The following is a 54310-nucleotide window of genomic DNA, read 5'->3' on the forward strand; positions in this document are numbered from 1 at the left end:
CGGCGGCCAGCGCGACCAGGATGTAGAGCAGGGTGACCACGACCAGCGAGATGATGATCGCCAGCGGCATGGTGCGGCGCGGGTTCTTGACCTCCTCGCCGGCGGTGGACACCGCGTCCAGGCCGATGAAGGAGAAGAAGATGCTGGACGCGGCGGTCCCCACGCCGCCGATGCCGAGCGGCATGAACGGGGTCAGGTTTCCGGAACGGAAGCCGGTGACGGCGACGCCGACGAACAGCAGCAGGATCACGATCTTGATCCCGACCATGGCCGCGTTGACCTTGACCGACTCGCTGACGCCGCGGACCAGCAGGAAGCAGATCATCGCGACCAGCAGCAGCGCCGGCAGGTTGAACCAGTGGCCGCCGCCGGGGGCGCCGGACAACTGCTCGGGGATCCGGAACCCGAAGGCCAGGTCGAAGAACTTGTTCAGGTACTCGGCCCAGCTGACCGCGATCGCCGAGGCGGAGACGCCGTACTCCATCAGCAGGCAGATGCCGACGCCGAAGGCCACGCCCTCGCCGAGGGTCGCGTAGGCGTAGGAGTACGAGGAGCCGGAGACCGGGATCGCGGAGGCCATCTCGGCGTAGCAGAGCGCGGTGAGGCCGGCGGTGACCGCGGCGAGCACGAAGGACAGGATGACGGCCGGGCCGGCGTCCGGGACGGCGGTGCCGAGCACGAAGAAGATGCCGGTGCCGATGGTGGCGCCGATGCCGATCGAGGACAGCTGCCACAGGCCGATCGAGCGGCGCAGGTGGATGCCGGAGCGCCCACCGCCCTCGGGTGCGCCGGCCGGAAGGCCGTGGCCCTCGCTCTCCGCGATCAGGGTCGAGACGGGCTTGCGTCGCAGCAGGCGCGAGCCGAGGGTGTTGCTGGCCAAAACCACGGTCCTTCTGGGCGGGGGAGGGTGTCCTGGTGGTCGGTCACCCCGAGCACTGGGGGGTGCCATCGGGGACCAACCGAACAAACATGGGACAGTACCCCGCGAATACGCCAGTGTCGCAAACGAACAGTCCTGATCCGCGCATTGTACGAATTGGCAGATCAGATGTTACAAATCCGACACTTCGCACGCGGCGCATCTCGCGGAGGTTTGGTAGAAGACCAGCTCAGAGGCCGTGCCCGAGCCGTACGCGGCTCAGCGGCCGAGCACCGCCCGCATCACCGAGCGGGCGATCGGCGCGGCCAGGGCTCCCCCGCTGACGTCCGTCGCGTCACTGTCCGCGACCACCACCGCCACCGCGACCGGCGGCACCGCGTCCGAGCCGGCCGGCTTGGCCCAGGCGATGAACCAGGCGTACGGCGTCCCGCTGTTGTCCACACCGTGCTGGGCGGTACCGGTCTTGCCGCCCACCACCGCCCCGGCGATCCGGGCGTTGCCGCCTGTCCCGCTCTCCACCACGTCCGTCATCAGCTTCTGCACCTGCCCGGCCACCGCCGGGGTGAGCGCCCGCCGGTAGACGGCCGGCTTCATCAACCGCACCACGGCGCCGTCGCTCCTCGTCAGCTTGTCCACAAGCTGTGGACGCATCACCGTGCCGCCGTTCGCCACCCCGGCCGCGACCATGGCCATCACCAGCGGCGTCGCGGCGGTGTCGAACTGCCCGATCGAGGAGAGCGCCAGCTGCGCCTGGTCCATCCGCGTGTCGAAGGTGGAGCGCGCCGGGCGCACCGGCATGTCCAGCTTCGGGTCGTTGAAGCCGAAGTTCTCGGCCATCGCCGCCATCGCGTCCAGCCCGGTCCGCACCCCGAGGTAGCCGAGCACGCTGTTGCAGCTGGCGGTCATCGCGGCGGACAGCGACTGGCCCGGCCGGTCGCAGGCCGCGGTGTCGTTCACCAGGGGCGTGGTGGTGCCGGGCAGCACGTACGGGAACGGCGCGGTGGTGGGCGCGGCCGGGTCGGTGACCACGCCCGCCGCGAGCGCGGCCGCCGCCGTGACCACCTTGAAGGTCGAGCCCGGCGGGTAGGTCTGGCGCAGCGCCCGGTTGAGCATCGGCTGGTCGGGGTCGGTCTGCAGCCGGTTCCAGGCCTCCTGGTCGGCGGAGGTGGAGCCGGCGAAGGAGCCCGGGTCGTAGGAGGGCGTGCTGGCCAGGGCCAGGATCCGGCCGGTGGCCGGCTCGATCGCCGCCACCGCGCCCTTCTGGGCGCCGAGCCCGCGCATCGCCGCCTCCTGGGCGGCCCGGTTCAGCGTGGTGGACACGTTCCCGCCGGGGTTCTGCCGGCGGGAGACGGCGTCCCAGACCGCCCAGCCGCCCAGCCGGGGGTCGGTGCCGATCAGCAGGTCGTCCTCGGTGCCCTCCAGCTGGGTGGTGCCGTACGCCTGCGAGGCGAAGCCGGTGACGGCCGCGAACAGCGGGCCGTCGGTGTAGCCGCGCTTGTACGCGTACCGGCCCCTGGTCGGCACCGAGCCGGTCACCGCCACGTCACCGACCAGGATGTCCCCGCGCGGCCGGGCGTAGCGCTCGACGGTGAGCCGCTGGTTGGCGCTGTTGTGGTTCAGGCTCCTGGCCTCGAACACCTGCACCCGGGTGGCCTGCGCGCACAGCGCCGCGACCAGCAGCAGGCAGAAGGTGCCGGCCCGCCGGCCGGTCACCGAGATCCCGGGCAGGCCCTGCGGGCCGTTGCCCTTCGGCCGGATCCGGGCCATCAGCCCACCTCCGGCGCGGGCCGCCCGGCCTCGTCGCTCATCCGCACCAGCAGCGCGACGATGATCCAGTTGGTGACCACCGAGGAGCCGCCCTGGGCGACGAACGGCAGCGTCATCCCGGTCAGCGGGATCAGCGCGAGCACCCCGCCCGCCACCACGAACACCTGCAGGCCCACGATCGCCGCCAGCCCGATCGCCAGCAGCCGCCCGAACGGGTCGCGCAGCGCGATGCCCGTCCGGAAGCCCCGGGAGACCAGCAGCGCGTACAGCAGGAACACCGCGATCAGCCCGGTCAGGCCGAGCTCCTCGCCGAGCGTCGCGAGGATGAAGTCCGACTTGGCGGCGAAGCCGATCAGCACCGAGTGCCCGTTGCCCAGCCCGGTTCCCAGCTCGCCGCCCCAGGCGAACGCGAACAGCGACTGGGCGATCTGGTTGGCGCCCCGGCCCGCCGCGATCGAACCCAGCGGGTCCAGCCAGTCCACCACCCGGCTGTGCACGTGCGGCGACAGCCAGCCCACCGTCACCGCGCCGACCGCCGCCAGCCCCAGCCCGATCGCGATCCAGCCCGTCCGCGCGGTGGCCACGTAGAGCATCACCACGAACAACCCGAAGTACAGCAGGGACGTCCCCAGGTCGGTCTCCAGCACCAGCACCCCGACGAACGCCGCCCAGATCAGCAGCACCGGCCCCAGCACCCGACCGCGCGGCAGCTGCCAGCGCCAGACCCGGCGGCCGGTGAGCGCCAGCGCGTCCCGGTGCACCGCCAGGTAGGCGGCGAAGAAGACGGCCAGCAGGACCTTGGCGAACTCCCCGGGCTGGAAGGACAGCGGCCCGATGACGATCCAGATCCGGGAGCCGTACACCGGCGGGAAGAAGATCGGCAGCACCAGCAGGACCAGCGCCCCCAGCGCCCCCAGGTACGCGTAGCGCCGCAGCCGCCGGTGGTCGCGCACCAGCAGGACGGCCGCGATGAACAGCGCCACCCCCAGGCTCGACCAGAGCAGCTGGGTGGAGGCGGCCTCCCGGCCCGGAGTGGCCCGGTCCAGCCGGTGGATCGCCACCAGCCCGATCCCGTTGAGCAGCACCGCGATCGGCAGCAGCAGCGGGTCCGCGTACCCGGCCCACCGGCGGACGGTGAGGTGTGCCGCCAGCGCCAGCCCGCCGAGCGCCGCTCCGTACTCGACGGCGTCCGCGGGCACCGCGCCGTCGAGGTCGGCGCCCACCTCCACGTAGCCGTACACGGCGGCCAGGACGGCCGCCAGCACCAGCACGAGCTCGGTCGTGCGCCTCGGCCGCACCGGCCGGCCCGGCGCGGCGGCGGACCTCGTCACGGCGGAGGGTGTGGCCATGGCTCCCTCCAGGGTGTCGGACAGGCCGGCCGGGGCCGGCCGCCCCGAATTCGCACCCTAACGAGGGTCATCCCGCTTTACCGGCTCCACGCCCCGGTGTGTCCGCCTTTGCCCGCTACTCGGGCCGACGCCCCGCCAGCGCGGCCACCGCCGCCCCCAGCAGGCCCAACAGGGCGAGGGCGAGCAGCAGTTCCGCCCACGGCGCCGCGACCAGCCCCGTCCGGGCGGCCGTCACCAGGTCGCGCACCGCCGCATTCGCCGGCGATCCGGGCAGCACCAGGGCCCCGGCGGACAGCCCCAGCGTCGCCAGGATGCCGTACGGCGAGCGGAGCAGCACCGGACGGTTGCCCAGCGCCCCGGCCAGCACGCCCGCCAGCACGCAGACCACCGAGGTCGCCAGACCGGCCGTCAGCGCCTCTCCGACGCCGGGGGCGTGCCCGGCCCCCGCGTTCGCCACCGCCCCGCTCAGCCCCCACAGCGCCGCCACCTCGCCCGCCGCCAGCAGCAGACCCGCCGTCAGTGCCGCCAGCAGCGCCCCCAGGTGCACCCGCGGCGCGCCCGCCGCCGCGACCAGGCAGGCCCGCGAGGCCGGCGGCTCGGCGTTCAGCGCGGCCCGGACGTACCAGGCGCTCACCGGCACCAGCACCCCCGCGCCGAACCCCAGCCCGCCCAGGAGCGGATCGCCGGGCTGCACCCCGATCACCATCAGCAGCGCGAACGCCAGGAACGGCGGCAGCCAGGCGTGCGAGCGCACCAGCAGCTCCAGGTGGTACCGCGTCAGCGCCCCGACGAGCCTCACCGCTCCCCCTCCCGCCGCCGCACCGCCAGCACCCGTACGGCCGGACGGCCCACCAGCAGGCTGCGCAGCAGCGCGTCCGAGTGCGCGCGGGACACCGCCAGCCGCACCGCCGTCCCGCCGAGCGCGGCCCGCTCCGGCGCGCCGGGCAGCCGCTCCGGCAGCGGGGAGCCGTCCGGCACGTCCACCTCGATCTCCATCACCGGGCCGCCCTCCGGCCGCGCCTCCTGCTCCACCGCGCGCAGCCCGCCGTCCGCGCCGACCCGGTAGACGGCTCCGGTCCGCCCGGCCAGCCGGGTCGGGTCGTGGTCCACGAACAGCACGGCGCCGCCCCGCGCCGCCCGCTCGGCGGCCGCCTCGTCCAGCACCGCCCGGGCCTGCGGGTCCAGCCCCGTCCAGGCTTCGTCCAGCAGCAGCACCCTCGGCTCGGCGATCAACGCCTGCGCCACCGCGACCTTCTGGCAGGTGCCCTTGGACAGCCGGCTCAGCGGCGTGCCCGCCCGGTCCGCGATGCCGAACCGCTCCAGCCACCACCCCGCCCGCCGCCGCGCCGCCTCGGCCGACAGGCCGTGCACCCGGCCCACCCGCAGCAGGTACGAGGCGGCGTCGAACGGCAGCGCCGGCGGGAAGCGCTCGGGCACGTACGCGACCGGGCCCGGCCGCGCGACCCTGCCGGTACTGGGCCGCTCGATCCCGGCCGCGAGCCGCAGCAGCGTCGACTTCCCACTACCGTTCGCACCGGCGATCCGCACCAACTCCCCCGGCCCGACCGCCAGATGGACGCCCCGCAGAATCCACCGGCCGCCCCGCCCGTACCGCTTGCCGACCGCCGTCAGCTCCATCGCGCCCTCCCCTCCCGCTCGTGGCGTACGCAGGCTAGCGGGGCCCCTGTGAGACCGGCGTGAACGCACCGGAGCGCGACCGTCCCGTTTGGCCTTGGCGAACTGATGGTCCCTAGGATCGCCGCGTGAATACCGGACGACGACCGAAGACCAGGCTCGGCAGCCTGCTGGCGGCCATGGCGATAACCGGCGCCTCGCTGCTGCTCGGCCTGCCCGCCCACGCCGACGAACCAACAGCCGGCGCCGCCCCAGCCGCCCCCAAGGAAGCCCCCCGGGTCGACCTGATCCTGGACGTCAGCGGCTCCATGACCGCCACCGACATCCAGGGCAAGAGCCGCATCTCGGTGGCCCAGCAGTCGCTGAACGAGGTGATCGACGCGCTGCCGCCGGAGACCGAGTTCGGCATCCGCACCCTGGGCGCGACCTACCCCGGCAACGACAAGAACATCGGCTGCCAGGACACCAAGGTGCTCTTCCCGGTCGGCAAGACCAACAAGGTCGAGGCCAAGACCGCCGTCGCCACCCTGCGTCCCACCGGCTGGACCCCGATGGGCCTGGCCCTGCGCGGCGCCGCACAGGACCTCGGCAAGGGCGAGACCACCCGCCGCGTGGTGCTGATCACCGACGGCGAGGACACCTGCACCCCGCCCGACCCGTGCGACGTCGCCCGCGAACTCGCCTCCCAGGGCATCCACCTGGTGGTCGACACCCTGGGCCTGGCGCACGACGACAAGACCCGCCAGCAGCTGCTCTGCATCGCCAACGCCACCGGCGGCACCTACACCGACGTCCGCACCCCGCAGCAGCTCACCGACAAGGTGAAGCAGCTCGTCGACCGCACCAACGACACGTACACGGTGACCCCGGTCAAGACCTCCGGCACCGACAAGTGCGAGAACGCCCCGGTGCTCGCCCCCGGCGTCTACAGCGACCGCGAGAAGTTCTCCGAGCACCGCGTCTACAAGGTCCCGGTCAAGGCCGGCCAGGAGCTGCGCGCCTCGGTCAGCGTCTCGCTCGACCGCGCGGTGAACCGGGACTACGGCGTCCTGCTGCAGGCCACCAGCGCGACCGGCCAGGAGCTGGTCCGCGGCACCGACGCCGGCAGCAGCCGCACCGACGTGGTCTCCACCGGCCTGCGCTGGTCCACCGACGACTCCAAGGGCTACGTCACCGCGAGCCCGACCACCTCGTCCAAGGACAAGGACAAGGAGAAGCCGGACACCACGGTCTGCCTGGTCGTCAGCAACTCGGCCTCCCCGCAGTCCGGCGTCCAGGCGGACCCCGGCATGCCGGTGGAGCTGACCGTCGACCTGACCGCCGCCTCGCCCGCCCCCGAGGGCGCCGCGATGGGCCTCGGCCGCGGCTGGATCCTGCTGCTCACCCTCACCCTGGCCGGCCTGCTCTTCGGCCTGGTCTTCGGCTGGATCGCGCGCTGGCGCATCGCCGTCTGGCGGGAGAACTGACATGCGTACGACGTTCCGCGGCGCCCTCGCCGCCCTCGCCCTGCTGCCCGCCCTCGCCCTCGGCGCCCCGGCGGCCTCCGCCGCGCCGTCCCCCTCGGCGACCGCGAGCGGCACCCCCGCCCCGGCGACCAAGGCCGGCACCTCCTTCCTGACCGCCGTCAACCTGTCCCCGGGCCAGGACGCGAACGTCGCCGTCTCCACCGGCGACTACCTGTACTGGGCGTTCGGCGCCTCCGATGGCCAGACCCCGGCGGTCAAGCTGACCGTCAACCTGGCCGCCGGCGCCGACCGGCACGGCCCGCAGACCTGGTCGGTCGAGGTCTTCGACGGGCTGCGCCGCCGCCAGGCCTGCACGGCCGGCACCCAGAACGCCACGGGCGACCAGAACACCACCGCCCTGCAACTCGACTGCACCCTGCGCGAGGTCCGCACCTGGGCCGAGCCGTGGTCCGGCGACCCGCTGCCCGGCACCTACTACGTGCGGCTGTCGGTCACCGACGCCCCGCAGCCCGACCTCGGCCTGGCCGGTTCCGTCCAGCTGCACGTCGCCGCCAAGGGGAACGCCGACAACGCCCAGCCGGAGGGCGGGGAGCTGAAGGCCCCGCTGGTCCCGCCGGTCGGCGGCGGCGCCTCCACCGCCAAGGCGGCGGCCCCGGCGGCCGCGGAGGAGCACTGGTACACCGGCTGGTTCTCCGGCTGGAACAGCCGCTGGTACTGGACCATCGGCGGCGGCTTCCTGGCCGCCCTCGCGGGCGTCCTGGGCTACCACCTGACCCGGCACCCGCGCGGCCACCGCCCGGCCCGCTACGGCGCCGTCCCGCCCCAGTCCGGCCCGCACCACCACCACGAGGGCTACGCCGAGCGGCCCTGACCCCGCACCGAACGCCGGAGGGCCGGCCGGAAGCTTCCGGCCGGCCCTCCGGCGTTCGCGACGTGGCTCAGCCGCGGAACAGGTTGTGCCCGACGTCCGAGGGCACCTCGTCCTGGACGGGCGTGCTGCCGGGCCCCGGCACGTGCTCCCCGGGCACCGGCTCGGTGCCCTCCCGGTGCAGCAGCACGACCCCGTCCTCGGCCCACAGCTGCTTGTACCCGTGCGCCAGCAACAGCTGGATCCGCGCGGCCTGCTCCTGGTCCGTCTTGAACGGGAAGGACCGCTTGTCCGCCCGGGTCAGCACGTACTCGCGCCCGCGCGGCGTGCCGTCCACCAGCACCACGTCCGCCCGCGCCGTCAGCCGCGGCGCGATCTGGTTGTCCGCCTCGACGGACGCCCCGTCCGGGATCAGCGCGGCGGCCCGCACCAGCGCGGCCTCGCTGGCCTTGGGCGTCCAGGAGGACGGCACCGCGAGCTGCGCCAGCCCGATCGGCACGGCGGCGACCAGCGCGATCCCGGCCGCGCCCAGGCCCAGCCGCCGCGCCCGCCGGACGCTCCGCTCGGGCCGGTCGGCGGCGCTCAGCCGCCCCAGCACCTCGACCGTGGCGACCAGCAGGACCGGCCACAGCATCGAGTCGTAGTGCCGGGCGATCGACCAGTGGTTGGGGTTGCTGGAGAGGATCCGCTCGGCCAGCAGCGGCACCAGGCACAGCACGGTGGCCGAGCGCAGCGGCAGCAGCAGCAGGGTGCCGAACAGCCAGAGCAGCAGCAGCGGCTTGAGCGGCTGGTCGAAGGCGGTCTGCAGCAGCAGGAACGGGTTGTGCAGCAGGTGCCGCACCGCGTCGCCGCCGTCCGCGCCGAGCGCCTGGTAGTTCCAGTAGTAGCCCGGCTGGCCGCCCATCGCCGGGATCAGCCAGGTGATCGCGACGGCCGAGGCGACCGGCCCGCCGAGCAGCAGCCCGAGCCCGGTGTACCGGCCCGCGCGGTCGCCGGTGCGCCGGGTGCGCAGCAGCAGCACCAGCCCGTACGCGCCGACCAGCAGGCCGAGGTCCTCCTTGGTGCCGCACAGCAGCAGGGCGGCGAGCACCACGGTGCCGTACCGGCGGGCGAGCCCGCGCTCCAGCATCAGCAGGATCAGCGGGACGGCGAAGGCCACCTCGTGGAAGCCGACCCGGGCGGCGACCAGCAGCGGCCAGCCCAGCGCGTACACCAGCCCGGCCAGGTCGGCGGCGCGGCAGGCGGTGCGCGGCTCGGCGGCGGCGAAGGCGTGCGCGGTGATCCGCCGGATCAGCGGCACGCCGGCGGCGAACAGCAGCGACTGGCCGATGATCAGCGAGCGCGGGTCGTCCCAGATCCAGTACAGCGGCGCGAGCAGCGCCAGGACGGGCGAGAAGTGGTCGCCGAGCAGCGAGAAGCCGGGCGGGAACTCGTGGTGGTAGCTCTTCAGCGTGGAGACGGGCAGCCCGAAGTGGGCGTAGCCGCGCACGCCCTGGTCGAAGATGCCGAGGTCGAAGCCGCCGAGGCCGACCGAGGTCCAGCCCTGCAGGCCGACCGCGCACATGACGGCGAAGCAGAGGGCGGTCAGCAGCGCGGTGCGCCGGCCGGGGGTGAGGGCGGCGGCCAGCGCACGTGCCCGGCCGGGCGCTTCGGCGGCGCGCGACGGCGCGGCGGATCGGGTCTCGGTGGTCACGTCAGGTCTGCTTCGCCAGGTCCGCTCGGGTCAGGTCTGCTCGGTCAGGTCTGCTCGGTCAGGTCTGCTCGGTCAGGTCTGCTTGGTCAGGGCGGCGTCGTCGTCGAGCGCGGAGACGGGCAGCGCCCAGCCCTCGCCCTCGGCGGCCCGGCGCCGCACCCGGTACAGCCGCAGGCCGACCGCCACCAGGACGGCGATGCCCAGCGGCGGGTAGATGGAGCCGGGCAGCTGCCAGTACCAGGCGACCCCGCGGCCCCACCGGTGCGGCACCGTCCACATGACGTGCGAGAGGAACACGGCCAGCGTCACGCCCAGCAGCACCCGCCGGCCGACCGTCCTGGCCTCGGCGGCCAGCAGGGCGAGCAGCGGCAGGCACCAGACCCAGTGGTGGGTCCAGCTGATCGGGGAGACCAGCAGCGCGGTGAGCGCGGTGCACACGGCGCCCCAGGCGTCGGCCCGGCGCAGCACCCGCACGGACCGCCCGGCCAGCACCGCCACCGCGATGCCGAGCGAGGCCACCAGCGCGGAGGCCACCAGCCCGACCAGGCCCGGGTCGTTGACGTCGAGCAGCCGGCAGACGGCCCCGCGCAGCGACTGGTTGTCCACCAGGACGGTGACGCCGACCCGGCTCGGGTCCCACAGGTACGTCTTCCAGAAGCCGTACGAGGCGTCGGGCAGCGCGGCCCAGCCGATCAGACCGGCCGCCAGGAAGGTGGCGCCGGAGACCAGCGCGGCCCGGATCCGCCCGGTCAGCAGCAGGTAGACGGCGAACAGGCCGGGGGTGATCTTGATCGCGGTGGCCAGGCCGATGCCCACGCCCTTGAGCGGGGAGCGGTCGGGGCGGGTGAGGTCCCACAGCACCAGGCAGAGGATGGCGAGGTTGACCTGGCCGTACTGGAAGGTCGTGAAGACCGGCTCCAGCCAGATGCCGAGGCCCACGGCGGCCAGCACGGCGGCCGGGCGGTTGCGGCCGGCCGGCCAGCCGGCCAGCCGGAAGGACAGGTGCGCCGCCAGGGCCAGCAGCGCGTAGTTGCCGAGCATCACCAGGACGCGCAGGGTGCTCACGTCGAACCAGGTGCTCGGCACGAACAGCATCGCCGCGAACGGCGGGTAGGTGGCCGGCAGGTCCCACCCGGGCAGCCGCATCGCGTAGAGGTCGTCGCCGTTCACCACGGCCTGGCCCTCGGCCCGGTAGACGAGCATGTCGACCATGGTCGCCCCGTGCTGGTGCCGCAGCAGGGTGAAGACCGCGAGCGACACCGCCGCGAAGACGGCCGCCGCGACGGTCCGGGCCCTCGGTCTCCCGGTCACCGGCGCCCCGCCGGGCCCCTCGGACCCCGCGCGCCGCGACCACCGTGAAAGACCGAACTCGCGCACCGCGATGGCACCCCGTTGAGATAGACCAGATCGTCCGCCGTCAGCGTCTGGGCCCACCCACCATAACCGACCCCCCCGAAGCCCAAACCGCGTCAGAAACGCACCCCTGACGCCGATGTGACCTCGAACACAGCGACCGGCCGGCTCCTCGCCGAACCCCGCAAACGCGAAATCCCGCCGGGAGTTGCCTCCCGGCGGGATTTCGTCGACCGGTCGAACCGGCCGTTGGGTGGAGCTGAGGGGATTCGAACCCCTGACCCCCTCGATGCGAACGAGGTGCGCTACCGGACTGCGCCACAGCCCCAACGAGAAGAAACTCTAGCACCTTTCGGAGGGGGTCCGTGACCACCCCCCTGGCCGGGGGTGGTCACGGACCTCACTCGTTGGCGGCGCGGGGCCGGGCCTCGGGGGCCGGGGCCTCCGCGTACTGGTCGAACAGCGGGGTGGTGCGGGGCTCGGCCGGGCGCCCGGCGGTCCAGGTGCCGGGGGCCGACAGGTCGAGGTTGCGGGAGACCCGGGGGGCGACCGGCGCGGTGACGTAGGTCGGCAGCGGGACGGGCACCGGCTCCCAGGAGTCCGGGCCGGCCGCGCCGCGCTCGCGCATGCCGTCGACCCACTCCTCGTGTTCGGTCGCCTCGGCCACCGCGGAGGCGGAGCCGGCCGACGCGGCGGCCTGCTCCGGGTCGACGGCCAGCCGCAGGTGCGGGCGCCGCCCGGCCCGCTCCTCGACGGGCGGCCCGGGCACCTCGCGCCCGACCGGGGCGGCCGGGACGGTGGGCACCTCGACGTGCGACTGCTCGACGGGGGCGGCCTCGGCGGCCTCCGCCCGCTGCCGCTCGCGCTTGCGCAGCCGCTCGGCCGCCTGGGCGGCCCGGGCGCGGTCCAGCTTCACCTCGTACCGCTGGCGCTCCAGCCGGCGCAGGTGGCCGATGTAGCCGGTGAGGAGGACGGCCGGGACGGCCGGGACCCAGAGGAAGGCGAGCCCGGCGACCGCGGCGACCACGGCGCCGAGCGCGAAGGCGAGGAAGAGGACGGTGACCATCCGGCGGCGGCGGGCCAGCAGCCGCGCCCGCCGCTCCCCGCCGTCCTGCCGCACCGAAGCCGGGACCGGAGCCGGAGCCGCAGCCGGGGCGGGCGCCGGGGCGGACCGCTCCACGGGAGGTTCGGGCTCCCGCGCCGCGGGGTCGCCGGGGGCGGCCTCGTCCCGTTCGGGAGGGCCGTCGCTGGTGTGCTCGTCGTCACGCGGTTCGTCGCCCAGGGCCCGGGCTGCCCGCCGCTCCAGCGCCGAACGCCCGGCCAGCAGGCGGATGGCGGTGCTGAAGCGTTCCGTCGGGCGCGCCTCGTTGAGTTCGTCCTGCCTGCGGAGCCACATCGGCACCAGATAGGCGGCCCAGGCCCCTACGATGACGGCGTAGATAAGGCCGCTACTGCTCACGATTCACACCGTACGGGCGCCGGGGAAGGCCTGGCAGCAATTTGACGCGGCGTGTCGTGTGATCAAGCTGATTCTCCGACTATTTTGCCGGTATTTGTGCCGGTCCGGTGGGGCAGCGATGCCATATCGATATTTCTTTCGAACATATATTCAATTACCTGGCCCGTGCCCGGAACTGAGCGACCGCCGACGTTCCAGCATCCCCTCCGGAACCTCCTCCGCGGTCAGCGCGTAGACCAGGTGGTCCCGCCAGTCGCCGTCGATGTGGAGATAGCGCGGCCGGATTCCCTCCGAACGGAAGCCGAGCTTTTCCACCACCCGCCGGCTCGGGCGGTTCTCCGGGCGGATGCACACCTCGATCCGGTGCAGCCCGAGGGTCCGGAAACAGTGGTCCACGGAAAGCGCCACGGCGGTCGGCATGATGCCCTGGCCGGCCACCGCCTCGTCGATCCAGTAGCCGATGTTCGCCGCGCACATCGAGCCCCAGGTGATCCCGCCGACCGTCAACTGGCCCACCATGCGGCCCTTGTGGAGGACCACGAAGGGCAGCATCCGCCCGTGCGCGGCCTCGCCGCGCAGGAAGCGGACCATCTGCCGGTAGGTCGGCCGCGGGGCCGAGGCCTGGCCGGCCGGGCCCGGCGGCACGGTGGCCTCCCAGGGCTGCAGCCAGTCCCGGTTGCGGCGGCTCACCTCCTGCCACTCGTGCTGATCGCGGCGCCGGATCGGGCGCAGCACGACCTCCCCCTCGTGGAGTTCTACCGGCCAGCCGGCGTTCAGTGCGCTCTCCCGGAAGCTGGTGCGTCGGGCCGGGGGTGGTCCCCGCCGCGGAGCTGGTCCACGGCGTGGGCGAGCAGCGGCTCCAGGACGGCCAGGCCGTCCCTGACGCCGCCGGTCGACCCCGGCAGGTTGACGATCAGGGTACGTCCGGCGAGCCCCGCCAGCCCGCGGGAGAGCGCCGAGGTCGGCACCTTGTCCCGGCCGTACGCGCGGATCGCCTCGGCGATGCCGGGGACCGGCCGGTCGATCACCCGGGCGGTCATCTCGGGGGTGAGGTCCATCGGGGAGATGCCGGTGCCGCCGGTGGTCAGCACGACGTCGTAGCCGGCCGCGACGGCCTCGCGCAGCACCGCCTCGACCGGCTCGCCGTCCGGGACGACCCGGGGGCCGTCCGCGGCGAAGCCCATCGCGGTCAGGCCGGCGACCAGCAGCGGGCCGCCCCGGTCCTCGTACACCCCGGCCGAGGCGCGGTTGGAGACGGTCACCGCCAAGGCCCTCATGTCCTGTGCCGCCGTGCCCCGCGCCGTCACGCCTCCACCTCCGGCGCGAACCAGTCGCCGCTCTTGCCGCCGGTCTTGCTGAGCACCCGGACGGACTCGATCGCGGCGCCCTTGTCCACCGCCTTGACCATGTCGATGACGGTCAGCGCGGCGACCGCCACCGAGGTCAGCGCCTCCATCTCGACGCCGGTGCGGTCGGCGGTCTTCACGGTGGCGGTGATCTCGACCGCGTCGTCCGCGACGGCGAGGTCGACCTTGACGCCGGAGACCGCGATCGGGTGGCAGAGCGGGATCAGGTCCGGCGTCCGCTTCGCGCCCATGATCCCGGCGATCCGGGCCACCGCGAGGGCGTCGCCCTTGGGCACGCCCTCGCCGCGCAGCAGCTCGACCACCTTCGGGGAGACCCGGACCCGCCCGGCCGCGACGGCGGTGCGCGCGGTGGTGGCCTTCTCGGAGACGTCGACCATCCGGGCCGCGCCCTGCTCGTCGACGTGGGTCAGGCGGTCGCCGGGGGGAGGTGTCGTCACGGGTAACTCCAGGGGCGCACGGGTCGAATACGGCGCTACCGTACCGCTCTGTGACTCGCCACTCGTCTCCGGGCGCTCGGACCCGGTGTCGACGGTCGGCGCTCCGGCGCCCCCTCCGGCTCGGGGCGGGGAACGCGAACGGTCAGGAGTCCAGCAGCACCACGTCGACCGCGCTGCCGGCCGGCAGGTCGGTGACGTCCTCGGGGACGGTGATCAGGCAGTCGGCCCGGGCCAGGGCGCCGACCAGGTGGGAGTCGGCGCCGCCGACCGGCTCGACGGTGCCGTCCGCCGGCGAGTAGCGGCCGCGCAGGAACTGCCGGCGCCCGGCCGGGGAGCGCAGCGCGGACGGGCAGAGCGCGCGCACCACCGGGCGGTGGACGTCGGCCGCGCCGAGCATGGTGCGGATGACCGGGCGGACGAACAGCTCGAAGGAGATGTAGGCGCTCACCGGGTTGCCGGGCAGGGCGAGCAGCGGCACCCCGGTCCGGCCGCCGATCCGGCCGAAGCCCTGGGGCTTGCCGGGCTGCATCCGGAGCTTGCGGAAGTCCACGCCGCCGTAGGTCTCGAAGACCTCCTTGACGACGTCGTACGCGCCGACGCTGACGCCGCCGCTGGTGACGATCAGGTCGGCCCGGCCGAGCTGCTCCTCCAGGACGGCGCGCAGCCGCTCGGCGTCGTCGGGGACGGCGCCGACCCGGAAGGCGATGGCGCCGGCGGCCTGGGCGGCCGCGGTGAGGGTGAAGCTGTTGGAGTCGGCGATCTGCCCGGGCCCGACCGGCTCGCCGGGCTGGACCAGCTCGCTGCCGGTGGAGAGCACCACGACCCGCGGGCGCGGGCGGACCTTGACGGTGGCCCGGCCGATCGCGGCGAGCAGGCCGAGCTGGGTGGGGCCGAGCCGGGTGCCGGCGGCCAGGACGGTCGTGCCGGCCGCGACGTCGCTGCCGCGGCGGCGGATGTGCGCGCCCTCGGCGACCGGGCGCAGCACCCGGACCTCCTCGCCCTCGACGGGCGCGCCCATCGCGGCGGCGGCCACGCCGGTGCCGGTGCCGCCGTCCGTCCACTCGACCGGGGCGACGGCCTGGGCGCCGGGCGGCAGGGGGGCGCCGGTCATGATCCGGGCGGCCTGGCCGGGCCCGACCTTGGGCAGCTCGTCCGCGCCGGCGGCGATGTCGCCGACCACGGTGAGCACCGAGGGGTAGGTGTCGGTGGCGCCGGCGGTGTCGGCGGTGCGCAGGGCGTAGCCGTCCATCGAGCTGTTGTCGAAGGGCGGCAGGTCGCCGCCCGCGAGGACGTTCTCCTCCAGCCGGCAGCCCTGGGCGTCGAGCAGTTGGAGCTCGATCGCGGGCAGCGGGCCGACCGCGGCCAGCACGTCGGTGAGGTGCTCGTCGACCGTCCAGAGGCGAGGAGCCGCCGGCGCCCGGTCCGCGGACCCGTCACAGCAGGCTGCGTCGGTGGTGCTGTGCTCCGTGGACCCGGTCATCGGCGGCTCGCTCTCTGTCTGTCGGGGTGTCAGTCCTGCAGCTCGGTGGCGACGAACCCGCGCAGCCAGGAGCGGAACTCCGGGCCCAGGTCCTCGCGCTCGGCGGCGAGTCGGACGATGGCGCGCAGGTAGTCGGCGCGGTCGCCGGTGTCGTAGCGGCGGCCCTTGAAGAGGACGCCGTGGACCTTGCCGCCCTCGGCCTGGTCGCGGGTGGTCAGCTCGCGCAGGGCGTCGGTGAGCTGGATCTCGCCGCCGCGGCCGGGCTTGGTCTCGCGCAGCACGTCGAAGACCAGCGGGTCGAGGACGTAGCGGCCGATGACGGCGTAGTTGGAGGGGGCCTCGCCGGGCTCGGGCTTCTCGACCAGGTCGGTGACCTCGAAGACGTCGTCGCCGAAGCCGTTGGGCTTGACGGCGGCGCAGCCGTAGAGGTGGATCTGCGAGGGGTCGACCTCCATGAGGGCGACGACCGAGCCGCCGAACTCCTGCTGCACCTCGATCATGCGGGACAGCAGCGGGTCGCGGGGGTCGATCAGGTCGTCGCCGAGCAGGACGGCGAAGGGCTGGCCGGCGACGTGCTGCTCGGCGACCGAGACGGCGTGGCCGAGGCCCTTGGGGTCGCCCTGGCGGACGTAGTGCATGTTGGCGAGCTCGACGGACTCGCGGACCCGGCGCAGGCGGTCCTCGTCGCCCTTGCGGGCGAGCAGCTCCTCCAGCTCGTAGGCGCGGTCGAAGTGGTCCTCCAGCGCGCGCTTGTTACGGCCGGTGACCATGAGTATGTCGGACAGGCCCGCGGAGGAGGCCTCCTCGACGACGTACTGGATGGCCGGCTTGTCGACGACCGGGAGCATCTCCTTCGGGGTGGCCTTGGTCGCCGGGAGGAAGCGGGTGCCCAGTCCGGCCGCGGGTACCACGGCCTTGGTGACCGGAATTCGGGAGTTGCTCGTCGTCATGCGTTTACCTTACTCAGGCACGTTTTTGCCCGGCCGAGCACGGTCGGTCCCTGCTCAGGACAGCAGGTCACGGGGCCCGGCAACGATGGCAGGCGAATGGAAGGTGACCGGCTGGGCGAGGGGGTCCCGTCCGGCACAGGCCGACAGACTACCCGGCTTTTCCGAACGGTCACGTTCGGCAGTCACCCCGTCCTCCGTACCGGAAGCGACCGGTCGTCGCGGCTCGGCGGCGGGGGGCGCGCCACCGGTCCGCGGGGCGGTCCGCCAGCAGTCGCCGCCGGCCGCCCGGGCCTCGGCGAGCGCCCGGTCGGCGGCGCGCAGCAGCACGGCGGCGTGGCCGCCGTCCTCGGGCAGCACGGCGATGCCGACCGCGGCGGTCAGGCCGTTGCCGTGCGCGGGGCGGGGCTCGCGCGGGCCGGAGGACCAATCCAGCAACAAGTGCCGGCGCACCGACCAGACCAGCCGTTCGGCGACCTGCGCGGCGCCCTCGGCGCCGGTGTCCGGCAGCACCACCAGGAACTCCTCGCCGCTGTAGCGGCCCAGGGTGTCGGAGCGGCGGATCTCCATCGCGAGCCGCTGGGCGAGGTCGCGCAGCACGGCGCCGGACCGGGCCCGGCCGTGCTCGGCGACGACGGCCCCGAAGCCGGCGATCTCCAGCATCAGCACGGCGAGCGGGCGCGGTCCCTCGGCCTGCTCGCTGTGCTCGGCCCGGCGGGCGCGCTCGATCTCGCGGTCGAGGGTGAGCTGCAGGTGGCGGTAGTTCCACACGCCGGTGAGCGGGTCGCAGGAGGCGGTGCGCTCCAGCTCGGAGCAGCGGGCCTCCAGTTCGGCGATCCGCTCGCGCTGGCGCCGCTGCCGGGCGGCGGCCTCGGCGGCGCCCCTGCGCAGGCGCAGGCCGAGCACGGCGGTGCCGGCCAGGGCGGGGGCGCTCAGCGCGGCCAGCGCCTGGACCAGCAGCGGGGTGGACAATCGCGGCGCCCTTTCACGTGTCAGGCTCTGCGGACGTGGAGGATCTGATGCACAACGACAAGAACGGGCTGAGGACACGGCTGCTCGCCGAACGCCGGGCCCTGAGCGACGGGGAGCGGGCCGCGGCGGCGCTCGCGCTGGCCGGGCACGCCGGGGAGCTGGCCGGGCCGGGCGCGACGGTGGCGGCGTACGTCTCGGTGGGCGCCGAGCCGGGGACGCGGCCGCTGCTGGACGCGCTGCGCTCGCGCGGGGTGCGGGTGCTGCTGCCCGTCCTGCTGCCGGACAACGACCTGGACTGGGCCGAGTACGGCGGGCCCGGGGAGCTCGCCCCGGCCGGGCGCGGGCTGCTGGAGCCGGTGGGGCCGCGGCTGGGGCCGGCGGCGGTGACGGAGGCGTCGGTGGTGCTGCTGCCGGGTCTGGCGGTGGACCGGCGCGGGCTGCGGCTGGGGCGCGGCGGCGGCAGCTACGACCGGGTGCTGGCCCGGCTGGAGCGGTCCGGCGCGCACCCGGTGCTGGCGGTGCTGCTGTACGGGCACGAGCTGCTGGAGCGGGTGCCGGCCGAGCCGCACGACCGGCCGGTGGACCTGGCGGTCACGCCGTCCGGGGTGCACCGGCTGGACTGAGCGGCCCGGAAGCCCGGCGGGCCGGAACGGCGGCGGCCCCGCTCCCGGGTGGGAGCGGGGCCGCCGGCCGTACGGGGGCTCAGCCGTTGGTGAGCACCAGCTTGTGCTTGGTCGCCTTCTCGACCGCGTCGGGCGTGAACGCCCAGGTCAGCAGCTTGCCCTTGAGCCAGAGATCGGTCTGGTCGTTGTAGTTGGCGTGGAAGGCGTGGCCGGAGGCGCCGCCGACGTTGATCCAGTGCGAGGAGTCCAGGTCGCTCAGGTCGACCACCATCCGCATCGACGGGATCCAGTCCACCTGGTAGCCCGCGGCCGCGTTCCAGCCGGCCGCGTCGACCGCGGCGGAGCCGCCGGAGAGGCGGTACGGGCCGCGGTTGAGCAGCTTGTGGACGACGCCGGAGGCGATCGAGGAGTCGTCGGTGCCGAGGGTCTGCTCCTTCAGCTCCAGCTTGTGCAGCCGGCCCCAGCTCCAGGTGGAGATGTCCTTGCTCAGCAGCGAGGTGAGGTCCTGCCGGGCGTTCTTCATCGCCTCCTTGAGCAGGTTGTCCAGGCCCTTCTGCTCCTTGTGGTCGGAGTCGATGTACGTCCACCAGCTGCTGTCGGGCTTGTCGAGCTGCTGGCGGACCACCTCGGTCCAGCGGTCGCCGCCGTCCGGCTGGGCCTTGCCCGGGTCGCGGGTGCCGCACTCGGTGACGATCCGGCTGCCGCTGTCCGGCTTGGTCGGGTCGCCCTGCTGGCGGACCAGCAGGCAGTCGCCCTTGGCCCGGAGGTCGGCCGGGAACTTCTGGCCGAAGGCGAGGGTGAGCAGGTTGCGCCAGACGCCGTTGTAGTACGCGGCGGCGGCCGAGTCGGCGTCCTGGTGGTAGTTCCAGTCCTTCAGCAGGTCCTGGGCCTCGCGCACGTACGGGTCGTCGATCTGCTGCTTGAGCAGCAGCGGGACGAGCGTCTTGGCCATGATGCTGGTGTTGTCCAGCTGGAGGTTCTGCATGTCGTCCGGCGAGATCTTGCCGTTGTTCTTGAGCAGGCCCTCGATCTGCTCGGTGATCTCCTTGGCGCGGGTGCCGTACTCCCAGTCCTTGGTCAGGTTGTACTTGTAGCTCGGGTCGACCACGGCCTGGTTGGCGGTGACGATGTAGCCCGCGGCCGGGTCGAGGCTGTAGGGCAGGGCGCTGAAGGGGATCGAGCCCTTCCACTGGTAGCCGGAGTCCCAGCCGGGGGCGGGCATGGTGCCGTCGCCCTTGCCGCGGATCGGGACGTCGCCGGGGGCCTGGTAGCCGATGTGCTTGGCGTCGGCGTAGATCAGGTTCTGCGCCGGGACGGCGAAGTCCTTGGCGGCGCCCCGGAACTCGTCCCAGTTCCGGGCCTTGTCGAGCTCGAAGACGGCGTCCATGGTCTTGCCGGGGTTGAGCGCCGTCCACTGCAGGGCGACGCCGTAGCCGGTGGTGCCGCGGTCGGGGGCGGCGCTGCCGTTGGGAGCGTACTTGCCGACGTTCTGCTGCTCGGTGCTCTGGTCGGAGATGAGCGGAGCACCGGTCCTGGTGGTGCGGACGGTGATGGTGCGGTCCTCGCCGCCGGCGACCTTGATGGTCTCCTTGCGGAGGTCGAACTTCTCGTCCTTGCCGTCGACCTGGTACGTGTCCGGGCCGGTGACCTTCTCCAGGTAGAGGTCGGTGACGTCGGCGCCGAGGTTGGTGAAGCCCCAGGCGACGTCCTTGTTGTGGCCGATGACCACGCCGGGCATGCCCGCGAAGGTGAAGCCGGAGACGTCGAACTGGCAGGCCGGGGAGGACGTCCGGCAGTGCAGGCCCATCTGGTACCAGACCGAGGGCAGGCCGGGGCCCAGGTGCGGGTCGTTGGCGAGCAGCGGCCGGCCGGTGGTGGTGTGGCTGCCGGCGACGACCCAGGAGTTGGAGCCGATGCCCTGGCCGGGGCGGCCGAGCAGCTGCGGCATCTTGTCGACCCGGTCGGTCAGGCCCTGCAGCAGCGCCTTGGTGGTGGCCGCGCCCTGGGCGGTGCCGGCGCCGGGAGTGCCGGCGGCCGGCGCGGGGCCGTCCGCCGGGCGGTAGGTGTCGCCGCTGACGGTGCCGGTCTTCACGATGGTGCCGTTGCGGCTGTACGGGTAGTCCGGGTACAGCTCGGCGATCTTCTCCGGGGTGAAGTCCTGGGACAGCAGCGAGCGGTCGATCTCCTCCTGGAGGTTCCCGGAGAGGTTCCAGGCCATCGCCTTGAGCCAGGCCACCGAGTCGACCGGGGTCCACTGCTCGGGCTTGTAGCCGTCGTTGACCATGCCGAGCAGCGCGTACTCCAGCGAGGCCTTCTCGCCGCCGGGGTGCTCGCCGAGCCAGGCGTTCACGCCGTCCGAGTAGGCCTGCAGGTACTTCTTGGTCTCGGGCGACAGCTTGGTGTCGAACTCCTTCTGCGCGACCTGCCGCCAGCCCATGGTGCGGATGAAGGCGTCGGTGTCGACCTGGCCGTCGCCGAACATCTCGGACAGCCGGCCGGCGGTGATGTGGCGGCGGACGTCCATCTCCCAGAACCGGTCCTGCGCCTGGACGTAGCCCTGGGCGCGGAAGAGGTCCTCGGCGGTGTCGGCGTAGAGCTGCGGGATGCCGTTGGCGTCCCGCTTGACGTCGACCGGCGCGCTCAGGCCCGCGACCTTGACGCTGCCGTCGACCTCCGGGAAGGAGGCGCGGACCGCGGCGACCCCGCGGTAGCCGCCGTAGCCGACGCCGGCCACCAGCAGCACGACCAGCACGATCACGATCAGACGGGCGCGCCGGAACTTCTTCAAGCGGGGCATCTGGGTCCTTGCGGTCCTGACTTCGGGGCGGGCGGGCGTGTCCAGGGCCTGGGGCCGTGACAGGGCACCACATTAGGCCGAGTCGGCCGGACGCTGTGAACGGGGGACCAAGCTAAAGATATGGCAAAATGTTAGACTGAGTAACGATCCGCAAGGGGAGCATTGACGGCTTCTTAACGGGTCACCCCCCGCACCACCCAGACACCCCGTCCGCCCCTGCCTGCCCGAGGTGCCCCTGCGTGAACGTCGCCCACCTGAACCAGCTCCTGCTCGAATCCTCCGTGATCCTGCTGGTCGCGGTGGTCGCCGTGCGGTTCTCGACCAGATCGGGGCTGCCCAGCCTGCTGATCTACCTGGGGATCGGCGTGGCGCTGGGCCAGAACGGAATCGGCGTCACCTTCAACAACGCCGAGCTCACCCAGGTGCTCGGCTACGCGGCCCTGGTGGTGATCCTGGCCGAGGGCGGCCTCAAGACGAACTGGCGCGAGGTCAGACCCGCGATGCCGGCCGCCACCGTGCTCGCCACCGTCGGCGTCGGGGTCAGCGTCTTCGTCACCGCGGCCGGCGCGCACTGGCTGGTCGGCCTGGACTGGCAGACCTCGCTGCTGCTCGGCGCGATCGTCTCCTCCACCGACGCCGCGGCCGTCTTCTCGGTGCTGCGGATGGTGCCGCTGCCGCACCGGCTCACCGGCCTGCTGGAGGCCGAGTCCGGCTTCAACGACGCGCCCGTCGTCATCCTCGTCGTCGCCTTCGCCAGCACCGGCGAGCCCGACACCTGGTACGTCCTGCTCGGCACCATCGTCGCCGAGCTGGCGATCGGCGCGGCCGTCGGCCTCGCGGTCGGCAAGCTGGGCGCGTTCGCCGTCAAGCACGTCGCGCTGCCCTCCTCGGGCCTGTACCCGATCGCCGTGGTGGCGCTGACCGTGCTCGCCTACGCCGGCGGCTCGCTGCTGCACGGCTCCGGCTTCCTCGCCGTCTACATCAGCGCCGTGATCCTCGGGAACTCCAAGCTGCCGCACGGACCGGCGGTGCGCGGCTTCGCGGACGGCCTGGCCTGGATCGGGCAGATCGGCATGTTCGTCCTGCTCGGGCTGCTCGCCGCGCCCGAGAGCATGGGCGACGCGGTGGTCCCCGCGCTGGTGATCGGCGCGGTGCTGGTGTTCCTGGCCCGGCCGCTGTCGGTGGTGCTCACCCTCACCCCGTTCCGGGTGTCGATACGCGAGCAGGCGCTGCTCAGCTGGGCCGGGCTGCGCGGGGCGGTGCCCATCGTGCTGGCCACCATCCCGGTGGTGTCGGGCGCGCACCAGGCCGACGACGTGTTCAACATCGTCTTCATCCTGGTCGTCGTCTTCACCCTGCTCCAGGGGCCGACCCTGCCCTGGGTGGCCAAGCGGCTGCGGATCGCCGAGGGCGCGATGGGCCAGGACCTCGACATCGAGTCCGCCCCGCTGGAGAAGCTGCACGGGCACCTGCTGTCCGTCTCGCTCGCGCCGGACTCCAGGATGTCCGGGGTCGAGATCAGCGAGCTGCGGCTGCCCAAGGGGGCGGCCGTCACCCTGGTCGTGCGGGAGGGCAACTCCTTCGTGCCGGACAAGGCGACCATGCTGCGCGGCGGGGACGAGCTGCTGGTGGTCACCACGGACGAGGTCGGCGAGGCGGCGGAGCGGCGGCTGCGGGCCGTGGACAAGGGCGGCAAGCTCGCGGGGTGGCTGAACGGGAAGTGAGCTCGGCCCGGCCGGGGGGTGCGGGGCTGCGGGTCGGGGCCGGGGGGCTGGCTCGGGGCCGGGCTGCAGGGTCGGGGCCGGAGGCCGGTCGTCTCGCCTGGTCGTCGCCCGGGTCGTCTCGCCTGGTGAGCCGGTTCACCCGGCGAACCTGGCGGGTCTACGCGCGTAACCGGTATGCTGGGACGGATACTCCGTTCGACTACTGTGAGAACACACCCAGCATCTGCCTGACGCAGAGTTGGCGCGACCGCTCGGCGGCCGCGGTCCGGACCCCGGCCCACCGGCCGGGCCGACCCGGTATCTACCCCGGTCGACGCGCGAGAGGACGACTCTCGGCGCCGTCGGGGCCACCCCATGCCCTGCCGCGCTACCAGGCAGCAGGAAGGACCGACCGTGACGGCCCGCCGAACGGTCGACGACGCCGCGCAGATCGCGGACAGCACCGACACCGCAGCCCAGGCCCCCGCCCGCGTCGGGTACGGGACGCTGCTGCGCACCCCCGGTGCCTGGAGGTTCCTGGCGCCCGCCCTCGTCGCGCGGCTGCCCTACGCGATGCTCAGCATGGGCATCCTGCTGCTGGTCACCAAGACCCACGGCTCGTACGGCACGGCCGGTACGGTCACCGCCGTCGCCGCCGTCGCGCAGGCCCTGATCGGGCCGCAGACCGGGCGGCTCGCCGACCGGTACGGCCAGGCCGCGGTGCTCGTCCCGACCGTCCTGGTGCACGGCGCCTCGGTCGGCCTGCTGATCGCGCTGGCGCTCGGCCACGCGCCGGCCTGGAGCCTGTTCCTGGCCGCCGTCCCCGCGGGCGGCAGCGTGCCGCAGATCGGCGCGATGGTCCGGGCCCGCTGGGTGGCCCGGTTCACCGCGGACGGCCCGTCCGACGCCGCCGCGGCCCGGGTCAGCACCGCCTTCGCCTTCGAGTCCGTGACGGACGAGTTCACCTTCGTGATCGGCCCGATCCTGGCCTCCGGCATCGCCGCCTTCGCCAACCCGGCGGCCGCGCTGGTCGCCGAGGCCTCGCTGACCCTGGCCGGCGGGCTCGCCTTCGCCGCGCAGCGGCGCACCGCCCCCGCCCGGATCATCCCCGAGCCCGGGGTGCGGCGCGCCTCCGCGCTCGCCTCGCCGGGCGTGCGGCTGCTGGCCGCGGCGTTCCTCGGCGTCGGCACGGTGTTCGGCGGGATGCAGGTCTCGGTGAACGCCTTCGCCGACTCGGTCGGGCAGCACGACGCCGGCGGCACCGTGTACGGGATCTTCGCTGGCGGCTCGATGCTGGCCGGCGTGCTGTACGGCGTGATCGCCTGGCGGCGGACCGTCCAGCAGCGGATGGTCATGAGCTACTCGATGCTGGTGCTGGGTGCCTCGGTGCTGTGGGCGATGCCGAACCTGGTCGCCCTCACCGTCGCCGGACTGGTCTGCGGGCTGGCCATCGCACCCACCCTGATCAGCGGCTACACCCTGGTCGAGACGCTCGTCCAGGACGGCGCCAAGACCGAGGCCTTCACCTGGCTGACCGGGGCGATCGGGCTGGGTCTGGCGATCGGCTCGATGGTGGCCGGCAAGCTGATCGACGGGCACGGGCCCTCGGTCGGGTTCCTGGTGCCGGTGGTCGGCGCCGGGCTGGGGCTGGTCGCGCTGGTGTCGCTGCGGCACCTGCTGGTGGCGCCGGGGACGCCGAGCCGGGTGGTCGCGGGCTCCGCGGAGCGCGGCGGCGCCGGGGCCCTGGTGGGGGCGGTCGAGGGCTGAGCGGACGGCGGGGCGGAACCCGGGCGGGCCCATCTCACACCCGGGGTCGCTGGACTGATCCCGCGGAATACCGCATCATTGACCATCGTTAGCACTCATCAGGCGAGAGTGCCAGGAGGAAGCAAGTGCCCACGTACCAGTACCAGTGCACCGAGTGCGGCAACGGCCTGGAGGCGGTGCAGAAGTTCACCGACGAGGCGCTGACCACGTGCCCCGACTGCCAGGGACGACTGCGCAAGGTCTTCTCCGCGGTCGGCGTCGTGTTCAAGGGCTCGGGCTTCTACCGGACCGACAGCCGCTCGTCCTCCAGCAGCTCGGTGGGCGCCGGCTCCTCGTCCTCGACGTCGTCGACGACCTCCTCTTCGTCGTCGTCCGCGTCCTCTTCTTCTTCGTCGTCCTCGACCTCGTCCTCGACGGCCTCGTCGGCCCCGGCTTCGACCGCGAGCTGACCGCACGGCTCCGAGAACGCGTCTCGATCGCTTCGAGATCGCTTCGAGGACGCCCCGAGAGCGCTCCGAGAACGCTCCGAGAGCATTTCGGAAAGGCCCGTCGCTCCCGCTTCACGCGGGGCGGCGGGCCTTTTCGCGTTCGGCTCCAAACCTCGGGCGGGCCGAATTGATCCGTACGGGGGAACCGGGTTTCGGGTGGGGGCGGGTTGTCCACAGGCGGTGGGAAAAAGATTTCGCGCCGGGGGCGGAACACGCATCGTGGGGGCACCAGCGATCGACCGACCGGTTCCGGAGGTGCCCGATGACCGCCCTCAGCTTCACCGTCCCCCTGCCCGCCCCCACCGTCCCGCCCCGGCGGGAGGTGCCGAGCTTCCCGCCGATCCGGCGCGGGTGCGGCGGCTGGCACCGCTGGCGCGCCGCCGTCCGGCGGCGGGCCGGGCCGGCGCTCCTCCTGGGGCTCGCACTGGTCCTGCTCGCGGTCGCCGCGGCGCTCGCGTCCGGGCCGGCGCGGGCCGGGCTGCCGCCTCCCATCGAGAGCGCGGTGAGCCGAACGGGTTGTCAATCCACGGGTTCGGAAGATCACCCGTGACCGGGAGGCGACTTCGTCGTTCGAGGCGGCATGAAAGGCTTCAAGGAATTCCTGCTGCGTGGAAACGTCGTCGAACTCGCCGTCGCCGTGGTCATCGGCGCGGCTTTCACCAACATCGTCAACGCCTTCGTCAAGGGCGTGATCAATCCGATCATCGGCGTGTTCGGGAGCAAGGACCTCGCGTCCTACAGTTCCTGCCTCAAGGGGCCCTGCGAGGTGAGCGCCACCGGAGAGGTCACGCGCGGGATCCTCATCCTGTGGGGGTCCGTGCTCAGTGCCGCGCTGCAGTTCCTGATCACCGCGGCCGTCGTCTACTTCGTCCTGATCGTGCCGATGAACCGGATGGCCGCCAGGCGCCAGAGCCCCGCCGAGGCCGCGGCCGAGGCGGAGGCCAAGGAGGTCGAACTGCTCACCGAGATCCGTGACGCGCTGGTCGCCCAGCGCTGAGCACCTGGAGGTTCATGCCCTATCCGCCGTGGTGCGGCGGGCGCTGGCTCAGGTACCAGTCCAGCCCCCGTCCACCGCTCTCCCCCGCCCCGGGGCGGTCGCCCCAGCCGGTGTCGGTGTCGTCCCGGGACTGCTGGTCCAGCGGGTCGCCGAAGATCAGGCGCGCCTTCGCCCGGGCCTTGGCCTGAGCCTCCCGCTCGTCCGGCACCTGCTGCCCGGACCCCTGTTCCTGCTCGCTCATCCCGTTCACCCCGTCGTCCACCGCGCCACGCCCTGCCGATCCCGCCCTGCCGATCCCGCCGGGCCTGATCCCACCAGCCTACGAGCACCGCCGCACGGCGCGGGCCCGGGTGCGGAGCGCTCCGCACCCGGGCCCGGGGCCAGGGGGATTCGCACCCGCCCTGGTCAGGCGGCTTCGAAGCCCGCGTGGTCGGCGATCTTCTTCAGCTCGGCCAGCGCGTGCTTCTCGATCTGCCGGATCCGCTCGCGGGTGAGGCCGTGCTGCTTGCCCACCTCGGTGAGGGTGCGCTCGCGGCCGTCCTCCATCCCGTAGCGGGAGCGGATGATCGAGGCCGTGCGGTCGTCCAGCCGCCCGATGAGGTCGTCCAGCTCCTCGCGGCGGAGCATGACCATCACGGCGTCCTCGGGGGACGTCGCCCCGGTGTCCTCGACCAGGTCGCCGAACTGGGTCTCGCCCTCGTCGTCGACGGACATGTTGAGGCTGACCGGGTCGCGCGCCCAGTCCAGCACGTCCTTGATCCGGGCCTCGGTGGTGTCCAGCTCGGCCGCGATCTCGGCCGGCTCGGCCTCGCGGCCCAGCTCCTTGGACTTCTCCCGCTGGACGCGGCGGATCCGGCCCAGCTCCTCCACCAGGTGCACGGGCAGCCGGATCGTGCGGGACTGGTCGGCGATCGAGCGGGTGATCGCCTGGCGGATCCACCACGTCGCGTACGTGGAGAACTTGAAGCCCTTCGCGTAGTCGAACTTCTCGACCGCGCGCACCAGGCCCGCATTGCCCTCCTGGATGAGGTCGAGCAGCGGGAGACCGCTGCGCGGGTAGCGGCGGGCGACGGCGACCACGAGGCGGAGGTTCGAGCGGATGAAGACGTCCTTGGCCCGCTCGGCGTCGGCGGCTATCGCCTCCAGCTCCTCGCGGGTGACGCCCTTCGGCAGCTCGTCCTCGTCCAGCAGGTGCTGGGCGTACACGCCGGCCTCGATCCGCAGCGAGAGCTCGACCTCCTCGGCGGCATCGAGCAGGGGCGTCCTGGCGATCTCGTCGAGGTACATGCCCACCAGGTCGCGGTCGGCTTCGAGGTTGGTCGGGCGGGCCGCGCGAGTCCGGTCGGCCCTGTCGCGAACGACGGCACGGGTGGCCATGCTTGCTCCCTTTGACTGGTGTTGCCGAGCTCTGCCTGCCTGCCCCCGAGGGCAAGAAGTGCGGGCCCCACCGGGCCTCACACGTAACGATCCAACGAACAGAATCCGGACAACATTCCCAAGTCACTCAGATTCTTCCCGATGATGCAGTATCCTGCCGGTTTTCACCCCGGTCATGGACGCTCGGTGACCGGTCGGGCACCTCCCGTGCCATCGCGGCGACCGTTTCCCGCACGCCGGGTTCACCCGGCCGTCATGCCGCCGCCACCCCATCCGGTCAACCCCCGGTGGTTCGCGGACGTTCCCGTGCGCCCCCGGCTCCCACCCGCGCTCGCGCCCACGCGCACACCCCGGCGCACGCAGGTCCTCCCCAGAAACGATGCCGAATCGCTATCACTCCAGGTCCCGATCGGCACAGGACACTGGGAAGGTGTCAGGCATGCACCTGACCAACCGCTGGGCGTCCGTCACCGCGCGTCACCGTCGTCTCCTCCGGGACGCGGGAGTCGCGCTGGGATGTGCCGGGGCCTTCGGGCTCCTGACGGCCCTGGTGACCGGCCACTGGCACCCGCTCGTCCGGTTCGACCAGCAGTGGGTCGGCGAACTGCACCTGCACGCCCGGGACCACCGGATCTGGACCGCCTCGGTGCAGACGCTCTCCGACATCGGCGGCACCGTCACCATGCGTGTTCTGCTCGGCATCGCCGCCGGCTGGCTCTGGCTGATCGGCGCCCGGGTGCTGGCCGGCTGGGTGGCCGCCCAGACGCTGGTCGGCTGGGGCGCCCAGTGGGCCCTGAAGCTGGCCGTCGACCGGCGGCGGCCGGAGTTCTCCGACCCGGTCTCGCACGCCGGCGGCCCCGCCTTCCCCTCCGGGCACGCGATGGCCTCGGCGATCACCTGCGCCGTCCTGGTCGGGCTGCTCTGGTATCGGGTCGGCCGACGCGGACGGACCGCCACCGTCGCGGTGGCCGGCGCCACGGTGCTGACCATCGGCTGGACCAGGGTCGCCCTCGGGGTGCACTGGCCCAGCGACGTGCTGGCCGGCTGGCTGGCCGCCGGGATGGTGATCGGCGCCGTCACCACCGCGACCGAGCTGTGGCGCCCGGGCGCGCTGGCCCGCGACGTACGGAGGGTCAAGTGGCGTACCAGGCCCCGGGTCCAGCGCGTCCTCGCGCCGCCCGTCCAGCCGGTGGCGGACACCGAGTCACCGGACGCGGCCGCCGACCGGATCGACGAGACGGCCGGTCAGCAGGGGTCCTGGCAGGCCCGGTAGCCTGCCGGGCATGCCCATCACCCCGGAAGCCGCACAGCCCGCCGCCGTCTCCCAAGCGCCTCACCCCGCACGCCCGTTGCGGATCGCCACCGTCCAGGCCGAGGTCGTGGCCGGGGACATCGCCGCCAACGTCGCCGAGGCCGCGGCGCTGATCCGCGAAGCGGCCGCCGGCGGAGCCCGCCTGGTGCTCTTCACCGAGAAGTTCCTCTCCGGCTACGAGCCCGAGCTGATCACCTCGGATCCGGTGAAGTACGCCGTCCAGCCCGGCGATCCGCGGCTGGCACCGATCGCCGAGGCCTGCCGGGAGACGGGGGCGGCCGCGGTCGTCGGTGCCGCGTGCCGGACGGACGAGGACGAACTGCGGATCTCCGCCCTGGTGTTCGGCCCGGACGGCACCCTGGTCACCCGCTACGACAAGCAGTTCCTGTTCAAGTCCGAGCAGGCCTACTACCGCCCCGGGACGACCGGCTGCACCGTGGAACTGGACGGCTGGCGGCTCGGCCTCGGCATCTGCTACGACTCCGGCTTCCCCGAGCACGCCCGGGCGGCCGCGCTCGACGGCTGCCACGCCTACCTGGTCGGCGCCCTGTTCAGCGTCGGCCACGGCCACCACGAGTCGCGGATCTGGTTCCCGGCCCGGGCGTTCGACAACACCGTCTACGCGCTGCTCGCCAACCACATCGGCACCACCGGCGCCTGGCGCACCTGTGGCGCCAGCGCGGTGTGGGGCCCGGACGGGCGGCTGATCGCGGAGGCGAGCGCCGACCGGCGCGAGGTCGTCCTGGTGGACCTCGACCCGCAGGTCCTGCGCGCCGCCCGCGAGTCCGAGACCCTGCTCGCCGACTTCGCCGCCTACGGCGCCGCCCCCGCCGCGCCGCGCGCCCGGCACGTCCTGGGCTGACCGCCGGAGGGCCGCCGGAGGGCCGGCGGAGGGCCGGCGGGAGGCCGGCGGCCCGGAACGGCGAAGGCCCGGGTCGGCGGGATCATCCCGCTGACCTGGGCCTTCGTCGCGTTCTCGGTTGTGCCCCAGACAGGAATCGAACCTGCGACACCGGCTTTAGGAGATCAGAGAGCGGTCTATCCGAGTGTGGGAGAGGCTGGGATGCGAGTCGGAGCGCACGAGAAGGGACTATTTTCCCGGCCGAACCCCCACCCTCAGGGAGTTCAAGAGAGCTCCAGAGGGTGGGGGTTGTGGACTGGATGTGGACTCAGGAGACAGCCCTGAGCTGTGGCTTCCCCTGCCGAGCGAGCGCGTCCCGCACCGACTCCACAACGTCCGGTCCGGCGTGCTGGTACAGCCACGTCACCTTGGAACCGCGGTCGTGCCCCATGATCGCCTGCACGTCCTTCTCCGGGACACCGGCGTCCTTCAACCGGGTGCCGAACCGGTGCCGGCAGTCATGCACCCGCGGCCACCATTCCATGCGCCCGGTCTCCTTGCTCAGCACCTTCCGGGCAACGCCCGCCTCCTGGATGGCCTTGATCCAGACCCGCCGGAAGTTGTGCCGAGACAGCACCCCGCGGCGCGGCCCAACGAAGATCAGCTCTTCTGGGTGCATGCCGGACTGAGGGCCAGTCCGGGCCGACGATGGCGACCAGTGCGCAACCATCGCCTCGACGGCGGCAAGCGCGGCGGAGGTCAGCGGTACGGTCCGGAACCCCGCGTTGGTCTTGGGGGCCTCCTGCCGGAGCGGCTTGTCGTCCTCGTCCTCGGAGATGATCTCGACCACGCGGGCCGTCGCGGCCTTCAGGTCCGCATGGCAGAGCCGAAGCCCGGTGTACTCACCCCAGCGCATACCGGTCTCGTCAGCGAAAATGATCAGCGGGCGGTAGTAGGCCGGGAGGCTCGCGAGGATCGCCGCGAACTGAGCGTCCGTGGGAGGCGCGAGGTCATCAGGGTGCTTCGCGGTAGGGGTCTCCAGCTCGACGCCGATGGTCGGGTTGGTGGTGATGCGCCTGTCGAGAACCGCGGCCTGCATCATGCGGCGCATGAACTCCAGACACTTCTTGCGGGTGTGGTAGCCCTTGACGTCGTTCTGCAGCCACGTGTCGAAGTCGAGGAAGCCGATCCCGTTGATCTTCCAGTCGCCCCAGGCGGGCTCGACGTGCGTCTTCCAGATGCGCCCCTTGCGCCCCCTGGTGGAGGCGCGCCCCTTCTTCTTCTGGGTCTCCCACCACTTGGCGTGCCACTCCGTCACGGTGATCTCGCCGCGCTTCGGGTCCAGGTAGGTACCCTGCCGAACGTCCGTCCTGATCTTGTCGAGGAAAGCATCGGCCTCGCCCTTCTTCTCGAAGTTGCGCGCCTTCTGCCGGCCATCCGGCCCGCGAAACCGGGCCTGCCACGAGCCGATGCAGTCTCGGCGCGACTTCCGGTCGCCGGGGTACGCCTCCAGGCAGAGTTTGCAGCCGCAGGCCTTGTTCCGTATCTGGCGGGGGTTGTTCTGCGCCCTACGAGGCAACTCGGGCCTCCTCGATCGTCCGCTGCATGGGGATGAGCGGCAGCCTCACGGGCTGCCCGCAGCAGCAGACTGCACCATCCGGGGGCTGAGGGATGGCGAGTTCGGCCAGGACGGCCAGGACGGCGCGGGCGGCCGCAGCGGGACCAAGGCCGGCGGGGATGGTGATGGTGAGGGTCGCCGGGTCCCAGGGCCTGAGGGTGACCACTGGGGCGGTACTCCGGCGGACGGTGATACACATGCGCGTCCCCCCTTGGGGCATGGTGAAGTGCCAGTAGGGCCGCTGGGGGAGGACGGGTCAGCGGTGTGCGTGGTGCGTGAGCACCTGAACATAGCGCGCTCAAGGGGGATCACGCGAGCAAAAAGGGGGCGTGCGACACTCAGTGCCGTGCGCCCCCTGGCATATGCCAGCTACACCTGCGGATCGTCGGCAGCGAGTGCCACGAGTTGCCGCTCTACGATGCGCTGCTCTTCAGCGGTCAGCCGGCGGTACAGCTCCAGGATGCGTTCTTCGGCGTCCTGGCTGAGCCGGCCTGGGGTGCGTCGGTTCGCGGCCGCGAAGACGCGCTCACGCGGCTCGCCGAGGGCATCGGCGAGCTTGTCGCAGGACTTGCGGGATGGGGTGCGGCCGCCGTTGGCCCAGGTGTTCACGGCGGACACGGACACGCCGGCGCGTCGCGCGATCTCGGTCTGAGTCAGCTCCGGGCGGGCATCCTGGACTCTCCGAATCAGCTGCGCGAGCGTCTCGCCCTCGTCAACCGTGTTCATGTCGCAAGCATGCCGCAGGCCCTTCCACATATACAAGCGGAACGTGGAAGGGTGGCGCGATCCCGACCATACCCAAACGCGCGTTCGATTACCCGCGACGCGCCGAAACTCTCCTGCCCTCCCTTCCCCTCTTGCGCATATTCCACTTCCACTGTAGAAATGTGGATGTCGGCAGCGACCAGCCGCCGACCAGGAATCGAGGTCCCCATGTCCCGCCTGAACCGCAAGAGCGACGGCCGGCCTCTCCGCAGGGCCATGGCCAACGCGGGGATGTCCATCCCGCAGCTCGCCGCGGCCACCAGGGCCGTGGACCCGGACGGCCGAGGCGTCAGCCGCTCCATCATCGGCGCCCTCGTCTCGCGGGGTTCGTTCACCCGCGACAGATGCCGACTGCGGACGGCATGGCTCATCGCCACCGCCCTGCACGTCCCGCTCCAGGACCTCTTCGACATGCCTGGAGCTTCCACATCCACAAAGGAAAGGTCAATAGCCGGATGAGCACCGTTACCGCGCTGCCGGCCCCGCTGCTCAAGCAGCAGCAGGTCGAGGAGCACTACGGCGTCAGTGACTGGACCGTCAACCAGTGGGTGCGCCGGGGCTGCCCGGTCGAGTACCTGCCGAACGGCCACCGCCGGTTCGACCTCGCCGAGGTCCGGGCCTGGATGGCCGAGCAGGCCCCGACCGGCCGCGAGAAGCGCCGCCGCCAGTCCGAGCACGCGCTCGCGCAGCGCTCCGCCTGACTCACCCCTGACATGGGTCGGGCCCTCGCCCGGCAACACCGGATGCACCCCGGATGCCGCCTGCGAAGGCCCAGGCCTACCGATCAACCCGAACAGGAAGGAGGTAGGCCTCATGTCGAAGCCTACCGAACTGCTCGCCCAGACCCCGCTGAGGAGCCAGACCAGCCCGCTGCAGGCGGCGCTGACCCTGGCGGCCTCGTTCCCCGGGCTGGCCGCGACCGCGCTGGACGTGCGCGGTGGCCACTTGATGGTGCACCTGCACCTCGCCGATGTCGCCGCGTTCGACGAGTGGGTCGAGTCCCTGCGGCTGTCGGTCGAGACGCCGCTGCAGTACGAGCACCTGGGTCTCATGCGCGAGACGTGGACGGCCACGGGGGCGTGGGCCGAAGTGCCGCTGACGGTGAAGGCGTACCCGGCCTGGCCGGTCGCGGCTCTGGTGGAGGCGGCGGCGTGATGGCCGAGTACCCCCAGGTGCCGCTCCCGGTGCGGGAGCGGATGGACGCCGAGGTCGAGCTGATGGACGCGTGGATGCGCGACCACGGCGACGACCCGGCCGACTGGACCGAGCAGGCCCGGTACGACTACGCGGCGGCGGTGGCTCAGCTCCGCGCCAACTCCCTGGAGGGCGGGACCCGATGACCACCTCGAACCCGGTCGCGCGCCGCGCGGCCATCCTGATCGCCAACACCGCGGGCACGCCCGAGGAGATCGCCGTCGCGCTCGACGCGGCTGGCCTGCTCCAGCGGCCAGCCGAGCGGATCACCGGCGCATACCCGCTGTGGGTGCGGCCGACCGCCCTCGGGGTCGCGATCGACGCCCACCCTCTCGTCTCGGCGCTGGTCCGCGGGCTCGCGGCGGAGATGGCCGAGGCCTCCGCGATCGTCACCGCCGAGCTGGTGACGATCGCGGAGGCCTCGGGCCCGGAGCAGGACGCGCTCGTCGAACGGCTGCTGGAGCGGCTGGGTGGGACGGACGCGCGGTACGCGGCGGCGGACGCCCGGCGTCTGGCCGAGGTGCTGCTGCACGCGGTAGGCCCGGTGCTCCCGCAGCAGAGGAGGGCGTCCTGATGCCGTGGATCTCCCGCCGCGCGCTGGCCGAGACGGCCGCCGCGATGACCCGACTCCGCGGCCGTGTCCGGGGGTTGGAGGCTGACCTTCTGGAGCAGGGCCGAGCGAACGGGCGCCTCGCCGCTCGTGCCGTCGCCGCCGAGAACGCGCACCAGGGCGCCGCCAAGGCGATCCGGACCGCACATCAGAGCCAGCACGACGAGCTGTCTCGTCTCCGCGTGCAGGTCGACCTGCTCCGCGCCGACCGCGACGGCCTGCGCCGCCAGCTCGACGACGCCCTCAGCTACACGCCGGAGGCTGTCGAGCGGATCAACAAGGGGGCGGTTCGCCGATGACGATCACCCTGCCGGCCGGGGCTTCGGCCCCGGCCGCCGGGCCCACCACGCTCGGCAACTTCACGCCCGGCTCGTCGGAGTGGCACGCTGCTCGGTCGAACGGGATCGGTGGCAGCGAGATCGCAGCCGTGATGGGCCTGAGCCCGTACGAGTCGGCGTTCTCCCTGTGGCACCGCAAGCAGGGCCTCGTCCAGCCGGTCGAGGAGAACCCGCAGATGTACTGGGGCACCCGGCTGGAGCCGATCGTGCTGGCGGAGTTCGCGAAGCGGCACCCGGAGTGGGCGGTGCGGCGGGCGCCGACGTACGCCGGCCCGGACCGGCCGTGGCAGATCGCCAACCCTGACGCCGAGCTGGTCCCGGCGTGCTCGTGCGGGCTCCACCAGGAGGCGTGCTGTGACCCGGAGGACTGCGGGCCGTGCTGCCCCAGCTGCCCGACCTGCCCGCACACCCGGGGGTCGGCGGTCGAGATCGTCGAGGTGAAGACGGCCCGCGACGACGAGGGCTGGGGGCGGGAGGGAACCGGTGAGGTTCCGGTCCACTACCGGGCCCAGTGCCTTTGGTACATGGACGTCCTCGGCGTGGCCTGCTGCCACGTTGCGGTGCTGATCGGCGGGTCGGACTACCGCGAGTACGTCGTCGACTACGACCCGGCAGACGCCAAGCTGATGCGTACGGCCGGTCACCGGTTCATGCAGTCGATCTGGGACGGCGAGCGGCCCAGCATCGACGGCCACACCGCGACCTACCAGACGGTCCGCGTGCTGCCCGAGGGCCTGGACGACGTCAACGTCGACATCTCGGTCGAGCTGCGGGACCGCTTCCACGCCGCGCAGGACGGCTTCTGGGCCGCCGAGGACGAGCTGACGGAGTGCAAGTCCCGTCTCCTCGACGCCATCGGCACCGGCCGCCGCGCCTTCGCCGCCGGAGTCCGGGTCGCCACCCGGACTGTCCGCAATGGCAAGACCTTCCAGCTTCTCCCCGCCCGTACCCGGAGGACCCGATGAGTACCACCACGATCGGACAGGCCTTGGCCGTCCTCGACACCAGCCCGGCCGCCCAGATCGAGCGGTACCGCGACGAGTACGCCGCGCTCATGCCGTCGCACGTCAACCCGGACCAGTGGGTCCGGCTGGCGGTCGGCGCGATCCGAGGCGACAAGAAGCTGATGCAGGCGGCCGCCAACGACGTGGGCGTGTTCCTGCGTGAGCTTCGGACCGCCGCCCGGCTCGGGCTGGAGCCAGGCACGGAGCAGTTCTACCTCACCCCGCGCAGGGCTAAGGGGCGCCTGCTGATCAAGGGCATTGTCGGGTACCAGGGCATCGTCGAGCTGATCTACCGGGCTGGCGCCGTGTCGTCGGTGATCGTCGAGACCGTCCGCGAGCGGGACACCTTCCGCTACCACCCGGGCCGTGATGAGCGCCCCGTGCACGAGGTCGACTGGTTCGGCGGCGACCGCGGCGACCTGGTCGGCGTGTACTCCTACGCGGTGATGAAGGACGGCGCCACCTCGAAGGTGGTCGTCCTGGACCGGGCCCAGGTGATGGCGGCCAAGGCCATGTCGGACGGCGCGCACTTCGACTGGTCGCCGTGGAAGACCAACGAGGAGGCGATGTGGCTCAAGACCGGCGCCCGGCGGCTGGCCAAGTGGGTGCCGACCTCGGCCGAGTACCTGCGAGAGCGGCTGCGGGCCGCGGCCGAGGTTGCGGCCGAGGAGCCGGTGTCCGTCGCCGCGGCGGAAGCGATGCCGCAACCGACCGAGCCGTCCGTCGACTTCGGTGACGACGACGAGACGATCGAGGGCGAGCTGGTCGACGAGACCTGGCCCGGGGGTGCCGAGTGATCATCTCGCTCCGCGAGGGCGCCGAGCGCATCGACGTGCCCCTGCGCTACCGGCCGCCGGCCACGCTGTCCGCTCAGCCGACCACCACCGCCGACCTGGACCTGGTCGCCGTTGAACGGGCCCTGAGCGGCGAGACGCCCCGCCCGCAGTTGCAGCCGCTGGAGGCCCACTTCGCGTGGCAGCTGATCACCAGCCCGATCGAGGAGGCACCCGCCCGCCCGGTCGCGGCCCTACTCGGTGTGACCGAGCGCACGATCGGCCGCTGGCGCGCCGGCCACACCCGCGCCGCCGCGGCCTACGACGAGACGCCCGGAGGTGGCGACATGCAGCAGGACAGGTGGGACGAGAAGGCCGCGTGCAAGGGCCTCGACCTGGAGGGCTTCTTCCCGGTGGGTGACGGCGGGAAGGCGGGTGCGGCCCTGTACTGGCAGGCGGTGCGCGTGTGCCAGGGCTGCCCGGTTCGGGTGGAGTGTCTGCGGTTCGCGATGCGGGCGGAGGGCAAGTGCGCCCGAGCGTCCCGCTCGGGGGTCTTCGGCGGGATGACGCCGGCCGAGCGGGACGAGCTGTACCAGCACCGCGTGCAGGCGGCGGCGTGACGGCCCGGAGCCGCCGTGACCCGGCCGTGGAGGCGGAGGCGTACGGCGCCACGATGACGGTCACGGAGCCGCCGCAGGCCGACCGGCAGGCCGCCGCCCGGTACATCGCCCGCAGGGCCCGCGACGCCGACGACGAGCAGCTGCTGCTGGCCGCCCTCGGCCTCGACCAGCCGCCCGCGTGACCTGCCGTCAGTGGCTGCCCGCCGTGTCTCGGCACTGCGGGCAGCCCGCCCGGCCCTACCCCTGCGGCCCCCGCTGCACCCAGCACACCCCGGCCGCACAGGCCGGCACCCCCGAACCACCCACCACCCCGATCGGAGGCCACTGATGGGCCTTGACTTCAGCCACACCGAAGCGCACTGGTCGTACAGCGGATTCAACCGCTTCCGCGAGCAGATCGCCGCCCGCGAGGGCATCGACCTCGCCCAGATGGAGGGCTTCCGGTCGTGGCGCGACGAGCGCCCCCGCATCTCCTGGGACACCGTGACGACGCCGTTGAAGCCCCTGCTCAACCACTCGGACTGCGACGGCGAACTGACGCCCGAGGAGTGCCGGGCCGTCGCGGCCCGCCTGCGCGAGGTCGTTAAGGCCATCTGGCCGGAGGACTGCTACGACCGCGAGCACGGCCTGCTGCTGGCGGACGGCCTGGACGCCGCGGCCGCTGCCAACGAGTCGTTCGAGTTCTGCTGATGCGCGCCTTCTACCGCGGGTACAGCTCGCTGACGGGCCGCCGGGCCGGGCAGGTCCGCCGACTGCACCTGTACCGCGAGGACGGCCGGTACCCGGGCCAGCAGGCCCACTGCGGGATGCACGGCTACGAGGTGACGAACTCGCCGCCGATCGTCCTCGACCCGGCGCCGGCCGCCCCGCCGGAGGGCCTGACGTGGTGCGGGGCCTGCGTCGGCCGCGCCGCCGAACGCACGGGCCAGCTCGACGAGTTCGCCGCCGCCCTGCACCGCGCCTGACCGCCTGGGGCGGAGGTGCCCCACCCTCCGCCCCAGGCCCCAACCCCCTCACCACCGAACTGCCTGAGAGGCCCCGCAATGCCGTGGTTCAAGATCGACGACGGGTTCCACTGCCACGCCAAGGTGCTGGCGGCGGGCACCCCGGCGGTCGGGCTCTACGTCCGATGCGGGTCTTGGGCGGCCCAGCAGGCCAGCGAAGGAATCATCCCGAAGGCGATCGCCCGGATGTACGGCACGCCCCGGATGATCAAGGCCCTCGTCGACGCCGACCTCTGGCACGCACCCGGCCACGAATGCGAGTCGTGCCCCGAACTCGAACCCAACTCGTACGTGATCCACCAGTACTTGGAACGCAACCCGAGTCGAGTTGAGGTCGAGTCGGCACGCAAAGCCAAGTCCGCCCGCCAACAGAGGTGGCGTGAAGGCAAGAAGAACGAGCAGATCAACACCGACGACGCCCCCCAGGTAGACGTCAATGTAGACGCGTCTACACGCGAGCACGGAGACGCTGCCCCCAACCCAACCCGTCCCACCCCATCCCCTGTACCTCCTGCGGAGGTACAGACTGACTGGGCGAACGACGCCGATCTCCCCCGAATCGGCGACCGGCCCCGCATCCCTGCCGCCGCCCGGCCACTCGTCGACGCGATCACCGCCGCCGGCATGGTCGTTGGCTGGGACCTCGCCCCCGCCGACTGGGTCCTCATCGAAGCGCTCATCAAGCGCTGCGGCGTTGCCGCGCTCGTTCAGGACGCCACCGGCAGCTGGCAGGGCGCCCGCCAACGCCCCCGTACGGGCCGCTACTTCCTTCCCGCCTGGCGCAAGCTCCCCGACATCCCCGAGGAGACCCGCAACCGTCCGGCGGTCGTGAACGGCACTGGTCCGGTTGCCGCGGCCGCCGTGTCCCGCCAGCAGCAGGAGACCGACGACCTGTTCGGCCGGGCCATGGCCCGCGCCCAGAACCGCATGCAGGAGTCCTCATGAACCCCGCCGAGACCGTGCTCCTCGCACGCTACGTCCGGGCCCTGTGCCCCCAGCAGAAGTTCGACGAGTACACGCCCGACGCCTGGCATGACGTCCTCGGCGACTACGAGCTTCAGGACTGCAAGCAGGCTGCCGCCGAGATCGCCCGCCGGCAGCCGTGGATCGCCCCCGCCGAGATCATTGACGAGGTGCGCCGGACCAGGAACGGCCGCCTCGACTACTTCCAGTACGAGCCCACCCCCGGTGAGACCGGCGCCGAGTTCACCCGCAACCTGCGCACGCAGGTCGCCGCCACCATCGACGGCCACCGGCCGCCCCAGCTGCCCTACGTCGGCTCGTCCCGGCCGGTCCTGGAGCTGACCGTGGGTGTCGGCCGCGACGTTCCGGAGCCGTGGGAGACGACGACCCGTATCCGCAGCGCGCTCGACATCGTCTGCCCGAACCCGAACTGCCGTGCGGCCGCACGCAAGCCGTGCCGCACCCCGTCCGGCCGCCGCATGGCCGGCTACCACGGCACCCGCACCGACGCCGCCCGGGCCGCGTGATGGGCGCCCCCATGCCCCCGGGCCTCCGCCGCCGCGAGAACCCACCCGAGTGGGCAATCGCCTGCCCCGTCCCCACCTGCCGCGCCAAGGCCGGCACCCCCTGCCACAGCCCCAGCGGCCGCCGCCTTGGGGACAGCCACCCAAGCCGCCTCGACCACCACCTCGTCCGCCACGCCGCCTGAGGAGACCACCCAGTGAGCCACGACCCCGACACCTGCATCGGCATCTGCTGCGGCACCTGCGCCAACTGCGGCCGCCAGTTCGACCCCACCGACACCAGGTTCGACGGCCAGGCCCGACACGCTCTGACCGACTACTGCCGCGCCTGCGTCGACCGCTGCCACGACAACGAGTCCGCCGACCACCGCTGCGTCATCTGCGCCTGAGGAGACCTCCGTTGAGCACCCAGCCCCCGCCCTTCGACCTCGACGCCATCCAGGCCCGCGTCCGGCACCTCGAGGCCGAGACCAGCCGGCTCCGCGCCGCCTGGAACTCCGCCCGAACCCGCGCCAGCAACCTCCGCGAACGCCTCGACAACGCCGACCACGGCCGCGACCGCTTCGTGGAAGCCATCGAGCAGATGCAGGCCGAGAACGATCGCCTCCGCGATGTCCTGAAGAGCACCCAGGCGATCGCGGCCCTCGACTCCGCCACCTGCGAGTCCTGCGGCCACCTCGAATCCGCCCACGACCCGGACGGCGACCGCGACTGCAACGCCTCCGGCGCCCGAGTCCGACAGTGCACCTGCGCCTACTTCATTGCCTGCTACCCCGAGCCCGCCACCTGACGGCCCGTGCGCGGCCGCCACAGGCCCACCAGCAGCCGCGCACCACCCACCCGGCACCCAGACCCACCCCACCCGCCACAGGCCCCCAGGGCCGCCACACACACCCACCACGGAGACCACTCGTGCTCACCGTCACCGATTTCTTCTGCGGCGCCGGCGGATCCAGCCAGGGCATGCACAACATCTCCGGCCTCCAGGTCGCCACCGCCGCCAACCACTGGGACCTCGCCGTCCGCACCCACCAGGAGAACTTCCCGAACGTCCGCCACGACTGCGCCGACATCTCCCAGATCGACTTCCGCCGCTACCCGCGCACCGACCTCCTCTGGGCCAGCCCCGAGTGCACCAACCACTCCGTCGCCAAGGGCGTCAAGCGCGGCGCCGACCGCCAGCCCGACCTGTTCGGCGAGGTGCTGCCCGAGGAGGCCGCGGTCCGCTCCCGGGCCACCATGTGGGACGTCCCTCGCTACCTCGAAGCGATGAGCCTGCGCGGCCGGCCCGTCCTCGGCGGCGTCGTCGAAAACGTCGTCGACGCCCGCAACTGGGCCCTCTTCGACGCCTGGTGCATGGCCATCCGCGCCCTCGGCTACGACCTGCGGATCGTCTACCTCAACTCCATGCACGCCCGGCCCCGGTTCGGCACCCCGCTCGCTCCGCAGTCCCGCGACCGCATGTACGTCATGTACTGGCTCAAGGGCAACCGGGCCCCGCAGATCGAGAAGTGGACGCGCCCCGACGCCACCTGCCCCCAGCACGGCCGCGTGCAGGCTGTGCAGTCGTGGAAGAACCCCGACCGCGAGTGGGGTCGCTACCGCGCCCAGTACGTCTACCGCTGCCCCATCCCGGGGTGCTGGACGGTTGTCGAGCCGTGGGCCCTGCCGGCCGCCGCCGCGATCGACTGGACCCAGCCCGGCCAGCGCATCGGTGACCGCGCCAAGCCCCTTGCCGCGAAGACCCTGGCCCGTATCCGGGCCGGCCTGGCCAAGTACGCCCGCCCGCTGGCCGTCCCCGTCGAGGGCCGCGAAGGCAAGAGCGCGGCCCCGGTCGACGACCCGCTGCGGACCATGACCACCCGCAACGAGACCAGCCTGGCCTGGTTCGAGCCGTTCCTCGCCGAGCTCCGCGGCGGCGGGTCCGACCACCGGCCCGCCTCCGACCCGCTCGCCACCGTCTGCGCCTCCGGCAACCACCACGGCCTCGTCCACCCCGAAGCGATGGTCGTCCCGGCCGGCGGCACCTGGAACGACGAAGCCCGCCCCGTCCACGAGCCGTTCCGGGCCCGGACCACCCGCGAAACCGAGGGCCTGCTCGTCCCGTACTACGGCACCGGCACCGCCCGCCCCGTCGAGGAGCCGGCCAGCACGGTGACCACGGTCGAGCGCCACGCGCTCGTCTCGGCCGCACTCGACGTCGAGGAATGCCTGTTCCGGATGCTCAGCCCGGCGGAGATCGGCGCCGCCATGGCCTTCGGCCGCGACTACACCGTGCTCGGCAACAAGCGGGAGCAGGTCCGCCAGTACGGCAACGCCGTCACCCCGCCCGCCGCCGAGGTCCTGATGTCCGCCCTGGTCGAGTCCATCACCGGCGAAGACCTCCAAGCCACCGCCTGACACCTCACTGACGCCCGTCACGCCGCCCGGGTGGGCGGCCCCGACCCCGAGGAGCAACGTGACCCGCCCCCTCACCCCGCGCGAGCGGGACGCCCTCCGCTACCGCGCCGAGGGCCGCACCGACTACGACATCGCCGCCGCCCTGCGCATCACCCAGAGCACCGTACGCAGCACCATCGCTCGCGCCATCCGCAAACTCGGCGCCCGCACCCTCGACCAGGCCATCCAGATCCTCAATCGGCCCACTACGATCCCGCAGGAGCCCGAGATGCCCGCCCCCAAGCAGCCTCGCCTCTTCCACCTGCAGCGCGACACCGACATCACCGGCATCAGCGGCACCGGCATCGTCGCCCACGGCGTCCAGTGGCCGTGCGGCACCGTCACCATCCGCTGGACCGGCGACATGCCCTCCACCGTCAACTGGCAGCACATCGACCACGCCATCGCCGTCCACGGCCACGGTGGCCACACCCGCATCATCTGGGCCGACAACCCGAGCCCCGACCCGGCCGAAGACCACCTCGGCCACCGCCTCGCCGAGACCCACCGACCGAAGTTCGACCCTGACCCCTGCGTCCCCGCCGGAGTCACCCGGTACCTCGCCTACTGCCCGGCGTGCTCCCCGAACCTGCACAAGCTCTGGCGACCCGGTGACCCGATCCCCACCTGCGGACTGTGGGACGCGGCCGTCGCCGCCGGACTGACCGACCCCGAGCACGGCCCCGCCGCGTGACCGTGTCCCCGTGGCTGGTCCTGGCCGGCACCCTCGCAAGCGCCGGCTTCGGGACCGTCCTCCTCGCACTCCACCCCTGGAGACGCACATGACCGCCTGGATCATCCTCGCCCTCTACGGCCCCGCCGCCCTCGTCGGCTTGCTCTGGCTCCGCGCCATCCACGCCGAACTCACCACCGCTGCGGCCGCCATCGCCGAGCGCGACGCCGACGACCGCGAGTTCTGGGCCATCGTCGGACGCCTCGACCAGCACGAACAGGAGGACACGTCGTGGTGAAGCGCCCCACCCCGCCCCCGCTCACCACCACCGAGCGGGCCCGCCTCGACCACCTCGTCCGCCGAGCCGCCGCCCGCCTCACCCCCGACGAGACCGGGCTGCTGATGCGGCTGTGGGAGCACGACCAGGCCGACCGGGAGCAGGAGCGCCGCTCCACTGGAGGCCTCCAGGCCCAGCTCCGACGCCTCACCGCCCTTACGTCCGACACCCGTTGACGCCCGTCACCACCCCTGAGGAGGCCGCCCCCATGCACCTGCCCACCTTCGTCCCCCGCACCGAGGCCGGCCTCCTCCCCTGCGCCGGCCAACCGCAGCTGTTCGACCACCCCAGCACCCAGCTCCAGGCCGCCGCCCTCTGCCGCACTTGTCCCGTCCGGCAGGCGTGCGACACCTGGGCCGTTCAGCACGCCGAGTGGGGCACCTGGGCCGGCCGCACCGACCACGACCGCGGCACGGTCCGCGAAGAACTGCCCGACCTGCCCCGCCTGCCCGTCGACCCGGCGCCCGAGTGCGGCACCGAGGACGCCCGCCGCCGCCACATCGGCCTGCAGCAGCAGTGCGACACCTGCGACGATGCGTACGCCACGCGGGTGCGCGCGACCCGTGTCCGCTCCCTCGACAAGCAACACCGACGCCCGCAGGGCCCCAGCAGCCGCGGCTACAAACTGCACCTGCTCCTCGGCGTCCCCGCGTGCGGGCCGTGCCGGTCGGCGCACGCGGCGGAGATCCGGCGCTACCGCCGCGGGCAGGCCCTCGCTGCCTGACGCCCGTCAACACCCGTCGCCCGCCCGGAACTTCCCCCCGCGGCGGGCGCCACCGCGAGAGGATGGCCACCATGAGCGACACCACCAACGCGGCCACCGGCTGGACCCTCACCGTGCTCGGTACCGAGCAGATCCCCACCCACTGCCGCCGGTTCGCCTACGACCTCGACCTCGGTGAATGGGAGTGCGCCGCGTGTGACGACGTGGCACACATCCGCGACATCCGCGCCGCCAACACCCGCTCGGAGCAGGCAGGTTGACGCCCGAAGCGATAGGCTGAACAGCACAAACAGAGCGGGCCAGGCACGGGGATCACAGCCCCGGCCCGGCCCTTGACCGCAGGAGCATGCACTCCCATGGCCATCACCCACCCTACCGGCCACGTCGACCGGCAGCGGGCCGTCCTCGGCCTCACCATCGGCGCCGCCCTCGTCACCATCGCCCTTACCGCCGTGGCGTTCTGGCTGTCGTACGAGGCCCTGCACGACCTCGCGACCACCCACCACCTCACCGGCGTCCGTGCCTGGGCATGGCCCGCCACCCTGGACGCGTTCGTCGTCTCCGGCGAACTCCTCGTCTTGCGCGCCTCCCTGCTGCGGCGCCTCGACTGGCTAGCGATGATCCTCGTCGCCAGCGGCTCGGCTGGCTCGATCGTCCTCAACGTCGTCTCGGTCGGTGCCGCCGTCGACCGCACCACCCAGGTCGTCGCCGCGATCCCGCCCACCGCCGCCCTGCTGGCCTTCACCGCGCTGATGCGGCAGCTGTACCGGGCCCTTGTCGGTCGGCCGGACGTCCCGCAGCCGCCCCGTGCCGAGCGTCCGACGCCCGTCGACGTCGAGCTGACGGCCGTCAACGCCCTCGTGCTGCCGCCCAAGCCTGCCGCGCCACCCGCCCTGCCGGTCGCGTACAGCGACCCTCGATGCGCGATCATTCGGCGGCTGTACGACGGCGGAACCCGGCCCGGCACCGGCACCATGCGCGCGGCGCTGGAGCAGGCTGGGTACGGCACCCTGTCCGATGGGCTGATCCGCGGCACCCTGCGCGCCGAGGTCGAACGACTGGAGCCGCTGCTTGAGACCTACCCGCCCGAGAAGCAGCTCCGCGCTGCCTGAGAGGAACCCGATGACCGACACCACTGCACGCCGTACCAGCGCCGACTGGGAAGCCACAGCCGACAAGCACTTCGCCGACGCCCAGGAAGCGTTCACCGTGGCTCTGGCATTCGGCGACCGGGCGCCGAACCCCGGGCTACAGCGCGCCGAGGTTGCGCTTCAGCTCGCCCGGTACGCGCTCGACCGGGCCGCCACCCGGTAGCCGGGCTGCCTGATTCCGGGACCTCCCTACCCTCCCGGGCAGGGAGGTCCTTGCATGCCGCACCAGCGAGCCGACATCACGAAGGCCAAGCTCAACGCGTCCGACGCTGTCGAGATGCGCCGCACCGGCATGACCTACCAGGCCATCGGCGACGCCCTCGGCGTCAACCGCAAGACCGCGTGGCGGTACGTCCAAGACGCCATGGCCGAGCGCGCCCGAGAGACCGCCCCCGCCCGCGACGCGCTCATCGGCGAACAGCTCGCCGTCATCGAAACGGTGCTGGACGGCCTCCTCCCGAAGGTCGCCACCGGCGACACCCGGGCCGCCGAGGTCGTCATCAAGGCCATGGACCGGCACGCCCGCCTGTTCGGCCTCGACGCCCCGGTCCGGGTCAAGGCCGAGCTCACCGACGAGCGCATCGCCCGGGTCCGGCAGCTGGCCGAGCAGATCGCCGAGGTCGGCCAGTGACGCCCGAGCAGTTGGCCGAGCTGGAGACCTACAGCCCGGAGGAGCTGGAGCTGCTGGAGCGGGAGCTCGCGGCCCGGCTGTGGCAGGCCCGCTGGGACGCCTGGACGCCGTACCCGTGGCAGATCCCCCCGGGCGAGGTCGAGACGCACGGCATGTGGCTGCAGCTCGGAGGCCGCGGCACCGGGAAGACGGACGGGTGCGCGCGGTTCATGGTCGAGCACGTCAACGGGCCGGCGTGCGACGACAGGCTCCCGGGCGGGCACCGCATGTCGATCATCGCGCCGACGCAGGGTGACGCCGTCGAGTCGGCCGTCAACGGCCCGTCAGGGCTCAAGGCGCACGACCCCAGGGTGGTGCTGCGGACCACGGTCGGCGGCACGTACGTCCGCTGGCCGTCCGGCGCGGAGGCGAAGCTGTTCGGGGCACACACCCCGGACGACGTCGAGCGCCTGCGCTCCGGCGGCAACCGCTGCCTCGTCTGGCTGGAGGAGGCCGCCGCCATGCGTCACCTCGGCCCGGCGCTCGCGCACTCCGCGATGGGCCTACGCATCGGCCCCCGCCCCCACTACATCGCCTCAACGACGCCCAAGCCCCGCAAGGAGATCGTCGAGCTGCTGGCCCGCGACGACGTTCTCACCACCCGCGGCCGCACCCGTGACGCCCACCACCTGCCGCAGATGATGCGCGACAAGCTGGTGAAGCAGTACGCCGGCACCCGGCTGGAACGCCAGGAACTCGACGGCGAGGTACTGCAGGACGTGGACGGCGCCCTGTGGTCGTGGGGCCTGCTCGACCGGGGGCGGGTCGGTGCCCCGATGCCCATGTCCAGGATCGTCGTCGCGATCGACCCCGCCGTTTCCAACACCGCGGACTCGGACGAGACCGGGATCGTCGTGGTCGGGATCGCGGCCGACCTGATGCCCGACCGGCTCGGCCAGCTCCAGCGGCACGCCTACGTCCTCGACGACCGGTCCGGGCACTACCACCCGCACGAGTGGGCGGCCACCGCGCTTGCGGCGTACGACGAGTGGGGCGCCGACCGCATCGTGGCCGAGGTCAACAACGGTGGCGACCTCGTCCGCCACACCCTGCACAGCATCCGGCCTGGCGCGCCGTTCGCGGCTGTCACCGCGAGCCGCGGCAAGCAGCGCCGGGCCGAGCCGATCGCCGCCCTGTACGAGCAGCACCGAGTCCACCACGTCGGCGCCTTCCCGGAACTCGAGGACGAGATGACGACCTGGGTCCCTGGCGAGCCCGGCAGCCCGGACCGCATGGACGCCCTCGTCTGGGCGGTCACCCACCTGATGGTCAAGGCCGGCGGCGGCTTCGCCGCGGTCGCGTAGGAGGAGCGTTGGGACGGATCAAGCAGGCATACGCCGCGCTCCGAGGCCGCGGTCCGGCCGAGGTGGAGCGGCGTGACTCGCTGCTCGGCGGCGTGTCGGTGACCACATTCCCGTCCGGGGCCGGCGGCTGGAACTCGTGGTCCGCAGAATCGGTGTTCGGCAACGGCGCGAAGGGCTGGAGCAACAGCGCCGTCGCGTACCGGTGTATCAGCATGCTGGCCAACAATGCCGCCTCCGTACCGCTGGTCGTGCGGGGTCCGGATGGCGAGCTGGACGAGATGCACCCGCTCTCGCAGCTGTGGAACGTCAAGCCCAACGGTTCGATGCCCGCCCAGGTGCTCAAGGCGCTGTCGATGATGCGGCTGCAGCTCGACGGGCAGTGCCACCTGTGGCTGAACTACAACGGCCGCACCCCGGCCGGCGTCCCGGACGAGCTCTGGTACGTCTACGACCGCGTCACCACCATCGTCGCCACCCGCGCCGCCGACGCCGTCCCGCAGGCCCAGATCATCGGCTACGTCATCGAACGCACGGACGGCGTCCGCGTCCCGGTCCTGGCCGAGGAGATGCTGTGGCTGCGCTTCTCCGACCCGTACGACCCGCTCGCGGTGATGGCCCCGTGGAAGGCCGCCCGGGCGGCCGTCGACACCGACTTCTACGCGAGCACGTGGCAGCGCCAGTCATTCAAGAACGGGGCCCGCCCGGGCGGCATCGTCAACCTCGGCGACCTCGACGAGCAGACCTTCCACAAGACCGTCGCCGCGTTCCGTTCCCAGGTCGAAGGCGTCCAGAACGCCGGCCGCCACCTCCTCCTCGCAGGGCAGGGCAGCGACGGCACCGGAGCCGGGAAGGGCGCCAGCTTCACCTCCCTCACCATGTCCCCGGCGGAGATGGACTACATCAACTCCCGGATGCACTCCGCCGAGGAGGTGATGCTCGCCTTCGGCGTCCGCAAGGACGCGCTCCTCGGCGGCTCGACCTACGAAAACCAGGCCGAGGCCAAGGCCGCCGTCTGGACCGAGACCCTGATCCCGCAGATGGAGGTCATGGCCGCCACCACCGACCTGCAACTGCTGCCCGACCTCGGCTGGACCGTCGAGTGGGACTTCAACGCCGTCTCGGCCCTGCAGGAGGACCTGGAGGCCCAGGCCGGCCGGAACCAGGGCTACCTGCAGAACGACGTCCTCACGGTGGACGAGGTCCGGGCGACCATCGGCTACGACCCGCTCCCCGGTGGGATCGGCCAGATGACCCTGACCCCGTACCGCGCTCAGTTCACCCCGGCCCCCGCGCCCGTGGCGGACGCGGCCGTCGAGGAGGGGGCCGCGCGGATGCTCGCCCTGCTGGAGCGCATCGGCGCCGCCCGGCCACTGCCCGAGCTCCCCGCCCGCGCGACCACGGTGTTGCACCACGACCCGGGCCCCGACCCGCAGCAGAGCCTGTACCAGCGGCTGGAGGCCCTGCTGGAGCCGCTGCTGGTCGAGCTCGGTCGCCGCCAATCCGCGGTCACGCTGCGGGAGTTCGATCTGCTGATGCGGGGCGAGCGGGCCGCCGCGCTGTGGCTGGCGGACGTCCGGACCGTGGCCGGCGAGGCGTACGAGCGCGGCGCCCTGCTCGCGCCCCCGGACGCCGACGAGGTGCCAGTGGCCCGGCTGACGCAGCTCGACCTCGCGCCGGACGACCTCGCGGTCCGGATCAACGTCCGCAAGATCTTCAACGCCCGGAAGTGGGTCACCCGCACGCAGGAGGCCTTGCGTGGCTGGTACGAGACCGCGTGGCGGACCGGCGGCAGCCACGTCGCCTCGCAGCTTGGCGACGGCTTCGACATGGACGAGCAGGTGCTGGCCGAGCTGGACAAGCGGCTGGAGACCCTGGCTGGGCAGATCAACGCCACGACCGAGGCCGCGCTCCGCGCCCAGCTGCTGCACCACGGCGTCCAGCAGGGCGAGTCCGTCGACGAGTTGCGTGCCCGCCTGCAGAAGGTCTTCAGCGACCTCACGGACTGGCGCGCGCAGATGATCGCCCGCACGGAGACGGTCGGCGCGTTCAACGCCGCCGGCCTGGTTGCGGCCGAGCGGTCGGGCGCGACGTCGAAGACGTGGCTCGCCACCCTCGACTCGCGGACCCGGGCGTCGCACCGGCTGGAGTCCGGCAAGACCGTCCCGCTCGGTGATGCCTTCACTGCGGTGCAGTCCCGGTGGCCCGGCGACCCGGCGGCACCCGCCTCCCAGTCCATCAACTGCCGCTGCACCCTCACCTACTCGAAGGAGAAGTAGATGACCACGGAACTCGGGCCCACCGAGCGGGCCTGTGTCCTCCAGGCTGCTGACGCCCGTCAGATGCAGGGCGTCACCGTCCCGGTCGGCGTCCCCGCGCACGAGGCCCGGCGCGGCCCGAGGGACGGCACCCGCGGCGCCGTCGACGTCAGCGCCGGGCTCCCGCAGCACCTGACCTTCGCCAAGGGCGACATCGTGTACGAGTTCGACGGCTTTGACGCGGACCGGGTGGCCGTCTACCGGTACGCGCCCGCGAAGTCGCCGCTGCACGACCGGATCATGGCCGGCGTCCAGCAGGCCTACTTCGAGGCTGCGCAGGCCAAGAAGGGTGGTACCCGGTGAACCGCCGTGCCGTTCCCGGGGCGGGCGTGCAGTACCGCACGGTGCCGCTCCAGCAGCTCAACATCCGAGTCGCCGAGGGCGACGAGGGGACGTTCGAGGGCGTCGCCTGCCGCTACAACACCGTCGACTCGTACGGCACCACCTTCAAGCCGGGGGTGTTCCGCAAGGGCGGCCTGGACGCCGGCACCTACGCCCTCCTCGACATGCATGACCCGTCGAGGCCCATCGGGACGTTCACCGCCAAGGAGCGCGGGGACCACCTCGCCATCTCCGGCCGCTACGACGACACCCAGGCCGGCCGCGACGCCCGCGCCCGCGCCCTCTCCGGGAGCGCGCCGGAACTGTCCGTGGGCTTCATCCGCACCGACATGCCCGCCACGTGGGAGGAGTACGACCAGCTCACCGAGAAGCAGCGGAAGGACCTGGAGACCAACATCCGCTCCGCCCGCCTGGTCGAGGTCTCCCAGATCACCGCGCGCATGGCCGCCGTCCCCGGGTCCGCCCTCACCGGCGTCCGAACCGCCGCGCACATCCGTGCCGCCGACGCGGACGAGGACCCGGCCGCGCTGATCGCGTCCCTCGACAGCATTCTCGACCAGGCCGTCATGCTGGCCGGCGAGTACCCGCGCGAGGACCTGCCCGAGGAGGTCGCCCAGGCACTCGACCTGCTCGTCGCGGCCGAGTCGGTCGTCGACCAGGTGATGGACGTCCTGGGCATCTACGACCCCGACGACCAGGATGCCACCGCTGGCAACGGGGAGGCCCCTCCGGCCGAGGGGGCCGCATCGGCCGCGCTGGAGCTGGAGCGCGCGCGGGCGTCAGCGGCTCTGCTGCTGGCCGGGCTGACGGGCGTCAGCAGGGTGTAGCAGGTGTAGCCGTGCTGCCCCTGGTGGGTGCGTGGCTACGGTGGCAGCGCGCTGGCAGCCCGGGGTCCGGAGGCTGGTGTAGAGGCGGGTGCTGCCGTCCAGAGTCCCCAGTTCATGGGTGCCTGGACGGCGCCCCCGCACCGAAGGAGGCCCCGTGCCCCCGACCCTCGAAGAGCAGCGGACCGCGCTCCTCGCCCGCCTCGACGACACCAGCCTGACGACCGAGCAGGTTCACGAGATCGTCGCCGAGGCCCGCGGCCTCGCCGACGCCATCCAGGCCGAGTCCGACCGGGCGGCCGCCCGCGCCGCGCTCCTGCGAACCGCACCGGCCGCCCCCGCCACCTCGGCCGTGCCGGACGGCGGCGCCCCGCTCACCCCCGCCGAGGCCGGTACGTTCCGCAGCCTGGCCCAGCGCTTCGCCGACTCCGATGGCCTGCGCGAGTACCGCGCCCGCGACAAGCGCGGCCAGTTCCAGGTCGAGATGCGCGACATCAACCCCAATCAGCTCCTGTCCCGGGACGCGCCGGCCGGCACCATCACCAACCCCAACGTCCCGCACCTGCCGCAGCTCGTGCCCGGGATCGTCAAGACCACCCCGGACCTGCCGCTGCTGGTCGCCGACCTCCTCGACCAGCAGAACGCCGACTACAACGTCCTGGAGTACATCCGGGAGACCTCCGGCCCGGCGGGCGCCGGGTCGACGTGGAACAAGGCCGCCGTGGTCCCCGAGGGCACCGCGAAGCCGCAGAGCACGCTGACGTTCGACACGATCACCACGACCCTCAAGACCGTCGCGCACTGGATGCCCATCACGAGGCAGGCCGCCGACGACAACGGCCAGCTGACCGGCTACATCCAGGGTCGGCTGACCTACGGCCTGCGGTTCCTGCGCGACCGGCAGCTCCTCAACGGCAACGGCACCACCGAGATGCAGGGGATCCTGACGACCCCCGGCATCGGCACCTACCAGCAGCCCAAGCCGACCGCACCGGCCACAGACGAGCCGCCGCTGGTGGACATCCGCCGCGCCAAGACCGTCGCCGAGATCGCCGGTTTCCCCCCGGACGGCGTGATCGTTCACCCCCAGGACTGGGAGGCCATTGAGCTCGACCAGGCCCCCGGCTCGGGCGTGTTCCGGGTGATCGCCAACGTCCAGGGCGAGGCGACCCCGCGGGTCTGGGGCCTCAACGTCGTCTCCACCGTGGCGATCGCGCAGGGCACCGCCCTCGTCGGCGGCTTCCGACAGGGCGCCACCCTGTGGTCGCGCCAGGGCATCACCGTGCTGATGACGGACTCGCATGCCGACTTCTTCACCGCGAACACCCTCGTGATCCTCGCCGAGTTCCGAGCCAACTTGGCGGTCTACCAGCCGAAGGCGTTCGTGAAGGTGACGTTCGCCGCGGCCACGGTCTGACCCGAGCCGGGCCGGGCGCCTCCACTCCCCGGGCGCCCGGCCCACCCCCCATCACCGCAAGGAGACCCCGTGGCCGCCAAGCAGACCGCCGTCGACGCCCCGCCGACGCCCGTCACCGAGGGCATCATCGGCATGGCCGGCGCCGTCCCTTCGACCGTGCGCCCGCAGCAGTACACCTCCCGGGTTGGCTGGGAGATCGGCGACGTCGCCCCCGCCGACGCCTACCAGCGCCTGGACACCACCGGCCTGCCGTACGGCCCGGTCGTCCACACCCACCCCCGCGGCCACGCCCAGCAGATCACCACCGCCGGCTGCACGATCACCGCGTGGGCACGGCAGGCCCTCGACGACGCCGACTTCGTGCCGGCCACCGAGGACTGAGCGTGTACTGCACCGTCGACCAGGCCAGAGCCCAGGGCGCGACCGGCACCGACGCCGAGGTCACGTCCTGGATCCTTGCTGCCCAGGAGGCGGTGGACCGGTTCACCCAGCAGTGGTGGGAACCACGCACCGCCGACGTGGTGGCGGACCTGCCGCAGGACGGCCTTGTGCTGCTGCCTCGCCGGGTCCGGTCGGTCACCGGCATCGTGCCGTACCCGCTGCCCGTGTCGGTGCCGGAGCTCCAGCTCGCTCCGACTGCGTTCGTCGTGCGCTCCTCGGCGACGACCGGTGATGTCGACGCCGTGCAGATCGGTTTCGGCGGCTACGACGTCCTCGTGGCCGGCGCCGAGCCGTGGTCCGGCGGCTGGTGGGGGTTGATGCGCTACTACAACGCCCAGCAGGTCAAGGTGTCGGGCAGCTTCGGGTGGGACTCGGCACCGCCGACCGTCGCCCAGGCCACCGCCCTCGTCACGGCCGCGCTGCAGGCCAAGGCCCGGCCGGGCGGCGACCCGATGAACCAGGGCGGCCTGGACGTCGACGACGAGGGCAACAACGTCCATGTCGGCCCCGCCGAGAACGAGGACGGCACCTACCGCGTCGGGTTCCGGCCGTCGACCGGCTCGGCGCAGGCCGACGTCATGCTCGTCCCCTACCTCAACGGCCGCCCCGCCGTGGCAGGCCTGTGATGGCCGGCCTCAACTACCGCGTCGACAGCACCGACTTCCAGGGAGCCCTGCGCGCGGCGCTGGACCGGCTGACCGGCGCCGCCCGCGAGGCGACGCAGGCCGCGGCCAACGACATGGTCAACCACGCCAAGGGGCTGTGCCCGGTGAACACCGGGCGCCTGCGTTCCAGCATTCAGGCCGTCCCGGCCGGCGGCCGGTTCCGCTTCAGTGTGACGATCGGCACCAACGTGACGTACGCGGCCGACGTCGAGTACGGGACCGCGCCGCACGTCATCGTGCCGAAGAACAAGAGGGCCTTGTACTGGCCGGGGGCCGCGCACCCAGTGGCGAAGGTCAACCACCCCGGCACGCAGGCCCGGCCGTTCATGCGGCCCGCCGTCGCCCTCGCCGAGACGTTCCTCCGCAACCACGCGAAGGGCATCCGCTGATGGCGCAGACGACCGCCGGCGCCATCCGCGCCTACCTCGCCCCGCTCCTGGGCACCGTGCCCGTCTTCCGCGACGGCCCCCGCCCGGGACAAGCCCTGCCCTACGTCGTCGTGCAGGAGGGCACCAACTACATCCCCCACCCCACGGCGAACGGCGACTACGGCGACCCGACGAGGCAGCTCACCATCCAGGAGATGGTGCAGGTCGACGTCGTCCAGCAGGCCCGCCAACAGGCCAAGGGCACCGCACCGGACGCCGAGGACTACCAGCTCGCCGAGCGGTTGATGTGGCTGTGTTCCCAGCCCCTCGTACCGGGGCCGGGCGGCAGCCAGCTCACCGCGGTGCAGTTCATGACCGCGCACCGCGAGCCGATCGCCGACAACATCGTCCGCCACGTCATCACCGTGATGGTCACCCGAACCCTCCAGAAGGGGAGTTGATGAGCACGCCCACCGACCCCACCGGTCCCGTCTCCGAGCCCACCCCCGAGGGCCAGACCTGGTACCCGCAGGAACTGGTCGAGCAGCAGGGCTGGTGGCACCCCGCCGACCCGGCGCACATGGACGGCACGTGGCCGGCCTGGCAGCTGCCCGCTTGGTACGCGGGCCGCACCGGCGTCGTCGCGGTCCCGGGGCCGCCCGGAATGCCCGGCACCTCGCAGTACGTGTGGGGCGGCTGGCTGCCCTGGCAGGCCGGCACCGACCACTTCGACCCGGCCCAGGAGTGGCCGGACGCCGTGCGGCTGACGGTCCACGACATGCAGGCCGCGCTCGGGCTGCTGCCGCCGGCGCCCCCCACGCCGCCCGTACCGCCGGCGCCGACCGATCCGGGCCCGGCAACGCCCCCGATCACGCCGCCGACCCTCGGCCTCCCGACCGACACCGACCCCGAAGGAGCCTGACATGCCCGGCCTGAGCCACGCCACGAAGCTGTTCTCCATCGTCGACTGCAAGATCACCGCCCTCACGTCCGACCCGGCCGGCGGAACCGCGACCTACGCCGCCACCTCGGTGGACGTGCCCGGCATCAAGTCGCTGGCCATCTCCGGCAACATGCAGTCGAAGACCCTGCGCGGCGACAACACCCTGCTGGACACCAGCAGCTACATCGACGGCGTCACCGCCGCTGCCGAGCACGCCCTGATGTCCCTCGACGTCCTCGCCGTCCTCCTCGGCGGGGCGGTCACCGACTCCGGCACCACCCCGTCGCAGAAGTCGGTGTGGGGTCTCACCAGCACGAGCGCCCCGGCCTACTTCAAGATCGAGGGCGTCACTCCGCCCGGCGGTAGCTCCCTGATCGGCGGGGACGTGCACGTGACCCTGTGGAAGTGCCAGCTGTCGAAGTTCCCCGAGCTCGGTTTCCAGGGCGACGACTACCGCATCCCCAAGTTCGAGGTGTCCGCTGTGCCGCTCGCGAGCACCGGCAAGTGGATGGACGTCACCTTCAACGAGACCGCCGTCGCCATCCCGTAGCCCAACCCGACCACCTATCAGGGGAGTTCACCATGTCCGATCTCACCCCCGCGCAGGCCCTCGGCCAGCCGATCACCATCCCCCTCGCGGACGGCACCGACGTCGACCTGCGGTACACCTTCCGCTCCCTCGCGCTGCTGGAACAGCGCTTCGGCA

The 54310-nt window shown here is 72.8% G+C and carries 65 protein-coding genes and 1 tRNA gene (2 of these 66 running past the window's edge); 46 read left to right on the forward strand and 20 right to left on the reverse strand.

Annotated features, from left to right (window positions below; all coding sequences use genetic code 11):
• The 5 genes from AB2U05_RS13240 to AB2U05_RS13260 form a co-directional block, all read right to left on the reverse strand.
• Window positions 1–886 carry the 5' portion of an amino acid permease gene (locus AB2U05_RS13240; protein WP_244178764.1) on the reverse strand. The gene continues 608 nt to the left of window position 1, outside the view, so only the first 886 of its 1494 coding nucleotides appear in the window; its start codon is at window positions 884–886; its stop codon lies off the left edge, out of view.
• A 252-nt stretch (window positions 887–1138) separates the two neighbouring features.
• Window positions 1139–2647 carry a penicillin-binding transpeptidase domain-containing protein gene (locus tag AB2U05_RS13245; RefSeq protein ID WP_078859883.1) on the reverse strand — a complete coding sequence of 503 codons (1509 nt, stop codon included), beginning with the start codon at window positions 2645–2647 and terminating at the stop codon, window positions 1139–1141.
• Window positions 2647–3996: an FtsW/RodA/SpoVE family cell cycle protein gene (locus AB2U05_RS13250; RefSeq protein ID WP_045696399.1), complete on the reverse strand. Its 1350-nt coding sequence runs from the start codon at window positions 3994–3996 to the stop codon at window positions 2647–2649. The genes AB2U05_RS13245 and AB2U05_RS13250 overlap by 1 nt, the downstream gene beginning before the upstream one ends.
• Before the next feature lie 115 nt (window positions 3997–4111).
• Window positions 4112–4795: an ABC transporter gene (locus AB2U05_RS13255; RefSeq protein ID WP_369183283.1), complete on the reverse strand. Its 684-nt coding sequence runs from the start codon at window positions 4793–4795 to the stop codon at window positions 4112–4114.
• Window positions 4792–5634 carry an ATP-binding cassette domain-containing protein gene (locus tag AB2U05_RS13260; RefSeq protein ID WP_045696394.1) on the reverse strand — a complete coding sequence of 281 codons (843 nt, stop codon included), beginning with the start codon at window positions 5632–5634 and terminating at the stop codon, window positions 4792–4794. The genes AB2U05_RS13255 and AB2U05_RS13260 overlap by 4 nt, the downstream gene beginning before the upstream one ends.
• Before the next feature lie 125 nt (window positions 5635–5759).
• Here AB2U05_RS13260 and AB2U05_RS13265 point away from each other — a divergent pair, with 125 nt between their 5' ends.
• Together AB2U05_RS13265 and AB2U05_RS13270 are read left to right on the forward strand one after the other, a co-directional pair.
• On the forward strand, window positions 5760–7097 hold the full coding sequence (locus tag AB2U05_RS13265; RefSeq protein WP_045696392.1) for a VWA domain-containing protein: 1338 nt from the start codon (window positions 5760–5762) through the stop codon (window positions 7095–7097).
• A gap of 1 nt (window position 7098) precedes the next feature.
• Window positions 7099–7968, forward strand: a complete 870-nt coding sequence (locus tag AB2U05_RS13270; RefSeq protein WP_369183284.1) for a peptidase — start codon at window positions 7099–7101, stop codon at window positions 7966–7968.
• A 67-nt stretch (window positions 7969–8035) separates the two neighbouring features.
• Here the strand turns inward: AB2U05_RS13270 and AB2U05_RS13275 are convergent, their stop codons facing one another.
• The 10 genes from AB2U05_RS13275 to AB2U05_RS13320 form a co-directional block, all read right to left on the reverse strand.
• On the reverse strand, window positions 8036–9658 hold the full coding sequence (locus AB2U05_RS13275; protein WP_369183285.1) for a DUF2079 domain-containing protein: 1623 nt from the start codon (window positions 9656–9658) through the stop codon (window positions 8036–8038).
• A 72-nt stretch (window positions 9659–9730) separates the two neighbouring features.
• Complete coding sequence (locus tag AB2U05_RS13280) at window positions 9731–10969, reverse strand: glycosyltransferase 87 family protein (protein WP_369183286.1); 1239 nt, start codon at window positions 10967–10969, stop codon at window positions 9731–9733.
• 296 nt (window positions 10970–11265) lie between these two features.
• Window positions 11266–11339 (reverse strand) — tRNA-Ala (locus AB2U05_RS13285).
• 72 nt (window positions 11340–11411) lie between these two features.
• Window positions 11412–12470 (reverse strand): gephyrin-like molybdotransferase receptor GlpR, encoded by a 1059-nt coding sequence (gene glpR, locus AB2U05_RS13290; protein ID WP_369183287.1) that lies wholly within the window; start codon window positions 12468–12470, stop codon window positions 11412–11414.
• 150 nt (window positions 12471–12620) lie between these two features.
• Window positions 12621–13247, reverse strand: coding sequence for a GNAT family N-acetyltransferase (locus AB2U05_RS13295; RefSeq protein ID WP_045696386.1), 627 nt, complete (start codon window positions 13245–13247; stop codon window positions 12621–12623).
• Complete coding sequence (locus AB2U05_RS13300; RefSeq protein ID WP_045696384.1) at window positions 13244–13747, reverse strand: molybdenum cofactor biosynthesis protein B; 504 nt, start codon at window positions 13745–13747, stop codon at window positions 13244–13246. The genes AB2U05_RS13295 and AB2U05_RS13300 overlap by 4 nt, the downstream gene beginning before the upstream one ends.
• A 26-nt stretch (window positions 13748–13773) precedes the next feature.
• Window positions 13774–14274 (reverse strand): cyclic pyranopterin monophosphate synthase MoaC, encoded by a 501-nt coding sequence (gene moaC, locus AB2U05_RS13305; RefSeq protein WP_078859879.1) that lies wholly within the window; start codon window positions 14272–14274, stop codon window positions 13774–13776.
• A 142-nt stretch (window positions 14275–14416) separates the two neighbouring features.
• Window positions 14417–15754 (reverse strand): gephyrin-like molybdotransferase Glp, encoded by a 1338-nt coding sequence (gene glp, locus AB2U05_RS13310; protein WP_045696381.1) that lies wholly within the window; start codon window positions 15752–15754, stop codon window positions 14417–14419.
• A gap of 29 nt (window positions 15755–15783) precedes the next feature.
• Window positions 15784–16704: a UTP--glucose-1-phosphate uridylyltransferase GalU gene (gene galU, locus AB2U05_RS13315; RefSeq protein WP_045696379.1), complete on the reverse strand. Its 921-nt coding sequence runs from the start codon at window positions 16702–16704 to the stop codon at window positions 15784–15786.
• Between the two features lie 54 nt (window positions 16705–16758).
• Window positions 16759–17673 (reverse strand): GGDEF domain-containing protein, encoded by a 915-nt coding sequence (locus tag AB2U05_RS13320; RefSeq protein ID WP_052707365.1) that lies wholly within the window; start codon window positions 17671–17673, stop codon window positions 16759–16761.
• A 47-nt stretch (window positions 17674–17720) separates the two neighbouring features.
• Here AB2U05_RS13320 and AB2U05_RS13325 point away from each other — a divergent pair, with 47 nt between their 5' ends.
• Entirely contained in the window at window positions 17721–18296 is a 576-nt protein-coding gene (locus AB2U05_RS13325; RefSeq protein WP_045696377.1) for a 5-formyltetrahydrofolate cyclo-ligase, read from the forward strand.
• 79 nt (window positions 18297–18375) lie between these two features.
• On the opposite strand, the gene AB2U05_RS13330 is transcribed toward AB2U05_RS13325, so the two are convergent.
• A complete protein-coding gene (locus tag AB2U05_RS13330) occupies window positions 18376–21093 on the reverse strand; it encodes a penicillin acylase family protein (RefSeq protein ID WP_369183288.1) in 2718 nt (905 codons plus the stop codon).
• Window positions 21094–21332: 239 nt separating this feature from the next.
• On the opposite strand from AB2U05_RS13330, the gene AB2U05_RS13335 reads away from it, so the two are divergent.
• The 5 genes from AB2U05_RS13335 (at window position 21333) to mscL (ending at window position 26048) form a co-directional block, all read left to right on the forward strand.
• The gene (locus AB2U05_RS13335; RefSeq protein ID WP_045709553.1) at window positions 21333–22817 is read left to right on the forward strand and encodes a potassium/proton antiporter; all 1485 of its coding nucleotides are present in this window, start codon (window positions 21333–21335) and stop codon (window positions 22815–22817) included.
• Window positions 22818–23246: 429 nt separating this feature from the next.
• Window positions 23247–24563, forward strand: coding sequence for an MFS transporter (locus tag AB2U05_RS13340; protein ID WP_369185946.1), 1317 nt, complete (start codon window positions 23247–23249; stop codon window positions 24561–24563).
• Window positions 24564–24688: 125 nt separating this feature from the next.
• Window positions 24689–25012, forward strand: a complete 324-nt coding sequence (locus tag AB2U05_RS13345; protein ID WP_045696369.1) for an FmdB family zinc ribbon protein — start codon at window positions 24689–24691, stop codon at window positions 25010–25012.
• A gap of 301 nt (window positions 25013–25313) precedes the next feature.
• Window positions 25314–25601 carry a hypothetical protein gene (locus AB2U05_RS13350; protein ID WP_045696367.1) on the forward strand — a complete coding sequence of 96 codons (288 nt, stop codon included), beginning with the start codon at window positions 25314–25316 and terminating at the stop codon, window positions 25599–25601.
• Between the two features lie 30 nt (window positions 25602–25631).
• Complete coding sequence (mscL, locus tag AB2U05_RS13355) at window positions 25632–26048, forward strand: large conductance mechanosensitive channel protein MscL (RefSeq protein WP_369183289.1); 417 nt, start codon at window positions 25632–25634, stop codon at window positions 26046–26048.
• A gap of 19 nt (window positions 26049–26067) precedes the next feature.
• Here the strand turns inward: mscL and AB2U05_RS13360 are convergent, their stop codons facing one another.
• The gene (locus AB2U05_RS13360) at window positions 26068–26289 is read right to left on the reverse strand and encodes a hypothetical protein (protein WP_369183290.1); all 222 of its coding nucleotides are present in this window, start codon (window positions 26287–26289) and stop codon (window positions 26068–26070) included.
• A 164-nt stretch (window positions 26290–26453) separates the two neighbouring features.
• Entirely contained in the window at window positions 26454–27425 is a 972-nt protein-coding gene (locus AB2U05_RS13365) for a sigma-70 family RNA polymerase sigma factor (RefSeq protein ID WP_045696363.1), read from the reverse strand.
• A gap of 439 nt (window positions 27426–27864) precedes the next feature.
• Here AB2U05_RS13365 and AB2U05_RS13370 point away from each other — a divergent pair, with 439 nt between their 5' ends.
• Together AB2U05_RS13370 and AB2U05_RS13375 are read left to right on the forward strand one after the other, a co-directional pair.
• Window positions 27865–28698, forward strand: coding sequence for a phosphatase PAP2 family protein (locus AB2U05_RS13370; RefSeq protein ID WP_369183291.1), 834 nt, complete (start codon window positions 27865–27867; stop codon window positions 28696–28698).
• Window positions 28699–28708: 10 nt separating this feature from the next.
• Window positions 28709–29599 (forward strand): carbon-nitrogen hydrolase family protein, encoded by an 891-nt coding sequence (locus AB2U05_RS13375; RefSeq protein WP_369183292.1) that lies wholly within the window; start codon window positions 28709–28711, stop codon window positions 29597–29599.
• Window positions 29600–29906: 307 nt separating this feature from the next.
• Here AB2U05_RS13375 and AB2U05_RS13380 read toward each other — a convergent pair whose 3' ends face one another.
• Both AB2U05_RS13380 and AB2U05_RS13385 read right to left on the reverse strand, forming a co-directional pair.
• Window positions 29907–31157, reverse strand: coding sequence for a tyrosine-type recombinase/integrase (locus AB2U05_RS13380; protein WP_369183293.1), 1251 nt, complete (start codon window positions 31155–31157; stop codon window positions 29907–29909).
• Window positions 31158–31565: 408 nt separating this feature from the next.
• The gene (locus tag AB2U05_RS13385; protein ID WP_369183294.1) at window positions 31566–31922 is read right to left on the reverse strand and encodes a helix-turn-helix transcriptional regulator; all 357 of its coding nucleotides are present in this window, start codon (window positions 31920–31922) and stop codon (window positions 31566–31568) included.
• A gap of 494 nt (window positions 31923–32416) precedes the next feature.
• On the opposite strand from AB2U05_RS13385, the gene AB2U05_RS13390 reads away from it, so the two are divergent.
• From AB2U05_RS13390 to AB2U05_RS13565, 36 genes are all read left to right on the forward strand, one after another.
• Window positions 32417–32662, forward strand: coding sequence for a hypothetical protein (locus tag AB2U05_RS13390; protein ID WP_369183295.1), 246 nt, complete (start codon window positions 32417–32419; stop codon window positions 32660–32662).
• Window positions 32663–32774: 112 nt separating this feature from the next.
• Window positions 32775–33116, forward strand: coding sequence for a hypothetical protein (locus tag AB2U05_RS13395; RefSeq protein WP_369183296.1), 342 nt, complete (start codon window positions 32775–32777; stop codon window positions 33114–33116).
• Window positions 33116–33301 carry a hypothetical protein gene (locus tag AB2U05_RS13400; protein WP_369183297.1) on the forward strand — a complete coding sequence of 62 codons (186 nt, stop codon included), beginning with the start codon at window positions 33116–33118 and terminating at the stop codon, window positions 33299–33301. The genes AB2U05_RS13395 and AB2U05_RS13400 overlap by 1 nt, the downstream gene beginning before the upstream one ends.
• On the forward strand, window positions 33298–33729 hold the full coding sequence (locus tag AB2U05_RS13405; protein ID WP_369183298.1) for a hypothetical protein: 432 nt from the start codon (window positions 33298–33300) through the stop codon (window positions 33727–33729). The genes AB2U05_RS13400 and AB2U05_RS13405 overlap by 4 nt, the downstream gene beginning before the upstream one ends.
• Window positions 33729–34064, forward strand: coding sequence for a hypothetical protein (locus AB2U05_RS13410; RefSeq protein WP_369183299.1), 336 nt, complete (start codon window positions 33729–33731; stop codon window positions 34062–34064). Before AB2U05_RS13405 ends, AB2U05_RS13410 begins: the two co-directional genes overlap by 1 nt.
• Window positions 34061–35068: a YqaJ viral recombinase family protein gene (locus tag AB2U05_RS13415; RefSeq protein ID WP_369183300.1), complete on the forward strand. Its 1008-nt coding sequence runs from the start codon at window positions 34061–34063 to the stop codon at window positions 35066–35068. Before AB2U05_RS13410 ends, AB2U05_RS13415 begins: the two co-directional genes overlap by 4 nt.
• Complete coding sequence (locus AB2U05_RS13420; RefSeq protein ID WP_369183301.1) at window positions 35065–35904, forward strand: recombinase RecT; 840 nt, start codon at window positions 35065–35067, stop codon at window positions 35902–35904. The genes AB2U05_RS13415 and AB2U05_RS13420 overlap by 4 nt, the downstream gene beginning before the upstream one ends.
• On the forward strand, window positions 35901–36500 hold the full coding sequence (locus tag AB2U05_RS13425) for a WhiB family transcriptional regulator (RefSeq protein WP_369183302.1): 600 nt from the start codon (window positions 35901–35903) through the stop codon (window positions 36498–36500). Before AB2U05_RS13420 ends, AB2U05_RS13425 begins: the two co-directional genes overlap by 4 nt.
• A complete protein-coding gene (locus tag AB2U05_RS13430) occupies window positions 36497–36682 on the forward strand; it encodes a hypothetical protein (RefSeq protein ID WP_369183303.1) in 186 nt (61 codons plus the stop codon). The genes AB2U05_RS13425 and AB2U05_RS13430 overlap by 4 nt, the downstream gene beginning before the upstream one ends.
• 145 nt (window positions 36683–36827) lie before the next feature.
• Window positions 36828–37190 (forward strand): hypothetical protein, encoded by a 363-nt coding sequence (locus tag AB2U05_RS13435; protein WP_369183304.1) that lies wholly within the window; start codon window positions 36828–36830, stop codon window positions 37188–37190.
• Window positions 37190–37465, forward strand: coding sequence for a hypothetical protein (locus tag AB2U05_RS13440; RefSeq protein ID WP_369183305.1), 276 nt, complete (start codon window positions 37190–37192; stop codon window positions 37463–37465). Before AB2U05_RS13435 ends, AB2U05_RS13440 begins: the two co-directional genes overlap by 1 nt.
• A 78-nt stretch (window positions 37466–37543) precedes the next feature.
• Complete coding sequence (locus AB2U05_RS13445) at window positions 37544–38449, forward strand: hypothetical protein (RefSeq protein WP_369183306.1); 906 nt, start codon at window positions 37544–37546, stop codon at window positions 38447–38449.
• Window positions 38446–38994 (forward strand): hypothetical protein, encoded by a 549-nt coding sequence (locus AB2U05_RS13450; protein WP_369183307.1) that lies wholly within the window; start codon window positions 38446–38448, stop codon window positions 38992–38994. The genes AB2U05_RS13445 and AB2U05_RS13450 overlap by 4 nt, the downstream gene beginning before the upstream one ends.
• 194 nt (window positions 38995–39188) lie before the next feature.
• Window positions 39189–39380, forward strand: a complete 192-nt coding sequence (locus tag AB2U05_RS13455) for a hypothetical protein (RefSeq protein ID WP_369183308.1) — start codon at window positions 39189–39191, stop codon at window positions 39378–39380.
• Window positions 39381–39391: 11 nt separating this feature from the next.
• The gene (locus AB2U05_RS13460; protein WP_369183309.1) at window positions 39392–39781 is read left to right on the forward strand and encodes a hypothetical protein; all 390 of its coding nucleotides are present in this window, start codon (window positions 39392–39394) and stop codon (window positions 39779–39781) included.
• A gap of 122 nt (window positions 39782–39903) precedes the next feature.
• Window positions 39904–41391 carry a DNA cytosine methyltransferase gene (locus AB2U05_RS13465; protein ID WP_369183310.1) on the forward strand — a complete coding sequence of 496 codons (1488 nt, stop codon included), beginning with the start codon at window positions 39904–39906 and terminating at the stop codon, window positions 41389–41391.
• 58 nt (window positions 41392–41449) lie between these two features.
• Window positions 41450–42124, forward strand: a complete 675-nt coding sequence (locus AB2U05_RS13470) for a helix-turn-helix transcriptional regulator (protein WP_369183311.1) — start codon at window positions 41450–41452, stop codon at window positions 42122–42124.
• A gap of 88 nt (window positions 42125–42212) precedes the next feature.
• Window positions 42213–42401, forward strand: coding sequence for a hypothetical protein (locus tag AB2U05_RS13475; RefSeq protein ID WP_369183312.1), 189 nt, complete (start codon window positions 42213–42215; stop codon window positions 42399–42401).
• Window positions 42395–42616 carry a hypothetical protein gene (locus AB2U05_RS13480; protein WP_369183313.1) on the forward strand — a complete coding sequence of 74 codons (222 nt, stop codon included), beginning with the start codon at window positions 42395–42397 and terminating at the stop codon, window positions 42614–42616. The genes AB2U05_RS13475 and AB2U05_RS13480 overlap by 7 nt, the downstream gene beginning before the upstream one ends.
• Before the next feature lie 32 nt (window positions 42617–42648).
• Window positions 42649–43164, forward strand: coding sequence for a WhiB family transcriptional regulator (locus tag AB2U05_RS13485; RefSeq protein ID WP_369183314.1), 516 nt, complete (start codon window positions 42649–42651; stop codon window positions 43162–43164).
• A gap of 71 nt (window positions 43165–43235) precedes the next feature.
• Entirely contained in the window at window positions 43236–43424 is a 189-nt protein-coding gene (locus AB2U05_RS13490) for a hypothetical protein (protein ID WP_369183315.1), read from the forward strand.
• Window positions 43425–43520: 96 nt separating this feature from the next.
• The gene (locus AB2U05_RS13495; protein ID WP_369183316.1) at window positions 43521–44276 is read left to right on the forward strand and encodes a DUF2637 domain-containing protein; all 756 of its coding nucleotides are present in this window, start codon (window positions 43521–43523) and stop codon (window positions 44274–44276) included.
• Window positions 44277–44286: 10 nt separating this feature from the next.
• A complete protein-coding gene (locus AB2U05_RS13500; protein ID WP_369183317.1) occupies window positions 44287–44478 on the forward strand; it encodes a hypothetical protein in 192 nt (63 codons plus the stop codon).
• A gap of 54 nt (window positions 44479–44532) precedes the next feature.
• Window positions 44533–44946, forward strand: a complete 414-nt coding sequence (locus AB2U05_RS13505; protein ID WP_369183318.1) for a hypothetical protein — start codon at window positions 44533–44535, stop codon at window positions 44944–44946.
• Window positions 44943–46289 carry a terminase family protein gene (locus AB2U05_RS13510; RefSeq protein WP_369183319.1) on the forward strand — a complete coding sequence of 449 codons (1347 nt, stop codon included), beginning with the start codon at window positions 44943–44945 and terminating at the stop codon, window positions 46287–46289. Before AB2U05_RS13505 ends, AB2U05_RS13510 begins: the two co-directional genes overlap by 4 nt.
• A gap of 8 nt (window positions 46290–46297) precedes the next feature.
• On the forward strand, window positions 46298–48565 hold the full coding sequence (locus tag AB2U05_RS13515) for a phage portal protein (RefSeq protein WP_369183320.1): 2268 nt from the start codon (window positions 46298–46300) through the stop codon (window positions 48563–48565).
• The gene (locus tag AB2U05_RS13520; protein WP_369183321.1) at window positions 48566–48907 is read left to right on the forward strand and encodes a hypothetical protein; all 342 of its coding nucleotides are present in this window, start codon (window positions 48566–48568) and stop codon (window positions 48905–48907) included.
• Window positions 48904–49773 carry an HK97 family phage prohead protease gene (locus AB2U05_RS13525; protein WP_369183322.1) on the forward strand — a complete coding sequence of 290 codons (870 nt, stop codon included), beginning with the start codon at window positions 48904–48906 and terminating at the stop codon, window positions 49771–49773. Before AB2U05_RS13520 ends, AB2U05_RS13525 begins: the two co-directional genes overlap by 4 nt.
• 154 nt (window positions 49774–49927) lie before the next feature.
• Complete coding sequence (locus AB2U05_RS13530) at window positions 49928–51187, forward strand: phage major capsid protein (RefSeq protein WP_369183323.1); 1260 nt, start codon at window positions 49928–49930, stop codon at window positions 51185–51187.
• A gap of 69 nt (window positions 51188–51256) precedes the next feature.
• Complete coding sequence (locus tag AB2U05_RS13535; protein WP_369183324.1) at window positions 51257–51568, forward strand: hypothetical protein; 312 nt, start codon at window positions 51257–51259, stop codon at window positions 51566–51568.
• Window positions 51569–51570: 2 nt separating this feature from the next.
• Window positions 51571–52254, forward strand: a complete 684-nt coding sequence (locus tag AB2U05_RS13540) for a hypothetical protein (protein WP_369183325.1) — start codon at window positions 51571–51573, stop codon at window positions 52252–52254.
• Entirely contained in the window at window positions 52254–52682 is a 429-nt protein-coding gene (locus AB2U05_RS13545) for an HK97 gp10 family phage protein (protein ID WP_369183326.1), read from the forward strand. The genes AB2U05_RS13540 and AB2U05_RS13545 overlap by 1 nt, the downstream gene beginning before the upstream one ends.
• Window positions 52682–53122: a hypothetical protein gene (locus tag AB2U05_RS13550; RefSeq protein ID WP_369183327.1), complete on the forward strand. Its 441-nt coding sequence runs from the start codon at window positions 52682–52684 to the stop codon at window positions 53120–53122. Before AB2U05_RS13545 ends, AB2U05_RS13550 begins: the two co-directional genes overlap by 1 nt.
• Window positions 53122–53583: a hypothetical protein gene (locus AB2U05_RS13555; protein WP_369183328.1), complete on the forward strand. Its 462-nt coding sequence runs from the start codon at window positions 53122–53124 to the stop codon at window positions 53581–53583. The genes AB2U05_RS13550 and AB2U05_RS13555 overlap by 1 nt, the downstream gene beginning before the upstream one ends.
• A 1-nt stretch (window position 53584) precedes the next feature.
• Window positions 53585–54154, forward strand: coding sequence for a phage tail protein (locus tag AB2U05_RS13560; RefSeq protein ID WP_369183329.1), 570 nt, complete (start codon window positions 53585–53587; stop codon window positions 54152–54154).
• A gap of 32 nt (window positions 54155–54186) precedes the next feature.
• Window positions 54187–54310, forward strand: partial view of a hypothetical protein gene (locus AB2U05_RS13565; RefSeq protein ID WP_369183330.1) — the 5' portion only. Its footprint extends 332 nt past the window's final position; 124 of the gene's 456 nt are visible here — the first part of the coding sequence; the start codon lies at window positions 54187–54189; its stop codon lies off the right edge, out of view.

The sequence above is a fragment of the Streptomyces sp. Y1 genome, assembly GCF_041053115.1.
Classification (GTDB): Bacteria; Actinomycetota; Actinomycetes; order Streptomycetales; family Streptomycetaceae; genus Kitasatospora; species Kitasatospora rubellomurina.

What these genes read in the sequence shown, in the direction of transcription:
- AB2U05_RS13450 (WP_369183307.1), top strand. Translation starts at nt 38,446, where the DNA reads ATGAACCCCGCCGAGACCGTGCTCCTCGCACGCTACGTCCGGGCCCTG.
- AB2U05_RS13260 (WP_045696394.1), bottom strand. Translation starts at nt 5,634, where the DNA reads ATGGAGCTGACGGCGGTCGGCAAGCGGTACGGGCGGGGCGGCCGGTGG.
- AB2U05_RS13435 (WP_369183304.1), top strand. Translation starts at nt 36,828, where the DNA reads ATGGGCCTTGACTTCAGCCACACCGAAGCGCACTGGTCGTACAGCGGA.
- AB2U05_RS13405 (WP_369183298.1), top strand. Translation starts at nt 33,298, where the DNA reads ATGACCACCTCGAACCCGGTCGCGCGCCGCGCGGCCATCCTGATCGCC.
- AB2U05_RS13375 (WP_369183292.1), top strand. Translation starts at nt 28,709, where the DNA reads ATGCCCATCACCCCGGAAGCCGCACAGCCCGCCGCCGTCTCCCAAGCG.
- AB2U05_RS13395 (WP_369183296.1), top strand. Translation starts at nt 32,775, where the DNA reads ATGTCGAAGCCTACCGAACTGCTCGCCCAGACCCCGCTGAGGAGCCAG.
- galU (WP_045696379.1), bottom strand. Translation starts at nt 16,704, where the DNA reads ATGACGACGAGCAACTCCCGAATTCCGGTCACCAAGGCCGTGGTACCC.
- AB2U05_RS13505 (WP_369183318.1), top strand. Translation starts at nt 44,533, where the DNA reads ATGCCGCACCAGCGAGCCGACATCACGAAGGCCAAGCTCAACGCGTCC.
- AB2U05_RS13495 (WP_369183316.1), top strand. Translation starts at nt 43,521, where the DNA reads ATGGCCATCACCCACCCTACCGGCCACGTCGACCGGCAGCGGGCCGTC.
- AB2U05_RS13410 (WP_369183299.1), top strand. Translation starts at nt 33,729, where the DNA reads ATGCCGTGGATCTCCCGCCGCGCGCTGGCCGAGACGGCCGCCGCGATG.
- AB2U05_RS13545 (WP_369183326.1), top strand. Translation starts at nt 52,254, where the DNA reads ATGGCCGGCCTCAACTACCGCGTCGACAGCACCGACTTCCAGGGAGCC.
- AB2U05_RS13490 (WP_369183315.1), top strand. Translation starts at nt 43,236, where the DNA reads ATGAGCGACACCACCAACGCGGCCACCGGCTGGACCCTCACCGTGCTC.
- AB2U05_RS13350 (WP_045696367.1), top strand. Translation starts at nt 25,314, where the DNA reads ATGACCGCCCTCAGCTTCACCGTCCCCCTGCCCGCCCCCACCGTCCCG.
- AB2U05_RS13330 (WP_369183288.1), bottom strand. Translation starts at nt 21,093, where the DNA reads ATGCCCCGCTTGAAGAAGTTCCGGCGCGCCCGTCTGATCGTGATCGTG.
- AB2U05_RS13475 (WP_369183312.1), top strand. Translation starts at nt 42,213, where the DNA reads ATGACCGCCTGGATCATCCTCGCCCTCTACGGCCCCGCCGCCCTCGTC.
- AB2U05_RS13520 (WP_369183321.1), top strand. Translation starts at nt 48,566, where the DNA reads ATGACCACGGAACTCGGGCCCACCGAGCGGGCCTGTGTCCTCCAGGCT.
- AB2U05_RS13440 (WP_369183305.1), top strand. Translation starts at nt 37,190, where the DNA reads ATGCGCGCCTTCTACCGCGGGTACAGCTCGCTGACGGGCCGCCGGGCC.
- glp (WP_045696381.1), bottom strand. Translation starts at nt 15,754, where the DNA reads ATGACCGGGTCCACGGAGCACAGCACCACCGACGCAGCCTGCTGTGAC.
- AB2U05_RS13390 (WP_369183295.1), top strand. Translation starts at nt 32,417, where the DNA reads ATGAGCACCGTTACCGCGCTGCCGGCCCCGCTGCTCAAGCAGCAGCAG.
- AB2U05_RS13385 (WP_369183294.1), bottom strand. Translation starts at nt 31,922, where the DNA reads ATGAACACGGTTGACGAGGGCGAGACGCTCGCGCAGCTGATTCGGAGA.
- AB2U05_RS13325 (WP_045696377.1), top strand. Translation starts at nt 17,721, where the DNA reads ATGCACAACGACAAGAACGGGCTGAGGACACGGCTGCTCGCCGAACGC.
- AB2U05_RS13300 (WP_045696384.1), bottom strand. Translation starts at nt 13,747, where the DNA reads ATGAGGGCCTTGGCGGTGACCGTCTCCAACCGCGCCTCGGCCGGGGTG.
- AB2U05_RS13420 (WP_369183301.1), top strand. Translation starts at nt 35,065, where the DNA reads ATGAGTACCACCACGATCGGACAGGCCTTGGCCGTCCTCGACACCAGC.
- AB2U05_RS13270 (WP_369183284.1), top strand. Translation starts at nt 7,099, where the DNA reads ATGCGTACGACGTTCCGCGGCGCCCTCGCCGCCCTCGCCCTGCTGCCC.
- AB2U05_RS13555 (WP_369183328.1), top strand. Translation starts at nt 53,122, where the DNA reads ATGAGCACGCCCACCGACCCCACCGGTCCCGTCTCCGAGCCCACCCCC.
- AB2U05_RS13400 (WP_369183297.1), top strand. Translation starts at nt 33,116, where the DNA reads ATGGCCGAGTACCCCCAGGTGCCGCTCCCGGTGCGGGAGCGGATGGAC.
- AB2U05_RS13365 (WP_045696363.1), bottom strand. Translation starts at nt 27,425, where the DNA reads ATGGCCACCCGTGCCGTCGTTCGCGACAGGGCCGACCGGACTCGCGCG.
- AB2U05_RS13370 (WP_369183291.1), top strand. Translation starts at nt 27,865, where the DNA reads ATGCACCTGACCAACCGCTGGGCGTCCGTCACCGCGCGTCACCGTCGT.
- AB2U05_RS13250 (WP_045696399.1), bottom strand. Translation starts at nt 3,996, where the DNA reads ATGGCCACACCCTCCGCCGTGACGAGGTCCGCCGCCGCGCCGGGCCGG.
- AB2U05_RS13485 (WP_369183314.1), top strand. Translation starts at nt 42,649, where the DNA reads ATGCACCTGCCCACCTTCGTCCCCCGCACCGAGGCCGGCCTCCTCCCC.
- AB2U05_RS13560 (WP_369183329.1), top strand. Translation starts at nt 53,585, where the DNA reads ATGCCCGGCCTGAGCCACGCCACGAAGCTGTTCTCCATCGTCGACTGC.
- AB2U05_RS13360 (WP_369183290.1), bottom strand. Translation starts at nt 26,289, where the DNA reads ATGAGCGAGCAGGAACAGGGGTCCGGGCAGCAGGTGCCGGACGAGCGG.
- AB2U05_RS13415 (WP_369183300.1), top strand. Translation starts at nt 34,061, where the DNA reads ATGACGATCACCCTGCCGGCCGGGGCTTCGGCCCCGGCCGCCGGGCCC.
- mscL (WP_369183289.1), top strand. Translation starts at nt 25,632, where the DNA reads ATGAAAGGCTTCAAGGAATTCCTGCTGCGTGGAAACGTCGTCGAACTC.
- AB2U05_RS13550 (WP_369183327.1), top strand. Translation starts at nt 52,682, where the DNA reads ATGGCGCAGACGACCGCCGGCGCCATCCGCGCCTACCTCGCCCCGCTC.
- AB2U05_RS13445 (WP_369183306.1), top strand. Translation starts at nt 37,544, where the DNA reads ATGCCGTGGTTCAAGATCGACGACGGGTTCCACTGCCACGCCAAGGTG.
- AB2U05_RS13500 (WP_369183317.1), top strand. Translation starts at nt 44,287, where the DNA reads ATGACCGACACCACTGCACGCCGTACCAGCGCCGACTGGGAAGCCACA.
- AB2U05_RS13245 (WP_078859883.1), bottom strand. Translation starts at nt 2,647, where the DNA reads ATGGCCCGGATCCGGCCGAAGGGCAACGGCCCGCAGGGCCTGCCCGGG.